At 38.8% G+C, this 57,671-nt stretch carries 51 protein-coding genes and 2 pseudogenes (2 of these 53 cut by a window edge); all 53 read right to left on the bottom strand.

Features of this window, described 5'->3' with window-relative positions; all coding sequences use genetic code 11:
• Positions 1 to 593, bottom strand: the 5' portion of a protein-coding gene (locus M3Z76_RS05440) for a DUF3388 domain-containing protein (RefSeq protein ID WP_293921258.1). It extends 193 nt beyond the left edge of the window; the window shows 593 of its 786 coding nt (coding positions 1-593); its start codon is at positions 591 to 593; its stop codon lies off the left edge, out of view.
• 386 nt (positions 594 to 979) lie between these two features.
• Positions 980 to 1,237, bottom strand: a complete 258-nt coding sequence (locus M3Z76_RS05435; protein ID WP_293921259.1) for a DUF3243 domain-containing protein — start codon at positions 1,235 to 1,237, stop codon at positions 980 to 982.
• Positions 1,238 to 1,281: 44 nt separating this feature from the next.
• A complete protein-coding gene (gene ymfI / locus M3Z76_RS05430; protein WP_293921260.1) occupies positions 1,282 to 2,004 on the bottom strand; it encodes an elongation factor P 5-aminopentanone reductase in 723 nt (240 codons plus the stop codon).
• Positions 2,004 to 3,302: an EF-P 5-aminopentanol modification-associated protein YfmH gene (yfmH, locus tag M3Z76_RS05425; protein WP_293921261.1), complete on the bottom strand. Its 1,299-nt coding sequence runs from the start codon at positions 3,300 to 3,302 to the stop codon at positions 2,004 to 2,006. The genes ymfI and yfmH overlap by 1 nt, the downstream gene beginning before the upstream one ends.
• Positions 3,289 to 4,569, bottom strand: a complete 1,281-nt coding sequence (gene yfmF / locus M3Z76_RS05420; protein WP_293921262.1) for an EF-P 5-aminopentanol modification-associated protein YfmF — start codon at positions 4,567 to 4,569, stop codon at positions 3,289 to 3,291. Before yfmF ends, yfmH begins: the two co-directional genes overlap by 14 nt.
• A 414-nt stretch (positions 4,570 to 4,983) precedes the next feature.
• The gene (locus tag M3Z76_RS05415) at positions 4,984 to 5,946 is read right to left on the bottom strand and encodes an ABC transporter permease (protein ID WP_293921263.1); all 963 of its coding nucleotides are present in this window, start codon (positions 5,944 to 5,946) and stop codon (positions 4,984 to 4,986) included.
• Between the two features lies 1 nt (position 5,947).
• A complete protein-coding gene (locus M3Z76_RS05410) occupies positions 5,948 to 6,994 on the bottom strand; it encodes an ABC transporter permease (protein WP_293921264.1) in 1,047 nt (348 codons plus the stop codon).
• A 1-nt stretch (position 6,995) separates the two neighbouring features.
• Entirely contained in the window at positions 6,996 to 8,534 is a 1,539-nt protein-coding gene (locus M3Z76_RS05405; protein WP_293921265.1) for an ABC transporter ATP-binding protein, read from the bottom strand.
• A 589-nt stretch (positions 8,535 to 9,123) separates the two neighbouring features.
• Positions 9,124 to 10,218: a BMP family lipoprotein gene (locus tag M3Z76_RS05400; protein WP_293921266.1), complete on the bottom strand. Its 1,095-nt coding sequence runs from the start codon at positions 10,216 to 10,218 to the stop codon at positions 9,124 to 9,126.
• 54 nt (positions 10,219 to 10,272) lie between these two features.
• Positions 10,273 to 11,001 (bottom strand): GntR family transcriptional regulator, encoded by a 729-nt coding sequence (locus M3Z76_RS05395; protein ID WP_293921381.1) that lies wholly within the window; start codon positions 10,999 to 11,001, stop codon positions 10,273 to 10,275.
• A gap of 179 nt (positions 11,002 to 11,180) precedes the next feature.
• Complete coding sequence (locus tag M3Z76_RS05390; RefSeq protein ID WP_293921382.1) at positions 11,181 to 13,412, bottom strand: FtsK/SpoIIIE family DNA translocase; 2,232 nt, start codon at positions 13,410 to 13,412, stop codon at positions 11,181 to 11,183.
• Positions 13,413 to 13,601: 189 nt separating this feature from the next.
• Entirely contained in the window at positions 13,602 to 15,269 is a 1,668-nt protein-coding gene (locus tag M3Z76_RS05385; RefSeq protein ID WP_293921268.1) for a ribonuclease J, read from the bottom strand.
• Positions 15,270 to 15,463: 194 nt separating this feature from the next.
• On the bottom strand, positions 15,464 to 16,381 hold the full coding sequence (gene dapA / locus M3Z76_RS05380; protein ID WP_293921269.1) for a 4-hydroxy-tetrahydrodipicolinate synthase: 918 nt from the start codon (positions 16,379 to 16,381) through the stop codon (positions 15,464 to 15,466).
• A 14-nt stretch (positions 16,382 to 16,395) separates the two neighbouring features.
• Complete coding sequence (locus M3Z76_RS05375) at positions 16,396 to 17,436, bottom strand: aspartate-semialdehyde dehydrogenase (RefSeq protein WP_293921271.1); 1,041 nt, start codon at positions 17,434 to 17,436, stop codon at positions 16,396 to 16,398.
• 81 nt (positions 17,437 to 17,517) lie between these two features.
• Positions 17,518 to 18,105 (bottom strand): dipicolinate synthase subunit B, encoded by a 588-nt coding sequence (locus M3Z76_RS05370; RefSeq protein ID WP_293921273.1) that lies wholly within the window; start codon positions 18,103 to 18,105, stop codon positions 17,518 to 17,520.
• Positions 18,078 to 18,866, bottom strand: a complete 789-nt coding sequence (locus M3Z76_RS05365) for a dipicolinate synthase subunit A (RefSeq protein ID WP_293921275.1) — start codon at positions 18,864 to 18,866, stop codon at positions 18,078 to 18,080. The genes M3Z76_RS05370 and M3Z76_RS05365 overlap by 28 nt, the downstream gene beginning before the upstream one ends.
• Positions 18,863 to 19,126, bottom strand: a complete 264-nt coding sequence (locus tag M3Z76_RS05360) for a YlmC/YmxH family sporulation protein (protein WP_293921277.1) — start codon at positions 19,124 to 19,126, stop codon at positions 18,863 to 18,865. The genes M3Z76_RS05365 and M3Z76_RS05360 overlap by 4 nt, the downstream gene beginning before the upstream one ends.
• A 153-nt stretch (positions 19,127 to 19,279) precedes the next feature.
• Positions 19,280 to 20,506 (bottom strand): M16 family metallopeptidase, encoded by a 1,227-nt coding sequence (locus M3Z76_RS05355; protein WP_293921279.1) that lies wholly within the window; start codon positions 20,504 to 20,506, stop codon positions 19,280 to 19,282.
• An 86-nt stretch (positions 20,507 to 20,592) separates the two neighbouring features.
• On the bottom strand, positions 20,593 to 22,704 hold the full coding sequence (gene pnp, locus M3Z76_RS05350; RefSeq protein WP_293921281.1) for a polyribonucleotide nucleotidyltransferase: 2,112 nt from the start codon (positions 22,702 to 22,704) through the stop codon (positions 20,593 to 20,595).
• 160 nt (positions 22,705 to 22,864) lie between these two features.
• The gene (gene rpsO / locus M3Z76_RS05345; RefSeq protein ID WP_107840999.1) at positions 22,865 to 23,134 is read right to left on the bottom strand and encodes a 30S ribosomal protein S15; all 270 of its coding nucleotides are present in this window, start codon (positions 23,132 to 23,134) and stop codon (positions 22,865 to 22,867) included.
• A gap of 129 nt (positions 23,135 to 23,263) precedes the next feature.
• A complete protein-coding gene (locus tag M3Z76_RS05340) occupies positions 23,264 to 24,214 on the bottom strand; it encodes a bifunctional riboflavin kinase/FAD synthetase (RefSeq protein ID WP_293921284.1) in 951 nt (316 codons plus the stop codon).
• A 7-nt stretch (positions 24,215 to 24,221) separates the two neighbouring features.
• Positions 24,222 to 25,142, bottom strand: coding sequence for a tRNA pseudouridine(55) synthase TruB (gene truB, locus M3Z76_RS05335; protein ID WP_293921285.1), 921 nt, complete (start codon positions 25,140 to 25,142; stop codon positions 24,222 to 24,224).
• 82 nt (positions 25,143 to 25,224) lie between these two features.
• Entirely contained in the window at positions 25,225 to 25,569 is a 345-nt protein-coding gene (gene rbfA, locus M3Z76_RS05330; protein WP_293921286.1) for a 30S ribosome-binding factor RbfA, read from the bottom strand.
• A 31-nt stretch (positions 25,570 to 25,600) separates the two neighbouring features.
• Complete coding sequence (locus M3Z76_RS05325) at positions 25,601 to 25,879, bottom strand: DUF503 domain-containing protein (RefSeq protein ID WP_293921287.1); 279 nt, start codon at positions 25,877 to 25,879, stop codon at positions 25,601 to 25,603.
• The gene (infB, locus tag M3Z76_RS05320) at positions 25,879 to 28,146 is read right to left on the bottom strand and encodes a translation initiation factor IF-2 (RefSeq protein WP_293921288.1); all 2,268 of its coding nucleotides are present in this window, start codon (positions 28,144 to 28,146) and stop codon (positions 25,879 to 25,881) included. The genes M3Z76_RS05325 and infB overlap by 1 nt, the downstream gene beginning before the upstream one ends.
• 14 nt (positions 28,147 to 28,160) lie before the next feature.
• Positions 28,161 to 28,469: a YlxQ family RNA-binding protein gene (locus M3Z76_RS05315; RefSeq protein ID WP_293921289.1), complete on the bottom strand. Its 309-nt coding sequence runs from the start codon at positions 28,467 to 28,469 to the stop codon at positions 28,161 to 28,163.
• Positions 28,466 to 28,744 (bottom strand): RNase P modulator RnpM, encoded by a 279-nt coding sequence (gene rnpM / locus M3Z76_RS05310; RefSeq protein ID WP_293921290.1) that lies wholly within the window; start codon positions 28,742 to 28,744, stop codon positions 28,466 to 28,468. The genes M3Z76_RS05315 and rnpM overlap by 4 nt, the downstream gene beginning before the upstream one ends.
• 82 nt (positions 28,745 to 28,826) lie before the next feature.
• On the bottom strand, positions 28,827 to 29,966 hold the full coding sequence (gene nusA / locus M3Z76_RS05305) for a transcription termination factor NusA (protein WP_293921292.1): 1,140 nt from the start codon (positions 29,964 to 29,966) through the stop codon (positions 28,827 to 28,829).
• A gap of 13 nt (positions 29,967 to 29,979) precedes the next feature.
• On the bottom strand, positions 29,980 to 30,465 hold the full coding sequence (rimP, locus tag M3Z76_RS05300; RefSeq protein ID WP_293921383.1) for a ribosome maturation factor RimP: 486 nt from the start codon (positions 30,463 to 30,465) through the stop codon (positions 29,980 to 29,982).
• Positions 30,466 to 30,847: 382 nt separating this feature from the next.
• Positions 30,848 to 32,251, bottom strand: a pseudogene (locus M3Z76_RS05295) (PolC-type DNA polymerase III); the annotation flags it as partial.
• Positions 32,252 to 32,360: 109 nt separating this feature from the next.
• Positions 32,361 to 34,187 (bottom strand): group II intron reverse transcriptase/maturase, encoded by a 1,827-nt coding sequence (gene ltrA / locus M3Z76_RS05290; RefSeq protein WP_293921294.1) that lies wholly within the window; start codon positions 34,185 to 34,187, stop codon positions 32,361 to 32,363.
• A 716-nt stretch (positions 34,188 to 34,903) separates the two neighbouring features.
• Positions 34,904 to 37,828, bottom strand: a pseudogene (locus tag M3Z76_RS05285) (PolC-type DNA polymerase III); the annotation flags it as partial.
• Between the two features lie 95 nt (positions 37,829 to 37,923).
• Complete coding sequence (locus M3Z76_RS05280; RefSeq protein ID WP_293921295.1) at positions 37,924 to 39,633, bottom strand: proline--tRNA ligase; 1,710 nt, start codon at positions 39,631 to 39,633, stop codon at positions 37,924 to 37,926.
• Between the two features lie 41 nt (positions 39,634 to 39,674).
• Positions 39,675 to 40,943, bottom strand: a complete 1,269-nt coding sequence (rseP, locus tag M3Z76_RS05275) for an RIP metalloprotease RseP (protein WP_293921296.1) — start codon at positions 40,941 to 40,943, stop codon at positions 39,675 to 39,677.
• Positions 40,944 to 40,989: 46 nt separating this feature from the next.
• The gene (locus tag M3Z76_RS05270; protein WP_293921297.1) at positions 40,990 to 42,135 is read right to left on the bottom strand and encodes a 1-deoxy-D-xylulose-5-phosphate reductoisomerase; all 1,146 of its coding nucleotides are present in this window, start codon (positions 42,133 to 42,135) and stop codon (positions 40,990 to 40,992) included.
• A 28-nt stretch (positions 42,136 to 42,163) separates the two neighbouring features.
• The gene (locus M3Z76_RS05265; protein WP_293921298.1) at positions 42,164 to 42,958 is read right to left on the bottom strand and encodes a phosphatidate cytidylyltransferase; all 795 of its coding nucleotides are present in this window, start codon (positions 42,956 to 42,958) and stop codon (positions 42,164 to 42,166) included.
• Positions 42,955 to 43,743, bottom strand: coding sequence for an undecaprenyl pyrophosphate synthase (locus M3Z76_RS05260; RefSeq protein ID WP_293921299.1), 789 nt, complete (start codon positions 43,741 to 43,743; stop codon positions 42,955 to 42,957). Before M3Z76_RS05260 ends, M3Z76_RS05265 begins: the two co-directional genes overlap by 4 nt.
• A gap of 305 nt (positions 43,744 to 44,048) precedes the next feature.
• Positions 44,049 to 44,606: a ribosome recycling factor gene (gene frr / locus M3Z76_RS05255; RefSeq protein ID WP_293921300.1), complete on the bottom strand. Its 558-nt coding sequence runs from the start codon at positions 44,604 to 44,606 to the stop codon at positions 44,049 to 44,051.
• Entirely contained in the window at positions 44,606 to 45,331 is a 726-nt protein-coding gene (pyrH, locus tag M3Z76_RS05250; RefSeq protein WP_293921301.1) for a UMP kinase, read from the bottom strand. Before pyrH ends, frr begins: the two co-directional genes overlap by 1 nt.
• A gap of 113 nt (positions 45,332 to 45,444) precedes the next feature.
• On the bottom strand, positions 45,445 to 46,326 hold the full coding sequence (gene tsf, locus M3Z76_RS05245; protein WP_293921302.1) for a translation elongation factor Ts: 882 nt from the start codon (positions 46,324 to 46,326) through the stop codon (positions 45,445 to 45,447).
• 100 nt (positions 46,327 to 46,426) lie between these two features.
• Entirely contained in the window at positions 46,427 to 47,155 is a 729-nt protein-coding gene (rpsB, locus tag M3Z76_RS05240; protein WP_293921303.1) for a 30S ribosomal protein S2, read from the bottom strand.
• Between the two features lie 282 nt (positions 47,156 to 47,437).
• Positions 47,438 to 47,977: a DUF6115 domain-containing protein gene (locus M3Z76_RS05235; protein WP_293921304.1), complete on the bottom strand. Its 540-nt coding sequence runs from the start codon at positions 47,975 to 47,977 to the stop codon at positions 47,438 to 47,440.
• Positions 47,978 to 47,985: 8 nt separating this feature from the next.
• On the bottom strand, positions 47,986 to 48,294 hold the full coding sequence (locus M3Z76_RS05230; protein ID WP_293921306.1) for an RNA polymerase subunit sigma: 309 nt from the start codon (positions 48,292 to 48,294) through the stop codon (positions 47,986 to 47,988).
• Positions 48,295 to 48,307: 13 nt separating this feature from the next.
• The gene (locus M3Z76_RS05225) at positions 48,308 to 49,078 is read right to left on the bottom strand and encodes a FliA/WhiG family RNA polymerase sigma factor (RefSeq protein ID WP_293921307.1); all 771 of its coding nucleotides are present in this window, start codon (positions 49,076 to 49,078) and stop codon (positions 48,308 to 48,310) included.
• A 446-nt stretch (positions 49,079 to 49,524) separates the two neighbouring features.
• Positions 49,525 to 49,893 carry a multidrug transporter gene (locus M3Z76_RS05220; RefSeq protein WP_293921308.1) on the bottom strand — a complete coding sequence of 123 codons (369 nt, stop codon included), beginning with the start codon at positions 49,891 to 49,893 and terminating at the stop codon, positions 49,525 to 49,527.
• Positions 49,893 to 50,390 carry a chemotaxis protein CheD gene (locus tag M3Z76_RS05215; protein WP_293921310.1) on the bottom strand — a complete coding sequence of 166 codons (498 nt, stop codon included), beginning with the start codon at positions 50,388 to 50,390 and terminating at the stop codon, positions 49,893 to 49,895. Before M3Z76_RS05215 ends, M3Z76_RS05220 begins: the two co-directional genes overlap by 1 nt.
• Positions 50,391 to 51,023 carry a chemotaxis protein CheC gene (locus M3Z76_RS05210; protein WP_293921311.1) on the bottom strand — a complete coding sequence of 211 codons (633 nt, stop codon included), beginning with the start codon at positions 51,021 to 51,023 and terminating at the stop codon, positions 50,391 to 50,393.
• Positions 51,024 to 51,077: 54 nt separating this feature from the next.
• The gene (locus M3Z76_RS05205; protein ID WP_293921312.1) at positions 51,078 to 51,524 is read right to left on the bottom strand and encodes a chemotaxis protein CheW; all 447 of its coding nucleotides are present in this window, start codon (positions 51,522 to 51,524) and stop codon (positions 51,078 to 51,080) included.
• A gap of 24 nt (positions 51,525 to 51,548) precedes the next feature.
• The gene (locus M3Z76_RS05200; protein ID WP_293921314.1) at positions 51,549 to 53,594 is read right to left on the bottom strand and encodes a chemotaxis protein CheA; all 2,046 of its coding nucleotides are present in this window, start codon (positions 53,592 to 53,594) and stop codon (positions 51,549 to 51,551) included.
• Between the two features lie 14 nt (positions 53,595 to 53,608).
• Positions 53,609 to 54,694: a protein-glutamate methylesterase/protein-glutamine glutaminase gene (locus M3Z76_RS05195; RefSeq protein WP_406601116.1), complete on the bottom strand. Its 1,086-nt coding sequence runs from the start codon at positions 54,692 to 54,694 to the stop codon at positions 53,609 to 53,611.
• Between the two features lie 51 nt (positions 54,695 to 54,745).
• Positions 54,746 to 55,618, bottom strand: coding sequence for a MinD/ParA family protein (locus tag M3Z76_RS05190; protein ID WP_293921316.1), 873 nt, complete (start codon positions 55,616 to 55,618; stop codon positions 54,746 to 54,748).
• Positions 55,615 to 56,793: a flagellar biosynthesis GTPase FlhF gene (flhF, locus tag M3Z76_RS05185; protein WP_293921318.1), complete on the bottom strand. Its 1,179-nt coding sequence runs from the start codon at positions 56,791 to 56,793 to the stop codon at positions 55,615 to 55,617. Before flhF ends, M3Z76_RS05190 begins: the two co-directional genes overlap by 4 nt.
• On the bottom strand, positions 56,790 to 57,671 hold the end of the coding sequence (gene flhA, locus M3Z76_RS05180) for a flagellar biosynthesis protein FlhA (protein WP_293921319.1). It continues 1,152 nt past the right edge of the window; the window shows 882 of its 2,034 coding nt (coding positions 1,153-2,034); its start codon lies beyond the right edge, outside the window; its stop codon occupies positions 56,790 to 56,792. The genes flhF and flhA overlap by 4 nt, the downstream gene beginning before the upstream one ends.

Below are 57,671 nucleotides of genomic sequence, written 5' to 3'. Positions count from 1 at the left end.
CGCACAAGCTGCTGATGCCTTTCATCCGTCGATTTTCGTGTGACAACACCATCTAAAATAAATATATTATTGCTACTAAATTCATCCCCCATAAGCGAGTTACGAATTGTTTGCTTAATCATTGTCGATGAAATAAAAATCCATTTTTTATTGGCACAAACGCTTGCAGCAACAACAGACTCTGTTTTTCCAACTCGCGGCATCCCACGAATACCGATTAATTTATGACCATCTTGCTTAAACAGCTCTGCCATAAAATCAACTAAAATCCCCAATTCATCCCGCACAAATCGGAAAGTATTTTTTTCATCAGCATCTCTTGGAATATATTGACCATGTCGCATTGCTAAACGATCGCGCAATTTTGGCACGCGAAATCTTGTGACATTGATATTATCCATCGTCGTCACAATCGATTGAAAGCGCTGAATCGCCTCATCATTCTCCGACTCCAGCAACATACCTCGCCTTTGCTGTGCAACACCATTAATCGACACAATATTTACACGCAGCATACCTAGTAAAGATGAAATATCACCTAATAAACCAGGGCGATTCACTTGAATTTCGTATTCAAAATACCATTCGCTCATCAAAATCCGTCCCTTTCATTATAGAAACGTAAAATCACTTTATAAGTTCCATCATAGCTGATTTTACAACGTATGAAAAGTTAGAAACAACGCTTTTCCCACTATATTTTAAATTTTTTATTCTATATGCTCTAATTAAAAGGAGCCAATTTTATTTAAAATTAATACTTTCACGAATAAAATATGTAAAATTTAACACAATCCAAATACCTTTATTAAAAGAAAATAAAATTTATAGCCATTAGCAGGATGTTTTATCCTTATATGAGCATTATAAGAGCCTCTATAAAACATACAAAACTCATGTTTACAGCGTTCACAAAATAGCAAACGGTTGTCTGAAAAGCAGCGCTAACCTGCTTTCAGACAACCTATTGCGGTTTGCTTTATTGTACTCGATTATTTTGCACAAGCTTGATGAGACAGCTTGCCAAGGCCTTTTTCTCATCAGATTCTGCCACTGACCATAAATCTGATAGCACACGCTCCTGCTCGTTTTTCGGGTCAACATGTTCCGCTAAGTAGTTACCAATTTGCACAGCGGCTTTTTCAATGACTTTGTTTGGCATACCGCTGTCTTTAGCATCCTCTACTTGAGCGCCTAAAAATGTTGTCCATTGTTGCCAGTTTTCTAAAATGCTCATCCATTTTCGCCTCCTTTGCACAATTAGTATTGGCAAAGGGGCCTCTATATATACCAACCACCATTTAAATGAATGATTTGACCTGTCACATAGTCCGCCTGACCACTTATATAAAAGGCACATAACCGCGCTACGTCATCCGCTGTGCCTAGCTGTTGCAGTGGAATTTCACTTACAAGCTGCTCACGCTCTACGGCATCAATATGACCATTCATTTTAGTATCGATAAAGCCTGGTGCAATGGCATTTACTCGAATACCATTATAGGCTACTTCCTGTGCGTATGCCTTGACAAAGCTATGCTGTGCTCCTTTGACAGCAGAGTAGACAACTTCTCCTGCTGCCCCTGCCGCTCCCCAAATGGAGCCGATAAATAGCACATAGCTTACGCTATTTACACGTAGCTTAGCGGCAAGCTGCTGTAAAATAAGCATTGGCGTTTGCACATGTACTTGCCATAATGCTTGCATCTTCACAGCAGAAATATCTTCAAGCAAGCCATATAATGCATGACCATTGGCAAAAACAATCGCTTGTAGCGTAAAAATTTGTTGTGCTAAATGTGTTGCGGCATCCTCATCTGTAAAATCTGCCTGCACGCTGAAAAACTCTTGCTGCGGAAATTCGATTGTTAGTTTCTCTACTAATTCCGTCGTTGGCTGTGTCGCATAATGCACATAAAGCGACCACCCTTGCTGTGCTAAATGCTGGCAAATAGCTGTGCCAATTTCACCTGAAGCACCGCAAACTAATGCATATTTTTTCATTATTTGCGCTCGCTTACGGGTAAAACTTTAAAGACAGTTTGCTGTGCCTCATCTTGAATTGTTTTGAAAGCCTCTGCAACGTCTTCCACAGTAATCTTTTCAAGCACTGGCACAACATCAAATAAATTCATGTCATTAAATTTATAGCGTGTGAATTGGTTTGCAATAAATTCAACAGAGTTTAATGCACGTAGGAAAAATCCTATTTTTTTGCGTTTAATACGCTCCACATCAATCGCTGTAAATAATGCTTTTTGCTGTGCTTCAGCAAGCTGTGCTTTAATGGCTTCGACAAGCTTTTCATGCTTCGGTGTATCGGAGCCGATTAGTGCAAAGCCGTAGCCTTGCTCTAACATGAAATCATAGGAATACGTTTCATCAATTAAACCATCCTCATAAATTTCCGTATAAAAATCAGAGGCACGACCAAATAAGCATTCCAAACCAATCTGGACAGCAAGCTCATGCTTTAACATCTCTTCTCCTAACAAATCCGTTTGCTTCGCTTTTAAGCCAACATAAACTTTCGGTTTTTGTACATCCATATGCAGGACACGTTCTGCTACAGCAACATCTGTCGGCTCTTCCTCAAAAATACGTGTTAACGGTGTTGGCTGTGGGAATGTTTTGCGCTTTTGATTTTCTTCAATAACCGCCATTATTTCCTCAGGATTGACAGCACCGATAACAAATAACAGCATATTAGATGGATGATAAAAAGTATTATAGCAAGTGTATAAATGATCTGCTGTAATATGGTCAATTGACTCAATTGTACCTGCGATATCAATTTTCACTGGATGCTGATGATACATGTTTTCAATCGTGCCAAAATATAAGCGCCAATCTGGTAAATCATCATACATCGTAATTTCTTGACCGATAATACCCTTTTCCTTATTCACCGTTTCCTCTGTGAAATAAGGCTCTTGTACAAAATCGAGCAATGTTTCTGTGCTTTTATAAATATGGTCTGTTGCCGAAAATAAATAGGATGTGCGCGTAAATGAAGTGAAAGCATTTGCCTGAGCACCTACTTCGCTAAATTTTTGAAATACATCGCCATCTTCCTTTTCGAACATTTTATGCTCTAAAAAATGAGCAATGCCATCTGGCACGGTAATCGGCTCTGTTTCACCAATTGGCACGAACGAGCGATCAATCGAGCCATACTTTGTTGTAAATGTTACAAACGCCTTGGAAAAGCCTTTTTTCGGCAAAATATAAACATCTAAGCCATTCTCTAGCTTTTTGTAATAAAGCGTTTCATCTAGCTGTTTAAATTCAATTGCTTGCATTTTCCTGCTCCTCCTTGCCACATAGGAAATAAATTGCTTCGCGTTTTACTTTTAACGACATTTTCTGTACATCTTCCTTCGTTACATCGCGCCAATTTTTTGCCCATTCGTCTACAGAAAATGCTGTAGCTAAGTTTTTATATTGGTCATAAATTTCAATTTGCCCGCGTGCAGAATCTAATGCTTCTTTTAATTGATTAATCAGCATTGCCTTCGTCTGTGTTAATTCTAAATCTGTAATTTCTCCATTTTGTATCGCAACAAGCTGCTCGTCAATAACTTCAATCGCCTTTTTCTCATTGTTTGGCTCAATGCCTGAAACAACAAAGATAAGACCATAATGCGATGCATAGGAGCTCGATGCATAATAAGCTAAGCTTTCGCGTTCACGCACATTCATAAAAAGCTTTGAATGCGCATAGCCCCCGAAAATCCCATTAAAAATTTGCATTTTCGGGAAATCTGCATCACCAAATAAAACAGGTGTACTATAGCCAATGTGTAACTTACCTTGCTTCATATCCTGCTGCTCTTTCGTATAGCTATCACCTGGCTGGTTAAGCGCAACAAGCATTTCTTTTTCGTGCAGTTCACGATCAGCAAATGGCAGTACTTGACGTAGCTTTTCAATCATCGCCTCTTCATCAATATCGCCAACTACATAAATATCGATGATATCATGTGCCAGCATATGTTCATATGCCTCCTTCAAGGATTCAGGTGTAATTGCAGCAACTGTTTCAATCGTACCGTTCGCCGAAATGGAAGCGGCATGATTCGGACGCATAATTTGTGTTAATCGCTGCTGTGCATAACGTGCCTTGTCATCAAAAACTGAATGGATACGTTGCATCACCATATCTTTTTCACGCTCTACAATGGATGCGACAAAAGCACCATCTTGTAGATTTGGTTTGAAAATAGCTGTGTGCAATAATTCTAGCACTTCGTTTAATACATTACTTTGTGCTAAATATTGGTCATTTACAGCTTCTACATTCATCAGTACAGTATGCTCATTTCCTCGCTTTGACGTATCGAAATAAAGCATTGTACCAAATAAATCATCTAAATAGCTGCGGTACGCAGCAGATGTTGTAAATTTTTCATTGCTGTGCTGTAGCACATTTGTTAATACAGTGCGATGTGCTGCATCCTTTTCGGATAATGCAGCACGCCATTTAATAGAAAAATTCACTGTCTTGAATTGCGTTGTTTGTCGAATATGTAGCGAAACACCTTTCGCCAATTGTGTCGTTGAAAACAAAAAAATACCTCCCTAGACTAAAGTCACAAGCTTCATTACATGTTGTCGTTATCGTATGCAAGCCTTATAAAAACCATGTTTATTTCTACTATAACACGCTTATACTACCCAAGCGCAAAATTATTATTTAGTATGGCGTAATTAGGAAACAAATATGCTACAATTTTTATTTATTATTAGACTACCCCAATATTCAATTATGCCTCAGCTACCTAGTGAAAAACTTTCATTAAACAAAAACAAGGGCTGTCGGAAAAGTCCAAAATCACTTCCAAACAGCCCGAAACCAAGTTTTACTTATTTGTTTTAAATCTTAGCGAGAAGGCGCTAAGTCCAATATTTTTAACCTTGCAAAAACAGCAATGGCTGTCTGAAAAGTGGCGCGTTAGCCTACTTTCCAGACAGCCCTCTCTTTTATCGCTTACCTTTAATATATGGCTGGCCACTTGCTTTTGGTGCATTGGCTTTACCGATAAATCCTGCTAACGCTAAAATCGTTAACACATAAGGTAAAATCGTTAAAAATACTGGTGGAATATCTTTTACATACGGAATTGTGCTTCCAGCAATTGATAATGCCTGCGCTAAACCGAAGAACAGTGCTGCACCCATTGCACCGATTGGATGCCATTTTCCGAAAATCATTGCAGCAATCGCCATGAACCCTTGTCCATTAATTGTTGCGTGGCTAAAGTCATTCGTAATTGTTTGTGAATAAACCGCACCACCAATTCCGGCAAGAGCACCTGAAATCATCACGGCAATATAGCGCATTTTCGTTACATTAACTCCCATTGTGTCAGCTGCCATTGGGTGCTCCCCAACCGCACGTAAGCGCAAACCAAATGGTGTTTTAAAAATAACGAACCATGCCAAAATTGCGACAGCAAATGCCAATATCGATGTACCGTAAATATTATGGAATAACAAAGGCCCGAAGAACGGAATATCTGCTAATAATGGTACATCAAAGCGTGGGAAACGTTCAGAAATGAAGTCTGTTTGTCCACGACCTTCGAAAATCATTTTTACTAGAAACAGAGCTATTGCAATACCTAATAAGTTTAATGCTACCCCTGTTACCGTTTGGTCAGCACGGAAAGCAATTGCGGCTACTGCTAATAGTAATGAGAACAAGGCACCGATTACCATTGCCACTAAAAGTGCTACCCACGGTGTAAAGCCTCCAAGTGTTTCATACGTAAATAAGTTAAAAATAATCCCTACAAAGGCACCGATTACCATAATACCTTCGATACCGATATTCACAACGCCTGAGCGCTCAGAGAACACGCCACCGATTGCGGCAAAAATAAGAGGTGCTGCGTAAAATATAGCAGAAGGGACGATAAAATATAAGATATCTAAAAAGCTCATATTATTTGCCCTCCTTTTTCTTTCCAAACTTTTCTAAAGCAAGACGAATTACATAGCCTGATGCTACGAAGAAAATAATTAATGCGATAATAATCGATACGATTTCTAATGGGATGTTTGCAGCATTCGGCATGTTTGTTGCACCGAATTTCAATGCACCAAATAGCGTGGCACCAAATACAACTCCAAGCGGCGTATTTGCCCCTAGTAATGCAACGGCGATACCATCAAATCCAATGCCTGTAAAGCCGCTTCGAATCGCCATATAGCCAAATGTACCTAATGCTTCCATTGCACCAGCTAAACCAGCGAATACCCCTGAAATTGTCATCGCTAAAATAATATTTTTCTTTACGCTCATACCAGCATATTCAGCTGCGTTTTTATTAAAACCTACCGATTTTAATTCAAAGCCTAACGTTGTACGCTCTAATATGAACCACATAATAAATACCATGACAATGGCAATAATGATCCCCCAGTGCAAACGAGAATATTGCGTAAGCTCCTCAAGCCATGGTGAGCTTAATGAAGCAGTTTGAGCAATATTATCTGTACGCTCTCTACCTGACCAAGATTTAATCAACGCATTGGCGATATGGAGCGCCGTATAGTTCAGCATAATTGTAACGATTACTTCATGAATGCTAAAACGCGCTTTTAAGTAACCAGCAATAAATGCCCAAAAAGCCCCTGCTGCTGCTGCTGCAATTAATGCTAGCGGCAAATGAATCATTTTGGGTAAGCCTTCGATAGCAAAACCAACATAAGTTGCTGCTGCCCAGCCCATAATAAGCTGCCCTTCCACCCCGATGTTGAATAAACCTGTTCGGAATGCGAAAGCAACGGCTAAACCAGCTAAAATATATGGTGTGATTTGGCGAATTGTTTCACCAATCGTATAAATATCTCCAAATATACCATTCCATAATGCAGTATATCCTTTAATTGGGTCGTAGCCAGTCACAACCATTACAATTGCACCAACAATTAGACCTAAAATAACTGAAATTATAGGAACGAGAATATTAATTGTGCGATTGCTCACTTTATTCGTCCCCTTTCCTTGCTGCCTTCGTTTTTGTTTGACCAGCCATTAATAAACCTAGCTCCTGCTCTGTTGTTTCATTAGCATTTAATGTATCTACAATTTGCCCATCATAAATAACGGCAATGCGGTCAGAGACGTTCATTACTTCATCTAGCTCAAAGGAAATTAATAACACGGCCTTCCCTTTATCGCGTTGCTCAATTAAACGACGGTGAATAAATTCAATTGCTCCAACATCTAAGCCTCGTGTTGGTAGCGCTGCAATTAATAAATCTGGATCGCGGTCTACTTCGCGTCCAATAATTGCTTTTTGCTGGTTACCGCCCGATAATGCACGCGCTGGTGTTGACTCACCATGCCCTGTTCGCACATCGAACTCTTCAATCACTTGCTTTGCTTTTTGTGATATCTTTTTATAGTCAATAATGCCATATTTCGAAATAGGCTCTTTGTAATATGTTTGTAAAGCGATATTATGACCAATTGTAAAATCAAGCACTAAGCCATGCTTATGACGGTCTTGTGGAATATGACCAATACCTGTTTCTGTAATTTGACGCGGCTTTTTATTCGTTACATCTTGTCCATTTAATACGACTTTACCGCTTTTAATTTTGCGCAAGCCTGTAATTGCCTCGATTAATTCAGATTGTCCGTTTCCATCAATCCCTGCAATCCCTACTATTTCACCTTTACGCACAGTTAAATTTAAGCTTTTTACTTTTTCAACCCCACGATAATCAAGCACAACTAAATCTTGAATGTTTAATGCTTCATCTTTTGGATTTGATGGCGATTTTTCTGTTTTAAACTCAACTTGACGACCAACCATTAATTCTGCTAATTCGTCCGGATTCGTTTCAGCTGTTACAACAGTTCCAATTCCTTCACCTTTACGAATAATCGTTACGCGATCAGATACTTCCATAATTTCATTTAGTTTATGCGTAATTAAAATAATGGACTTTCCTTCTGAGATTAAGCGCTTCATAATATCGATAAGCTCTTTAATTTCTTGTGGTGTTAATGATGCTGTTGGCTCATCAAAAATTAAAATTTCAGCACCACGATACAATGTTTTTAAAATTTCTACACGCTGTTGCATACCAACAGAAATATCTTCAATTTTCGCATAAGGGTCAACATCTAAACCATACTTTTCAGAAAGTGCCGCAATGTTTTTAGCAGCCTCTTTAATATTGACTGTTCCACGTTTTGTCGGCTCATTTCCTAAGACGATATTTTCTGTAACAGTAAAGTTTTCTACAAGCATAAAGTGCTGATGCACCATTCCAATCCCTAAATCATTCGCTACGTTCGGATCTGCAATTTTCACAGCTTCCCCACGCACTTTAATTTCACCAGCTTCTGGCTGATAAAGTCCGAATAATACGTTCATTAAAGTCGATTTACCTGCACCATTTTCTCCTAATAATGCATGAATTTCGCCTTTTTGTAGTTGGAGGGTGATATTATTGTTCGCTACAAAGCCTCCGAATTCTTTACGGATGCCTAGCATTTCGATCACGTATTCCAATCGTTTCACTCCTTTAGGCACAATTTAAATTAAATATATAAAGACAATTGCTCAGCTTAGACCGTGAGCTTGTTTGTGTTTCTAAAAATTAACACATGGGTTTGTCGGAAAAGCTAAAATAATAGATTTACCTCGATTAGCATATTATTTGGACGACCACAACACTTTTCTGTCATGTTAAATAATCGCCACACTTTGTAACATCTTCGAGTAAAAATGGACTGGAGTTAGCCGTAAGCACAATTCATCCGGCATCCCCACCTATTAACTTTCAAACTTACTACAATATAATTCAATAGCTTTCTACAAATTCTAGCTGTTATTTACAGCTAGAAAATGGAGCTGTCTCAAAATGACTTTTTAGACAGCTCCACGCGCCGAGGATAATAGCATGATTATGCGACTACCGCAGAAGCACGCACATTTTTAGAAAACCATTAGAATGAGTGGCTTGACACTCCTTAAATTGGACAAATATCGGTATTTATCCTCTCTCTATGTAAGATAAAGAGCCTTCCTTTGAACCAAGATAAGGAATGCCGAGAAAGGTTTTGCCTTTCTTGACATCCCTTCATTCATTATGAATTCATTATTTTACATCATCTGGATGTGTCGGTACTTTGATTTCGCCAGCGATGATTTTTTCTTTGAATTCTTCAACTACTGCTAATACATCCTCAGTAATTGCACCGCGAGAATCAGCAAGACCTACGCCGCCTTCTTTTAATCCATAAACAGTTGTTTGACCGCCAGGGAAGTCGCCTGCTTTTGTACGGTTTGCAATATCAATAACTGCGTTACCTACGCCTTTAACCATTGAAGTTAATGTTACATTTTGGTCACCAACTTGTCCTTCTTCGTATTGGTCTTTATCTACACCAATTACCCATACATCAGCGTTAGCATCTTTTTCTTTACGCTCTTTCGCTTCTGTGAATACGCCGTTACCAGCACCACCAGCAGCGTGGAAAATAATATCTACGCCCGAAGAGTACATACGGTTTGCAATCATTTTACCGATATCTGCTTTGTCGAAAGACTCTGCATAATCTTCTTCAATGATAATATCAGGGTTTGCAGCTTTTGCACCTGCGATAAACCCAGCGTGGAAGCGCTCAATTACAGGAATTTTTAATCCGCCCATAAAGCCGATTTTGCCTGTTTTAGACATTTTAGCAGCTGCTACACCAGCAAGGAATGCACCTTCCTGCTCATTGAATAGTACAGATGCTACGTTTGGCGCATCTACAACACCGTCAATGATTGCTAATTGTGCGTCTTTTTGTTGGCTTGCGATTTTACCCATTGCATCTTCAAATAAGAAGCCTACACCGAATACTAAATCGAAGTCACGACGGATTAATGCATTTAAGTTTGTGTTATATTCTGAATCTTGTTTTGATTCTAGGTAGTCAAAGCCGCCATCGCCTTTTTCTAAACCGTTATCTTTACCGAATTGTTGGATACCTTCCCAAGCAGATTGGTTAAATGATTTATCATCAACACCGCCTGTATCTGTTACCATTGCGATTGAAAAATCGCCTGTTGAAGTTTCAGAACCTTTGTCAGTTGAACCATTTGTACCTTCATTTTCTTTTTTCTCATCGTCTGCACCACATGCACCTAAAATTGCACCTGTTGCAACAACAGAAGAGATTAATAAACCAAATTTACGCTTTTTCATTAGTGAATCCTCCCAGAAAGGTTTTTTAGTCATTAGCAGGAAATAAAATCTGTTCTACACCCTTTTTCTTACTACATGGAAGCTGAACTTATCAGCTCTAAAATAATTTTTAGAATATAAAACTACTCGATCATTATCATCATAATGAAGCTGCTTCAGAACAAGTAACGCTGTTTCTGGACCGCAGTCCAATATTGGCGAAACCTCTTCATGAAAGCCTATTGGATCGATGTATGTGACCGCATAGTTGACATGGATAGCACCCGATTTTTCAAGTGCTGAAAAAAGAGATATATCCTGATTATTAACAAATTGCTGCGGTAAATAGGTAGCTGGCACTTTATCAATACAATAAACAACCGGCTCTCCATCCGCTGTTCTTACACGCTCAATCGTGATCACATTGTCATCACTGTTGGTTTGAAAACGCTTTACATCATCCTCAGTCGATTTTTCTTCTGTTGCTTTTATAAAAATCGTGCCTGGTGTCATTCCTGCTTGCTCAATCATGGATGAAATACTCGACAATTGTTCAATTCCCGAAGTAAACACTGGCTTAGGATTGACAAATGTTCCTACACCATGCCGACGGATGATAACGTTTTCTTCCTCCAACAATCGTAGCGCCTCGCGTAGAGTGGCACGACTTACTCCAAGTGATTTAGATAGCTCAAATTCAGAAGGTAATTTTTCATTTTCTTGATAAATTCCTTTTTCAATATCTGATTTTAAGCGATCGATCACTTGTAAGTATAAATGACGGTGATCTGTTTTAATTGTCACTTTTTCACCACCACCAACAAAGAGATCAGACATCTGATGTACAACATTCCTACTAATTCGTTTTCAATATAACATTTTTGCTAGCGCTTGCAAATACATTTTTTAAAAAGTGTGACGGAATCGTAAATTTTACATTAAATTTTGAACAAAAATAAAGTATTCAGAAAAATCCACTATCTCTATTCCCCTGAAATGCTATGTTTTGCCATCAATACTTGGCGTGGTCTACTACCATCCGGCGGACCAACTACCCCACGCATTTCCATTTGATCCACAATGCGTGCAGCTCTAGCATAGCCGATACGAAAACGTCGTTGTAGCATGGATACTGAGGCACTTTGCTGCTCCATAACGAGCATCACCGCCTCATCATATAAATCATCCGTCTCCTCCATCACATCTGTTTGAGGCACTTCGGTCGGAATCATCGACTCCTCATATTGTGCTTTTTGCTGTTCTATGACAAAATCAACGACAGCCTCTACTTCCTTGTCCGATACAAAGGCACCTTGCACACGGACTGGCTTTGATGCTCCAGCCGGTAAAAAGAGCATATCTCCTCGTCCAAGCAAACGCTCTGCACCGCCCATATCTAAAATAGTGCGTGAATCAACTGCCGAGGACACAGCAAAGGCAATACGTGAAGGAATATTCGCTTTAATAATCCCTGTAATAACATCTACAGATGGACGCTGTGTGGCGATAATTAAATGAATACCCGCTGCACGTGCCATTTGCGCCAAACGTGTAATCGCATCCTCTACCTCATTTGATGCAACCATCATTAAATCCGCCAACTCATCTACAATCACAACGATATATGGTAGCTTTGCCTGTTGCTCTGTATTTATCGCATTATGCTGTTCGATATGCTCATTATAACCCTCGATATTGCGTGTGCCTGTATGCGAGAATAAGTCATAGCGGCGTTCCATTTCTGAAACGATTTTTTGCAATGCCTGTGCAGCCTTACGTGGATCCGTCACAACAGGTGCAAGCAAATGTGGAATACCATTATATACCGTTAGCTCCACCATTTTCGGGTCAATCATCATCATGCGCACTTCATGTGGAGCCGCTCGCATCAATATCGAAATAATAATGCCGTTAATACATACACTTTTCCCACTTCCCGTTGAACCAGCAACGAGTAAATGCGGCATTTTGTTCAGCTCAGCAAGCATAGCCTGTCCCGTTACATCTCGACCGAAGCTAATTAATAGCTTGCTCGCCGCTCTATTATCAGGCACTTCAATTACTTCCCTTAATGTAACGATAGCCACCTCATTGTTTGGCACTTCAATACCGATAGCCGATTTCCCGGGAATCGGTGCTTCTAAACGAATATCCTTTGCGGCTAACGCTAATGCTAAATCATCCTGTAAGCTAACAATTTTGCTTACTTTGACACCGACATCTGGCAATACTTCATATTTTGTGACAGCAGGACCTAAATGCACTTGTACAACTTTTGCTTTCACACCAAAGCTTAACAGTGTTTGCTCTAGCTTTTTTGCATTTGCTTGAATAATGCTATATTCCCCACTTTGGTCATGCGCTGGAGGCAATTGTAATAGCTGTGTAGAGGGCAATGTATACGGACTTTCAGATTCCTTCATTTGCACAGGCACCTCAAGTACCTCCTCCATTACTTCCACTTCTTCCATGATAGGCTCTTCTTCGCGAATTTGCGGCTGTGTAAAGGCTGAAATAATCGGCTCTTCATGCACAATCGTTTCCTCTGTTGCAAGCACCTCAGTTTCAGAAGTTACCGCCTTGGATGAACGACGCTTTTTTTCTTTCTTTTGTGGTGTTAGCTTTTTCTTCATCGCAGGTGTTTTTTCAATAATGAAGGGAACGAGCGCTTTACCTGTCACTAATATAATACCTATAAACAGCAATACCCATGCAGTGACCTTTGCACCAGTTGAATCAAATAAAACATGAAGTATGCTAAATAGCAATGCACCTATCATGCCACCACCAAGCGCCTGTCCTCTATTGGCAACACCGTCCATTTCAATTAAAAGACGCCATGTTTCGCGTAAAACCGAATTGGAGAGAAGTGCATTTGCTTTGTGCAATTCCTCAAAAAGGAGACTATGACTAAACACAGTAAGGCTACATATAATGAGTGATACACCAATAACAACTCGATTTTTCATTGTGACACCACGGCGTCTTACCATAAGCATCGATGCAACTAATACGAGTAAAAACGGGATAACGAAATGCAAATTGCCAAATAAAAATAAAGCGATTGATTGCGTAAAACGGCCAACAATACCATATTCAAAATAAATAATAATTGCATAAGCAATACATAAAATTCCTACGATTTCATAGGCAAGCGGGTGCCATTCTTTTTTAGCAGCCTTTAATTGTTTTTTCTTTCCTTTATTGTTTGCCATTTCACCTGTTCCTTTCTTGCTAGCTTGAAAAAGATGATTGATATCAGACATGTTGTGTCCTGTAAAGAGCGTTTGCTCTGCCATGTACCTAGCACAGAGATATTCGCCTGTTAAATAACTATGACATTTATCTAGTTGAAAAAAGGATTCCCTTATGCCATAGTTGGCACAAGAAAATCCTTTCCTCGCTTAATATTCCATAATAATTGGGATAATCATTGGGCGGCGCTTCGTTTTTTGGAATAAATATTGATTAAGCGTGTCACGAATTTCTTGTTTAATATTCGTCCATTCAAACGTTTCTTTATTTACGTATTTCTCAATAACACCGCGTGCAATATCAGCAGCTTCAATCATTAGCCCCTCGGATTCACGCACATAAACGAAGCCACGCGACAATATTTCTGGTCCAGAGGCAATTTTCTTTTGCGCTCGATTCAATGTTACAACAACAATGAAAATACCATCTTGCGATAACAGTTTACGATCGCGCAATACAATATTGCCAACATCGCCAACACCGATTCCATCAATTAAGACATTGCCAGCTTGTACACGACCGCTCATGCGCATTTTGCCATTTCTATATTCTACGATATCGCCTTTATCTGCAATAAATATTTGCGATTTTTGCATGCCTAATGATTGTGCTAACTTGGAATGGGCAATTAACATGCGATATTCCCCTTGAATTGGCACAAAATATTTCGGCTTCATTAAATTTAACATAAGCTTCAAATCTTCTTGACTGCCATGTCCTGAAACATGAACCTTTTTATCCGCAGACAGTACGTGAGCACCTGCTTTCGCCAACTGGTTCATCGTTTTATACATTTGTACTTCCATCCCTGGAGATGGTGTAAATGTAATTAATACTGTATCTGTTTGTTTAATTTTAATATCTCGATGATGCTTGCGCACAATTTTATCAAGCGCTTCAAGTGGTTCGCCTTGGTTACCTGTTGCAATTATAATAATTTCATCATCTTGATATTTATGAATATCACTTACTGGAATTAATGTATCCTCATCAACATCTAAATAGCCTAAAGATGTCCCTAGCTCAACAACCTTTTCTAGCGATTTACCTACAATCGCTACTTTACGGAACGATTTTTGCGCTTGTGTAAACACCTGTTGCACACGAATAAAGTTTGAAGCGTATACCGCTACTAAAATTCTTCCTTGTGCAGAATGGAATGTTTTTGCTAGCTGCTCGCTAATCACCGCTTCACTTGTCGTATAGCCTGGGCGTTCTGCCTCAGTTGACTCAGATAATAAAATAAATACGCCTTCTTCACCAAGCTTTGCCATCGTCGCTAAATCTGGCTTGAATTTTCCTTGTGCTGCTTGATCGAATTTAAATTCTCCTGTATGAACAATGGCACCTTCAGATGTATGGAACACAATTCCTAGCGAATCGGGGATACTATGTGTTGTGTGGAAAAATGTTACATACGTTGAATTGAAATTCATTCGACTTTTATTCGTTACTTCGAAAAACTTCACTGGATGCGGTGCAGGCATCTCTTTTAAATGTTCTTTAGCAAGTGCAACTGTCAGCTTTGAACCATAGACAGGCGCTTTAATTTTGTTTAATACGTAAGCAATTGAACCAATTGCATCCTCATGTCCGTGCGTTAAGAAAATACCTTTCACACGTTCTTTGTTTTCTTCTAAATACGTAATATCTGGAATGACGATATCAATACCAAGCATTTCATCTTCTGGGAACATCAGCCCACTGTCGACAACGAATAGCTCCTCATCAATTTCAATTACATACATGGATTTTCCGATTTCGCCTACCCCACCTAGAGGGACGATACGGATTACTTCATTTTTTACTTTTGTCACTTAATTTCCTCCTAAAAAATATCCCGAACAGCAACCACTTATCACTCATTATACGTGTTGTTGCCATTTAGCACAAATTAAAAATTCATCAAAAAAAGAGACTAGCTAGAAAGTAAGCGAATGCGCCACTTTCCAGATAGCCTCTGCTATTTTTGAAACACTTTACCAATCCTATGAAACGTGATTGAACTAAGTTAAACTGTCTCTAACGTTTCTCGAATTGCTGTGATTTTAGCTTGATACGTATCCCAAATTTTATCGAAAGCTGCTTTTTCTTCATCTGTCATTTCCATCATTGGTAAACGTACTGCCAATGTATCAAATCCTAATTTCGTCATTGCATATTTCACTGGTGATGGATTCGGCTGTGCGAATAATGCACGTACTAATGGCAATAGAGCACGATGAATTTTAGCTGCTAATTCGTGCTTGCCTTCTTCAAATGCACGCATCATTAATTGCATATCATTACCAACAACATGTGCTGCAACTGAAATAACACCTGTTCCGCCAATTGCTAAAAGAGGCAATGTTAAGCCGTCATCACCACTATATACTAGGAAATTATCTGCTTTATCAACATTCTCAATAATGTCGCCCATTTGGTCTAAGTTACCGCTCGCTTCTTTAATCCATAAAATATTTGGAATTTTACTTAAGGCAACAGATGTATCGTATGTCACATTGACTGCTGTGCGTCCTGGTACGTTATATAGCATAACTGGTAGCTTCGTTTCGCGTGCAATCGTTTCAAAATGGGCATAAATACCGCGTTGATTTGGTTTATTATAGTACGGAGCAACAAGCATAATACCATCCGCACCATTTTCTTCAGCTTTATGTGTCATCATAATGGAATATGCCGTTTCATTGTCCCCTGTACCTGCAATTACAGGCACACGCCCAGCGACTTTTTCCACCGTAAAGCGCACAACTTCAATTTTCTCTTCTGTCGACATTGTTGGGTTTTCAGATGTTGTACCACATGCGATAATGCTATCTGTCCCATTGTCGATTAAATAATTAATAATTCGCTCAAGCTCAGGATAATTAATCGTTCCGTCCTCTTTGAACGGTGTAATCATCGCTGTGCCAATTCGGCCTAAATTCATCTTCATACACCCTCTTATAATAAGTTATCTTCCAACATTGCTTCGACAATTTGAATAGAGTTTAGCGCTGCTCCTTTTAATAGATTGTCTGATACAATCCATAAATGGAAACCTTTTTTATTATCTAAATCTTGGCGAATTCGACCTACAAATACTGGGTCTTCTCCTTCTGCAAAAATCGGCATTGGATATTGTTGATTTGCAATATCATCCTGCAATACAATGCTTGGTGCATTTTTTAATACGTCAAAAAGCTCTTGCACTGACGCCTCTTGCTCAAGCTCAATATAGACAGATTCAGAATGCCCTGATACGACTGGTACACGCACACAAGTTGCGGCAACATGTAGCTTAGGCATTTCCATAATTTTTTTTGTTTCGTTAATCATTTTCATTTCTTCATACGTATACCCATTGTCTGTAAATTTATCGATTTGTGGAATGACATTACGTGCAATTGGATAATGCTTTTCATCCGCTTTTACAGGTAAAACATGTGCCTCAACATTTTTTCCGGCTTCCCACTGTGCACTTTGCGCTTTTAACTCATCAATCGCCGCAATACCCGAGCCTGATACAGCTTGATATGTAGATACGATTACTTTTGTTAAGCCGAACTTTTCACGGATTGGCTGTAGTGCTGCCACCATTTGAATAGTCGAACAGTTCGGATTGGCAATAATCCCCTTTGGAATATCTTTTAATGCATGACGATTTACTTCTGGTACAACTAGCGGCACTTCTGGATCCATGCGAAAATGACTTGTATTATCTACAACAATTGCGCCACGCTTTGCGGCTTCAGGTGCAAGTGCTGCTGATACTGAGCCACCTGCGGAAAATAATGCAACATCCACTCCTGCAAAGCTTTCTGGTGTTGCCTCTTCAATTGTATATGATTGATTATTAAACTGAATTTCCTTCCCTGCTGAACGTGCAGATGCTAGAAATTTAATTTGTTTAATAGGAAAATTACGTTTCTTTAAATGCTCCATCATTGCTGTGCCTACTGCTCCTGTCGCACCTACGACAGCTACTGTCAATTGCTTCGTCATAATCTCATCTCTCCTCAAAACTAGTTACATAATGTTGGATATTGTAACATAAAACCTTGTCGTTGTGTAGGATTAATTTGATTATTTAAAAAATTGTATAAGTATCGGCTGCAATTGTTTTTTATGAATTGCACCATGAACCGTTTCCACCATTTTTGAAAAATCAGCAACAATTGATGTTGGCTTTTGTAGCGGATCATCTTGCCCAAATGGAATAAAGTATATATTTTTGGCATTTAATAACTTCATCACATTTTGCCCATTTAAACCAAGCCCATCATTTGTCGAAATGCCAATCACAACAGGGGAACCATTGCGTAAAGTTGCTTTAGCAGCCATTAATACCGCACTATCCGTTGCAGCATTAGCAAATTTACTAATAGAATTGCCTGTCATTGGTGCAATGAGCATACAATCTAGCGGGTTTTTCGGCCCAAATGGTTCCGCCTCTACAATGGAAGAAACAACCTTTTCCCCTGTTGCTGCTTCTATTTTCGCAACCCATTCATCCCCCGTGCCAAAACGTGTTGCAGCATGTAAAACAGATGGTGTAATAATTGGCACAACTTGCGCTCCTGCCTGCTTCAAGCTTTCAATTTTCGGCACGACATCGGCGTATGTGCAATGCGATGCTGTAATGCCTAATCCAATGCGCTTTCCTTCAAGCATTGCTCCGCCCTCCAATCCAGTATTGCTATTTTCAATAAATGCGCAGCATCCGTGCTAAAATATTTCCCAGGTAATCCTGCTAACAGCTCATACTGTGTAACACTTTCTGTTATACAGCCTGGCGCAGATGCTAAATCATAAATTGGCATTGCTAATTGCTCACGCATCGTTGGTGTTAACCACTTTGCTGGAATTGTATTAATTAAAGCCTCTGCCTCAATAGATGGTAGCTCATCTAATAAATACGATTCGTAGCCAAGCGCTAATGCTTCACAATGCTGCGGCACAGAGCGCACAAAAATAATCACATCCGCCTGCATATTTTTAAGCATATGTGCTGTCATTTTAGCTACCCGTCCAAAGCCTGTAATAATAAAGCGCTTATGACGCACTGCTCGCTTACCCTCATAGTAATATGCTAAAAAGGCTTCCGCTGTTAATGCTGCATTTTGCCAAATAAACGCCTCTTGTTGCAAATAGCGATGTACTGTATGCTTCTTTAAAATGACTTCCCATTCTGGTGATAGCTTTCCAGCATGCACTAATGCTTTTTGAATACCAAGTACCATTTGCACATCGATTTGTAATGGCTGAATAGGTAATACAACAACGTCTGGATGAAACTCTAAAGCTGTTGCATTCAACTCTGCATCCCAGCTCGTTTTATTTTTGTAAAAAACAGTTCGTTCCTCACTAGCTAAATTTTTGGCTAGCACTTTCATTCGCTCATCTGTCCCAACAACTAACCAGCGCTCTGTCATTGCTCATAGCTTCTAAATGTTGTTGTCGTTTTATTAAACAAAATTCGATCCTCACCAATCAAGGCGATCTCCTCCCAAGGTATAAACGCTGCCCCTGCTTTTCTTTTTTGAAACATAAGCTTTGTTTGTGGCATTAGCTCAAAGCCGATAATCTTTCCTGTCGTCGGCTCAAACAAGCATTCTGTATCCGCTAAAAAGCCATAGCGAACACCATTTTGCATTTCAATTAACTCTTTGTCAGCAAGCTCTGATAAAAGCATATTCTCCCTCCTTTTCAGTGCTTCACCATACTATATGCATCGTACAATTTGAACGTTCGCCTAAAAGAGAATTTTATCGTTAGTAAAAAATTCTTTTATCAATCATTAAAAAAACGTCTGAAATCAAGAAAGAAAACTTGATTTCAGACGTATTTATTTTTCTGGTCCAATAATTGCAATCGCTGGCTCCTGCAATAAAATATCAGTAATTAATTCATTAATTGTGTCCATCGAAATCGCATCGATAGACGCAAGCACTTCATCGACAGAGCGATGACGTTGATGAATTAATTCATTCAAGCCGTTGCGATTCATATGATCCTCTGAGCCTTCAAGACCTAACACGAAGCTACCTTTTAATTGCTCTTTAGCATTTTCCAGCTCTAGCTCTGTAATGCCTCCTGCAACGATATCAAGCAATGTTGCATCAATTGTATGCTGCATTTGGCTTAACTGCTGCTTGCTCGTGCTGCCGTAAACTGTTAATGAGCCAACATCCTCATACGATGTTTGGTAAGAATAAATAGAGTAAGCTAAGCCACGCTCCTCACGTACCTCTTGAAATAGCCTTGAGCTCATATTGCCACCGATAATATTATTCAGTGCAATTAAGCTATAAATATCAGGATTTTTCACGCCGATTGCTGGGAAGGAAATGGCTACATGTGCCTGCTCAATATCTCGTTCTTTGATGATTTCACCAGCTGTGAAGATGGGATAAGATAAAGTTGGCTCCACTGCTTCAACGCTCGCTTGAAACTGTCCAAATAGCTGCTCAATCGTTGCTAATAGCCCTTCTGTTATATTGCCTGCTACAGAAATAACAACATTTTGTGGACTATAATGCTTTGCCATATAATGACGAATCATTGCTTCATCAAAAGTTGCTAATGTTTCAGCTGTCCCTAAAATGGGACGCCCTAATGCATCATTTGGGTACATGACAGCCCATAGCTTTTCATGTACATCATCATCTGGTGCATCCTCACTCATATAAATTTCCTCTAATACAACTTGACGCTCACGCTCAATATCCTCTGCTGTAAGTGTTGAATTAAAGAACATATCAGCTAATACCGTTACAGCTAGCTCAGCGTGATGGTCTAACACCTTGGCATAATAACATGTATTTTCCTTTGAGGTGAAGGCGTTAATTTCGCCACCAATTCGGTCAAATAACTCCGCAATTTGCCTTGCTGATCTCGTCGTCGTTCCTTTGAATAGCATATGCTCAATAAAATGAGTAATACCGTTTTCTTTGGGTAGCTCATAGCGAGAGCCTGCATTGACCCATATACCAACTGAAAGTGAGCGTACATGCGAAAGTTGCTCTGATACGATGCGCACACCATTTTTACACGTTGTTACTTGCACTGTCATTTTCTTTTCTCCTTCTTATCTAAATCAAGCTAAAAAAGACTGTACAAAAAAGTGTACAGTCCTTTATATTGTTAGTTCATTAATAATTATGCTTGCTCAGCGCGCTCTTTTTCCTCTTTAATCACGACTTTACGTGATAGGTTGACACGCCCTTGGTTGTCAATTTCGATACATTTTACTAGCAATTGATCGCCAAGCTTTAATACGTCCTCTACAGCTTTCGTACGTTCTTCTTGAATTTCAGAAATGTGTAGTAAACCATCTTTACCTGGGAAGATTTCACAAAATGCGCCGAATTTTTCGATACGCTTAACAGTTGATAAGTAGTATTCGCCTACCTTCGCTTCGCGTACGATCGATTCGATAATTTCTTTTGCTCGATTGTTCATTTCTTCATTTGCAGAAGAAATGTAAATTGTACCGTCTTGCTCTGTATCGATTTTTACGCCAGTTTCATCGATAATTTTGTTAATTTGCTTACCACCTGGTCCGATAACATCACGGATTTTATCAGGGTTGATTTTAATTGTAATAATTTTCGGTGCATATTTTGAAAGCGATGCACGCGGTTGATTTAATGTTGTCATCATATGCTCTAAAATATGCATACGACCGATTTTTGCCTGAGTCAACGCTTCTTCTAGAATGTTACGTGATAGGCCATCAATCTTAATATCCATTTGCAATGCTGTTACGCCTTTAGCTGTACCTGCTACTTTAAAGTCCATATCACCAAGGTGGTCTTCCATCCCTTGAATGTCTGTTAAAATAGAGTAGTGCTCGTCCTTTTTAATAAGACCCATTGCAATACCAGCTACAGGAGCTTTTAAAGGTACACCTGCGTCCATCATTGCAAGCGTTGATGCACAAATTGAAGCTTGAGATGTTGAACCATTTGATTCTAATACTTCAGATACACAACGAATTGTGTATGGGAAAGATACTTCATCAGGAATCACTGCTAGCAATGCACGCTCACCTAACGCACCGTGACCAATTTCACGACGACCAGGGCCACGTATTGGGCCTGTTTCCCCTACAGAGAATTGTGGGAAATTGTAATGATGCATAAAACGTTTTGATTCCTCAATACCTAAGCCATCAATAATTTGTACATCGCCTAAGGCACCTAATGTACAAATTGACAATGCTTGCGTTTGACCACGTGTGAATAACGCAGAGCCGTGTGTGCGGTCAAGTAAGCCTGCTTCAGAAGAAAGTGGACGAATTTCGTCAAGCTTACGACCATCTGGACGCACTTTATCTTCTGTAATTAAGCGGCGCACTTCATCCTTCACCATTTTATCTAAAATGCCTTTTACTTGCTTAATTGTCTCGTCATCAGCTTCCTGCTCTTCGTAAGATGCTAATACACGTTCTTTTACCGCTGTAATCGCTTCTTCACGTGCGTGCTTTTCAACTGTTTGAATTGCCGCATTCATGTCTGCTTCACAGGCTGCTTTAACTGCTGCTGTTAATTCCGCATCTAGCTCATATAACGTAACAGCAATTTTTTCTTTGCCGATTTCAGCGACAATTTGCTCTTGGAAGGCGATTAATTTTTTAATTTCCTCATGCCCAAACATAATTGCCTCTAACATCACTTCTTCAGGTACTTCTAGAGCGCCTGCTTCTACCATGTTAATAGCATCTTTATTACCAGCTACAGATAAATGGATTGTGCTTTGTTCCATTTGCTCTGTTGTTGGATTTAATACAAACTCATTATTAATATAGCCAACATGTACGCCAGCGATTGGTCCGTCAAATGGAATGTCCGAAACAGCTAATGCTAATGAAGAACCGAACATTGCCGCTACATCTGATGGGCAATCTGAATCATTTGACATCACCATTGAAATAACTTGTACTTCGTTACGGAAGCCATCTGGGAACATTGGACGGATTGGACGGTCGATTAAACGCGATGCTAAAATTGCATTTTCTGAAGGTCGCCCCTCACGCTTAATAAAGCCACCTGGAATTTTACCTGCTGCATATAGACGCTCTTCATAGTTCACTGTTAATGGGAAGAAATCTAATGGCTTTGGTGATTTTGACATTGTAGCTGTTGATAATACCGCTGTTTCGCCATAGCGAATTAATGCAGCACCATTTGCTTGTTTTGCTAACTGTCCTACTTCAACAACAAGTGGACGGCCAGCCCATTCATACGAATAGACTTTTTTGTCGTTCATCTAATGAACCCCTTTCTACTTTTACACCCTACTTCAGCTTTTTTGTATGTACTATAGTTAGTGTATCAAAAATGTAGTTTCTATGCTAAATTTTTTTATTTTCTCTGAAAGTTTTTATACATAAATAAAAAGCGGGAAGTTTCCCGCTTTTTATATGAGATTAGCGACGTAAGCCTAAACGCGTGATTAATTCACGGTAACGTTGTACGTCTGTTTCACGAAGATATTTTAATAAGTGACGACGACGACCTACCATTTTGTAAAGACCACGCTCTGAGTGGAAATCTTTTTTGTGTGTACGTAAGTGTGTATTTAATGCATTGATTTCTGCAGTTAATACAGCGATTTGTACTTCTGGAGAACCAGTGTCGCCTTCGTGAGTACGGTACTCAGCGATAATTTCGTTTTTACGTTCTTTTGTAATTGCCATTTGAAATGACCTCCTATAATTTGAATATCCCCTGTAGCACAGCAATCGTCAGGAGTAACATAAAGCCGAGCTAAGGTTCTGTGTATTGAACACTCTAGGAATTGTACCATAGCCAGTGATGACAAGCAACTATTTTACTTCTTCACCTAAGAAATAGTCGATTGCCTCTTGCTTATCAAGCTCAATTTGTGCCACAAGCTCATCAATGCCCGAAAACTTTCGTTCGCTACGGATTCGTTTATACCAGCCAACAACGACTTCCTCACCGTAAATATTTTTATCAAAGTCAAAAATATGTACTTCTATAGACAATTGCTTTTCCTCTGGATTATTAAATGTAGGCTTATAGCCAACGTTACAAACACCATTATGCCACTTATTTTGCACTAAAATTTTGACCGCATAGACACCTGTTGCTGGAATAAAGCAGCCTGCCATTGATTGTACGTTAGCCGTTGGGAAGCCCAGCGTGCGTCCACGTTTATCACCGTGAACAACGATACCTGGTACTTCAAACGCTCGCCCAAGCAATATGCATACTTCCTCCATTGCGCCTTCCTTTAACAGTTTGCGGATGCGTGTAGAGCTTATTTTTTCATCACAATCGCTTTGCTTATCAATCGTTGTCACACCAAAATCACCTTGTGCTAATTGCTCCAATAGCTGCATATTGCCTTTGCCAAATTCGCCGAATGAATAATCAAATCCTGCTGTTACATGCTGTACATGTAAATCTCGAATGAAATATTGGACGAACTCCTCTGGCGATAGCTTTGCAAAATCAGATGTAAAATTAACAACAAATACAGTATCTACACCTAATGCTTTCAATGTATCTAGCTTTTGCTGCAAGGGTGTTATATAAAATACTTGCTCATTTCGAGCACCTAATACAATTGTCGGATGTGGATCAAATGTCATGACAGCACTTTTAATCCCTAATTGTTGCGCCTTTTCAATTGCATGTTCAATTACAGCTTGATGTCCTTTATGAACACCGTCGAAAAAGCCGACTGCTAATGAATAAGCCGCCTCTGGTCGCTCTAATTGATGAGGATATTTTAAATAAATGACTTCCATTTTAGGTTTATACCTCCTGCTCTAGTTCAGGGAACATTTTTTCGGGCTTCATCATATTTTCCTTTGTAGAATGTGCGATATAAACAGCTCTTGCCTGCCCATTTTTCGCATAAACAATTTTATCATACTGCTTTAATAATGCATGCATTTCAAGCACTTGTCCATTAGAAATCTGCTTGTCATTCGTTTCATCGATTTCAATAAAAGGATAGTCCTTAAGCGCATGTTCAACAGGCAATATTTTATTCGCAATTTGCCCGTTATCCATTAACTCCTGCACCTCTGCTAATGTCAAGCAGTTTTCCTTTGTAAAAGAGCCTGAGGTTGTTCTCACAAGTGATTGCATATGTGCAGGGTAGCCAAGCACTTCTCCAATTTGCACAGCAAGTGTGCGAATATAGGTGCCTTTGCTACATGCTGTACGTATAGCAAATTGTACTTGCTCCCCTTCGAATACATCAGCATCGTCTAATAATGTTAAGTCATAAATTGTGATTTGTCGTGTTGGACGCTCTACCGTTTGTCCTGCGCGTGCATACTCATACAGCTTTTTGCCATTTACCTTGACAGCAGAATACATAGGGGGCGTTTGTGTAATCGTGCCTGTTAGCTGTTCTAAAGCTGCTAAAATCTCTGTGCGGTTAAACGACTTATATGCTGTATTTTGCTCAACCGTTTCCCCTTCTGCATCTTCTGTTGTCGTAGCACGCCCAATGCTAATAATTGCTTCATAGGTTTTGCCTGCATCGGTAATATATTCTGCAATTCTAGTTGCCTGTCCAATACAAATTGGCAAGACACCTTCTACATTAGGATCTAACGTACCTGTATGACCTACTTTTTTTGTTTTTAAAATTTTGCGTAGCTTAAATACACAGTCATGGCTCGTCATACCACGTTCTTTCCATAATGGCAAAATCCCGTTCATCGCCAATTCCTCCCTAAAAGTACAAATAGCTGCCTGAAAAGTCATGCCTTCGCATGGTTTTCAGACAGCTTTTCCCACAATTTTATTTATCTTCATGTAATGAGCGCAGTAATGCGTCGATTTTATTACCATATTCGACAGAAGAGTCGAATTCAAATAAAATTTCTGGTGTACGGCGCAAGCGGATGCGTGAGCCGATTTCAGAACGTATAAAGCCTGATGCTTTTTCTAATGCTTTTAACGTTTCTTCTCTTTCACGTTCATTACCCAATGATGAAATATATACAGTTGCCTGTTGTAAATCCCCTGTTACAGCAACATCCGTTACTGTAACAAAGCCTACACGTGGGTCTTTAATTTTACGTCCTAAAATTTCGCCAAGCTCCTTTTTCATTTGCTCAGCAATTCGGTTTGATCGTAGAGACATAACAGTCACCACCTTAACAAATTTCCTTTATCTATAAATACTCACGGAACATTTCAAGTCGTTCCCATTCAGGGTTTGATTCTAAATAATGTAACGCGTGCGTAATTTCACGCTCAGCCGCCTCTTTAGAGGAAGCGACTGCGACGAGGGCAAGGCGCGTACGCTGCCAGACGTTTTGATGATCGATTTCTGCAACAGATACATTAAACTTTTGCTTCGTTCGTGTCACCATTCGTTGCAGTACCGCACGCTTTTCCTTTAATGAATGAGCAGTATGAATCATGAATTCAACCTCTGCATAAACAATCATTATGCGCGTTTAACCTCTTCCATTACGAAGGCTTCGATAATATCGCCCTCTTTAATGTCATTGAAGTTTTTAATTGTGATACCGCACTCATAGCCTTTTGCTACTTCTTTCGCATCATCTTTGAAGCGCTTTAACGAGTCTAACTCACCTTCAAAAATAACGATGCCTTCACGAATCACACGTACGCCTGCGTCACGCACCATTTTACCTTCAATTACGTATGAACCTGCAATTGTACCAACCTTCGATACGCGAATTGTTTGACGAACTTCCGCTTGCCCCACAACTTTTTCTTCAAATTCTGGGTCAAGCATCCCTTTCATCGCTTGCTCAATTTCTTCGATTACTTTATAAATAATACGGTGTAGACGGATATCTACGCCTTCTTCTTCTGCTGCACGCTTCGCATTGACATCAGGGCGAACGTTGAAGCCAATCACGATTGCATTTGAAGCTGCTGCCAATGTAATATCTGACTCTGTAATAGCGCCAGCACCCGTATGGATAATTTTTACGTTAACGCCTTCTACATCAATTTTCATTAATGAAGCAGCCATCGCTTCAACTGTACCTTGTACGTCAGCTTTGACGATTAAGTTCAATTCTTTCATTTCGCCTTGGCTCATTTGCTCAAACAAGTTGTCTAACGTTACACGCTGTTTTTCAGAGCGTTGTGCTTGAATTGCTGTCATTGCACGAGATTCACCAACAGAACGTGCTGTTTTTTCATCTTCGAATACAACGAAGCGGTCACCTGCTTGTGGTACATCATTTAAACCTGTAATTTCAACAGGTGTCGATGGGCCTGCATCTTTTACACGACGCCCTAAATCATTAACCATTGCACGCACACGACCATATGCGTGACCTACTACGATTGGGTCACCTACACGCAATGTACCATCTTGTACTAATAATGTCGCAACAGAGCCACGACCTTTATCCAATTGTGCTTCAATCACTGTACCGATAGCTGAACGTGCTGGGCTTGCTTTTAACTCGCCAACTTCTGAAACAAGCAGAATCATTTCTAATAGTTGGTCAATTCCCTCACCTTTAAGTGCAGAGATTGGTACGAAAATTGTATCGCCACCCCAATCTTCAGGTACTAAGCCATGCTCTGTTAATTCTTGCATAACACGGTCAGGGTTTGCAGATAGTTTATCCATTTTATTAATTGCTACGATAATTGGTACTTCTGCCGCTTTCGCATGGTTAATTGCTTCCACTGTTTGAGGCATTACACCATCATCTGCTGCAACAACGATAATCGCTAGGTCCGTTACTTTTGCACCACGTGCACGCATTGTTGTAAACGCAGCATGTCCTGGTGTATCAAGGAACGTAATTTTCTTGCCATCTACTTCTACTTGGTATGCCCCAATATGCTGTGTAATACCACCAGCTTCTCCATCCGTTACTTTCGTATTACGAATCGAGTCTAGCAATGATGTTTTACCATGGTCAACGTGACCCATAATTGTCACAACTGGTGGACGCTCGCGTAATTCTTTTTCGCTCACTTCTTGTTCGAAATGTGTTTCAAGGTCTGTAATATCTATGCGAATTTCTTCCTCTACTTCTACACCGTAGTCAGCACAAATCAGCTCAATCGCATCTTTGTCTAACTCTTGGTTAATTGTTGCCATAACGCCTAGCATAAATAATTTTTTAATCAATTCAGATGGCTCACGATGCAATTTTTTTGCTAGCTCTGCCACTGATAATGATTCATAAAATGTAATTTTTTCTGGCAATTCCTTTTGTACTGTTTGTACAGGTGGTTGGTACCCTCTATTTGGACGACGTTTACCACCGTGAATACCTGGCTTTTTACGCTGTTGGTTAAAGCCACCTTGGTTATTTTTATTACCGCCGCTTTTACCGCGACTATTTTGATTGTTATTTTGTGTCATATTTCTATTTTGGCTACCTTTTGTATTAGATTTGTCACTCTGTGACGTTTTATTTTGTTCTACATTCGGAGCTTTATCCGCTTTTTTCATTGGCTGCTGCTTGGATTGTGAACGTGCATCTCTTTGCACTTGTTGCGATGCGCCTGCATTTTTAGCAACTGGCTTTGCAGGTGTTGCTTTTTTCGGTTCTGCTACTTGCTGAAAGACAGAATCAAGCTTCGTAATCGTCCCAGCATTAAGCATTGACATATGATTTTTCACTTCTACATCAAGCTTTGTGAGCTGCTCCATTACTTCTTTACTCGTTTTATTTACCTTTTTCGCATATTCATGAACTCTAATTTTGCTCATCTGCTCACCCCCGATTAATTTTCGTTGAGTAGACTAGACATTTTTTTCGCAAACCCACGATCGGTTATAGCTAATGCTACACGTGCTTCCTTTCCTGTAGCATGTCCTAGATCATAGCGATCTCCTAAAACATAAAACTCAACGTTGTAATACGTACATTTATCTTTAATTTTTTTCGCTGTGTTAGCAGAAGCATCGCCTGCAAGAAGAACTAATTTTGCTCCCCCCGTACGCACTTCCTTCACAACTAGCTCTTCTCCAGAAACAACTTTTCTTGCCCTTGCAGCAAGTCCTAATAATTGCAGTATTGCACTGTTCGTCATAAAATAGACTCCCTGCGAATAAGCTTCAATAGCTCCTCGTATATTTCTTCTGGAATCGCTACTTCAAGTTGTCTTCCTAAGCTGTTTTTTTTACGTGCCTCTTCAACAGCCTTTTCCGATTTTGAAACATAAGCTCCACGTCCCGACTTTTTCCCTGTAATATCAACAGATACTTCGCCCTCTTTCGAACGTACAACACGAATCATTTCTTTTTTCGGATACATTTCACCTGTTGCTACACATTTGCGTAAGGGCACTTTTTTTTGTACAGCCATCCCGTGTTCACCTTCCTTACAAAATGCTGCTGACTCACAGCACCTTGCAGGAAAGGCTATGAGTAGCTAGCTGATTTGCTGACTATTCTTCATCATCTTGATATAAATCATATTCGATATCATCATATGCAGCAGTATTATTATTTTGTGGAATAAATGTGCTCGTTTCAGAAGGATAAATTCCTAATTCACGTGCATCTGTTTCACTTTTAATATCGATTTTCCAGCCTGTTAATTTAGCTGCAAGACGCGCATTTTGACCACGCTTACCAATCGCTAATGACAGCTGATAATCTGGTACAACAACCGTTGTCGATTTTTCTTCCTCATTCACTTGTACATCTAATACCTTTGATGGGCTTAACGCATTTGCAACAAATACGATTGGATCTTCAGACCATTCCACGATATCGATTTTTTCACCATTCAATTCATTGACGATTGTTTGGACACGTGCCCCCTTCGCTCCTACGCATGAACCCACTGGATCTACCTCAGGATTATGTGCATGAACAGAAATTTTCGAACGGTCACCTGCTTCACGTGCAATCGATTTAATTTCAACAGTACCATCAAAAATTTCCGGTACTTCCATTTCAAATAAACGGCGCAATAGACCTGGGTGTGTACGTGATACAATTACCTGTGGACCACGTGTTGTACGCTCTACTTTCGTAATATAAACGCGAATACGTGATTGCGGTTTATATACCTCACCTTGAATTTGCTCATTTACTGGTAATGCAGCTTCCACTTTACCTAATGATACGTAAATATTACGTGCATCTTGACGTTCAATCGTCCCAACAACGATGTCATCTTCACGATCAACATACTCTTCGTAAATTAAACCGCGTTCTGCTTCGCGCACACGCTGTGTTACAACTTGCTTCGCTGTTTGTGCTGCAATACGCCCAAAGTTGCGTGGTGTGACTTCTTGCTCTAATACATCGCCGATTTCATATGCAGGATTAATCATTTTTGCATCTTCTACTGCGATTTCTAAACGATCATCTTCTACTTCCTCTACTACATCTTTACGAGAGTATACAAGCATCGTGCCTTTTTCTAAATTTAAATCTACTCGTACATTTTGCGCTTGGTTAAAATTACGTTTATACGCTGTTACTAATGCTGCCTCAATGGCTTCGATTAACACTTCTCTTGAAATACCCTTTTGCTCTTCAAGGGCTGTTAAAGCATCTAGTAAATCACTACTCATTTTCTGTTCACTCCTAAATTTGCTTATCTGAAAAGTCAATCGCAAGTCGTGCCTGCGCTACTTTTTCTTTATCGATTTGTACATTGATTTTGCGTGTCTTAATGCGAACTTCCATTTCTAAACCTTGTTCAGTATATGCTGTTAAATAACCATGAAATTCTTTCATATCCTTCACTGGCTCATATGTTTTCACATAAATATATTTGCCAATTGATTTTACAAAATCTTCTTCTTTTTTTAATGGGCGTTCTGCACCTGGTGAAGATACTTCTAAATAATAATTTTGCTCGATTGGATCCTTTTCATCCAAAATGATGCTTAAACGTTCACTTACTTGGGCACATTGATCGATATCAATTCCACCTTGTGGCGTATCTACATAAACACGTAGAAAATAGTTGCGACCTTCTTTCACAAATTCAACATCTACTAATTCAAGGTTTAATTCAGCAACAACAGGCATTGCGAGCGCTTCAATCGTTGAAGTAACTTTGCTCATCATATCCCCCTCATATCATATTCTTACTTTATTATTTGTTTTGCCGTTAAATGTATAAAACAAACTTGAAATGCTCTTTTCATGGAACGTCCCAAAAACCGTAATTGCCTTCGAACAGCCTTTTACTTACTTCAGCCAAAGCTTCCGCTGCACTGTTCATATACTTCAACAGTTAAGAGCAATTTTCTAACAGGGCAATATTTTCAAAAAAAGCGGATAGCTGTCTAAAAACAAGCTTTTTAGACGGTCTTGTCATTTCCGATTTGTTGTAAAACAACAGAAAAGAGCGGGAGAAACCCACTCTTTTGCTGCAAACCTTCAACAAATTGTTACACTAACAATAGCATACCTAGGCTACAATTGCAAATGTAGCAACTTGCCATTAAAACAATGATAGCTGATTAGCATCAGGAAGTCCTTCTAAGCAACCTAGCTGATCCATGTATTCAATCAATGTTTTAGAAACCCGACCACGTCGCTGTAAATCCTCCTTCGATAAAAATTCGCCATCTGCACGCGCTGCAACGATTTGCTTTGCTACGTTCGTTCCTAGACCTGGAATTGCATCAAATGGTGGAATCAATGCATTGCCATCAATGATAAACTCACTTGCCGTTGAACGATAAAGGTCAACCGATTTAAAATGCATGCCACGCTCACACATTTCAAGTGCAATTTCTAGCACTGTCATCAAGTTCTTTTCTTTCGGGCTGGCATCTAAGCCTTTCATATTAATTTCATCAATTTTTGTACGAATAACAGCAGGACCTTGCTTCATCGCAATTAAATCGAAATCATCTGCACGTACCGTAAAATATGCCGCATAATATAAAATGGGATGATGTACTTTAAACCACGCGATACGCACAGCCATTAATACATAAGCCGCTGCATGGGCTTTAGGGAACATGTACTTAATTTTTTTACAAGAGTCAATATACCATTCTGGTACCTTATTTTTGCGCATTTCCTCTTCCATTTCATCCGTTAAACCTTTCCCTTTACGTACGGACTCCATAATTTTAAAGGCGAATGCTGGCTCTAACCCTTGGTAAATTAAATACACCATAATATCATCACGACAGCCAATTACTTCTGATAATACACATGTACCACCTTTAATAAGCTCCTGCGCATTACCTAGCCATACATCCGTTCCATGTGATAAACCTGAGATTTGCACAAGCTCACTAAATGTTGATGGCTTTGTTTCCTCTAACATTTGACGTACAAAGCGTGTACCAAACTCAGGAATACCAAGCGTTCCTGTTTTTGTACCAATTTGCTCTGTCGTTACACCAAGCGATTCCGTTGTGCTAAAAATTTTCATTACTTCTGGATCATCTGTCGGAATCGTTTTTGGGTCAATACCCGATAAATCTTGCAACATACGAATTACGGTTGGATCATCGTGTCCAAGTATATCAAGCTTCAAAATATTGTCATGAATCGAATGGAAGTCAAAGTGTGTCGTTTTCCATTCTGCATCTTGCGCATCTGCTGGATACTGTACAGGTGAGAAATCATAAATATCCATATAATCTGGTACTACAATAATTCCCCCTGGATGCTGTCCTGTTGTTCGTTTAACTCCTGTACAGCCTTGCACAAGTCGATCAACTTCGGCGCCTCGGAATGTCAAATTATGATCATTCGCATAGCCCTTTACATAGCCATATGCTGTTTTCTCAGCTACAGTACCAATTGTTCCAGCGCGGAACACGTAATCATCACCAAATAGCACTTTTGTATAGTTATGTGCTTGTGGTTGGTATTCACCAGAGAAGTATGACGATAGGTAAGCCTTTGAAGTTATCGCCAGCTTTTCCCCCGTCCCACACCGTGCATGAGGCTTTCACACTCACACGGCGTTCCATCGTTAGTTTTGTTGAATGTTATAGACTAAGCTTTGGATTTCCTATTTCCGTTCTTAGTCCGTTTAATTTGTTAACTGCTTTTGCTTCGAATTTACTTAATAACTTTTGATAATCTTTATTCCTTAAAGGGTCTGAATTGTGAATGAGCATATGATACTTTCTATTGATAATAATCAAATTATCGTATTCATCTGTACCACCTTGTGCTGTTGGTTTTATATGATGACATAGTGCCTGATGAGGTGTTAATCTCTCACCCGTAATTCCACAGCAGCCTTTTTGTGCTACATATTTGCTCAATCGGTTATTCTCATACAGAATACTTTTTGATTTATATATTCCTTTACGAAACATTTCGATCTCTCGAGTGGGCACTTGTTTTAAATCTCTATGAATTACTTTCCTATCAGCTTCATTGTAAATTGTGAATTCAGGCTTTCGCTGTCCTCGTATATCATGTCGAACAGCTTCAATAGGATATACCAGCAATCCATTGCTTTTGAAACGTGGATAATTGTAATCTCCGTAAAATTTATCAATCACTCCGTTTGTTTCTTTTGTTTTCACAAAGATATTTCTTATCATGAGTGATTTAATATTTGGATGAATGTTGTGCCTTATCTCATTAAAATCCTGAGCAATCCGAGTTGCAATCTTATAATAGTTTTGCAGCCCTAAAATATTCGCATTAAAATTCATCACTTTTTGTGGAGTAGGACTTTTTCTTAGTTTTACTAGCTGATGCCTTATAACGCCTTGTACCTTTTCTTTTGCTCTTGGGTCCATCTTAGAATTGACGATGTATCCTGTTTTCGCATTGCCTTTTTGTACCGCTCTAAAGCGAACTCCTAAAAAGTCTGTACCATTCTTACGCAAATTTGTGATTTTACTTTTTTCTTCACTAATTTCTAGCCCTAATCGTTCTTTTAACCATTTTTCAACAGCTATTTTAATCTTTCGAGCATTTTCATATGAGTTCGTGAATATTTTAAAATCATCTGCGTATCGAACTAGATACATTGGTTTTAATCTTGTCTTTTTAAGTGCGTCCGTTTTATTGCGTTTTAGCTTATAAGGTACTCGTGTCGGTTTCGTTTCCCATTGATTTGAAATCCACCAATCCAACTCGTTTAATACTACATTGGCAAGTAGCGGAGATAAAATTCCTCCTTGGGGTGTTCCTTTCATTGGTACTCCTTCACCTGTAATTTCAGCTTTCAGCATCTTTTTGATGATTACTAATACCTTTTTATCCCTAATACCAATCGTCCATAATTGTCTCATTAGCTTTTTATGATTTACATTATCGAAGAAACCTTTAATATCGATATCAACGACAAAGTGTTGATGACTATGATTCACCATATGATAGCATCTTGCGAGTGCATCATGTGTGCTTCGTTTCGGTCTAAAGCCATAACTTTGCGGATGAAATTTCGCCTCTGTAATCGGTTCTAATACTTGCAAAAACATTTGCTGTATTAATCTATCCTCAATAGTTGGGATACCAAGAGGTCGCATCTTTCCATTCGGTTTTGGTATGAATAACCTTCTTACTGCATGTGGTGAATGATTTTCCAGTCTTCTTCGAACAAGCTTGATTAGTTTATCAGCATTCATTTTGTTTAAATGTTTAATTGTGTGTCCATTAGTACCTTTCGTTTTACTACCTGCATTACTTTTAAGGTTACGAAAGGCGAGCATGATATTTTCTTCGGAAATAATCACATCATAAAGGTCTGTAAAATAACGACCACTTTTACTTTCGTTATAAAGATCATCAAAGGTTGTTTGCAATCCAAAATACTCATTGTTTCTTAACTTTTGAATCATTAAGTCAGTCAACTAATCACTCCCTTTGAGCTTTCGTTCTCTTTAGTCATACTAGAATCTGACTTGTGTAGGTTTGTTTTCAACACTAACGACTTGTGCCCTTCCCTCAGAAATGTTTTTTCCTCCGACCTATTTGTTATTCAGTCATCACTGGCATTTCATCATTGGTACTACGGCACTACTGCCACTCCGTTAAAACGAGTTATAGCTTAAATGCCTTTCCTCGTACCATCGTCATCGACATGCAACTGTCTCTTACGTTAGGAGCTTCACACGTTCCACTATTTCTATCTGTACATCTTTCCTTAGGTTCCCCCTAAATTCCGCTAGGCTTGCATGTGCCTGTAACACATGATGGATTTTCATAACCAAACGCTTACTCATCCATACCTAGAAGTCCTGCTTGGACCCCGCAGCATTTCTACAGCGTGACATTCACGAAAAGTCAGTCGAGGGTTCGTCCCAGTCATTCTACTGATTCTAACCATAGAAAGTTTATAGACGCCAGACCTATCATTCACAAGATTTCTCTCTTTCCACAGCCGAACTGTTTGGGTGAACTTCAGCCTACTTTAACGAGCTTCATACAAGTTTCAGTTTTGCAGTCCTCCGCTTGCATGTCGTAGCTTCAGCGAGTATGTTTCAGGGCGTTACTCCATCATTCCATACTTCGAAATAGCAGTTCTACCAATAATGGTGGCTAGTCTTTTCAACTAGCAACGTGTCGCACTTAAGTCTATGTCAGGTACCTTGTCTCCCTTGAACCCAAGGAAGGTTTCGAATGGGATATCTTGCCCATCTTTTTTATATGGTGTGCCACATTTTATACAATCTTTATTCGGTAAGTCAAAGCCTGATGCAACGGAGCCGTCTGCGATAAACTCTGAGTGCTTACAGCTTGGACAAATATAATGTGGTGGTAATGGGTTCACTTCGGTAATTTCCATAAAAGTGGCAACTAACGATGAACCTACCGAACCACGCGAACCTACTAAATAGCCGTCTGCTAACGATTTTTTTACGAGCTTAGCAGAAATTAAATAAATAACCCCAAAGCCATGCCCTAAAATCGATTTTAATTCTTTATCAATACGGGCTTGTACAATTTCAGGCAGCTCTTCACCATAAATGCTATGTGCCATTTCATATGTTAAATTCGTTACTTCATCATCTGAACCTTCAATTTTAGGTGTGTATAAATCATCTTTGATCGGTTTGACATCACCCACCATATTAGCGATTAATTGCGTATTTGTAACAACAATTTCCTCCGCTAAATCAGGGCCTAAAAAATCGAATTCTGCTAGCATTTCATCTGTCGTTCTAAAATGAACCTTTGGCAATGGGTAACGATTTAAAGGATTCGCCCCACCCATCGAGCCAATTAGAATTTGTCGGAACTTCCCATCAGTTTCATCTAAATAATGAACATTGCCTGTTGCAGCGACTGGAATATTCAGTTTTTTCCCAAGCTTCACAAGCCTGCGAATAATATCCTCTAAGTTCCATTCATCATGAATTGTTCCTCGTGCAATCAATTGTGAATACACAGGCTTTGGCTGCACCTCAATATAATCATAAAATTTTGCGACACGCTCTGCTTCCTCAGGTGTTTTATTCATAATCGTTTCAAAAAGCTCGCCATTGGAACAGCCTGAGCCAATAATTAAACCTTCGCGATATTTTTGCACATCGCTCTTTTTCAGGCGCGGTACTCGATAAAACGTTTCTGTATGCGCAATCGATACGAGCTTAAATAAATTTTTCAAGCCGATTTCATTTGTCGCTAAAATCGTACAATGTGAAGGTCTTGCTTGCTTATAGCTATCATCTCCACCAACGAAGCGATTAAAATCATCATGATATTTGATGCCTTTATCATGTGCCTCCTTTAATAAATGAAGCATCAGCTCACCTGTTGCCTCAGTATCATAAATCGCTCGGTGATGTTGTGTTAGCTCTACACCGTAGCGTTTACAAAGCGTATTCAAACGGTGATTTTTCAATGTTGGATTAAGCATACGCGATAACTCTAATGTATCGATAACTGGATGCTTATCAGTGCTTATACCGTATTTTTGGTAGGCAACATATAAGAACCCGATATCGAATGAAGCATTATGTGCAACGACGATGCTATCGCCAATGAATTCGTGAAACTCCCGCACTACTTCTTCCACTTCTGGTGCATCCCTTAACATATCATCTGTAATATGTGTTAAATCGATAATATTCGCTGTTAATGGCTTATGTGGATTAGCAAATCGCTCAAATTTACCAATTACTTGTCCATTTTGAATTTTGACAGCAGCAAGCTCAATAATTGTGTCATAAACAGTAGATAAACCTGTTGTTTCTACGTCAAAAACAACAAATGTCGCATCTTCTAAATTAATATGCTGCTCCTCATAGGCAATGGATGCAGCAGAGTCAACTAAATTTGCCTCTAAGCCATAAATTACTTTAATGCCATGCTTTTTCCCAGCAGCATAAGCATCTGGGAATGCCTGAACTCCTGCATGGTCTGTCACAGCAATTGCTGGATGCCCCCATTTTGCTGCTTGTCCAATCAAGCGGTCAACGGGTGTTACAGCATCCATTTGGCTCATCGGTGTATGCATATGCAGCTCAACACGCTTGTGTCCTTCTTCAGCTAAATCTTTTCGTGTCTCTTTTTTAATTTCCACAATATCGCGTGCCATCACGACTAAATCGCGTACAAATGTATCCATTTGCACAGAGCCGCGCACTTTTACCCACATGCCCTTGGATAGCTGTGCCATTAATTCAGCATCGCTATCATCACGTGAGAACATTTTTACTAAAATCGAATCCGTGTAATCCGTCATTTTAAATTCTAATAAAGAACGACCGCTTTTTAATACTTTAATTTCCGTCATGAACACGAAGCCTTCCAAGACGATAGAGCGCTCTTCCTCAAGCACCGAACGAATTTCAGCTGTTTCGCTATCTTTAATTTGTGCCCCGAGCTGGAATGGACGATTGCTTGCAACAGCTTGCGGTGAATCAGCTTTATCTTTTTCACGTTTTGCAAAATCTTCAAGTGCTTGCTGTGCTAGCATTGTCTCTTCCTGTCTACGCTGCTCTAAAAATGCCTCATGTGCCTGCTTCATTTCATCTGTTTGCTCAACTAATTGGAATTCAAGCGGGATATGGGGAAAGCCAAATTGCTGATAGCTTTTGGAAAGCTTGTCAGTATATTTTGATTTTAATGACATTTGCTCAATTTCATGCATCGTTGTTGCAATCAATTTATGCCCTGTCCATTGAGGCTTTTGCTCCATTAATTGATTTTTTAATGGCGGTGACATATCCTCTAGCTGCCGTATCATCGGTAGCCAATAATCTAGTACGAGCTCCTCTGTCACAATAGGTGCAGTCGTTTCAATGGTTAATGAGACATTAGCAATATGTGAAAACTTCTCTGTTAAACGTGCGATAAGTAGCTGATATACTTTATAAGGCAATATGTTTTGCAATTTAATAATAAAGCACCATACACGATTTTTTTTATGCACAGATAATCTTGTCAGCTCACCTTCTTCAAATAACGACATATAAATATCATCTGTTAATTCTAATTGCTGCAAGAGCATGAGAAATCTCGTTCTTGCCTCTTGTTGATTCGTCATCGTTCTCACCTTCCTCTAGCTAAAAATAGCATGGGGCGCCTGGAAAGACAAAATCTTTCCCGACACCCTCATCCTCTACATCTATTATTTACACTCTATTCGTTTGTGCGGAAAAATTCGCTTAAACGGTCAACTACTTCTTCCTTTGCCCATTCAAATGTTTCGCCTGTTTCACGCACTTTTACTTCTACAATACCTTCTGAAGCTTTTTTACCAATTGTAATTCGAATTGGTAACCCCATTAAATCTGCATCTGCAAATTTTACGCCTGGTCGCTCAGCGCGATCATCAAATAATACATCATAGCGGTATGATTTTAAAACGCTATAAAGCTCGTCCGCTAATTGGTTTTGTGCCTCATCCTTTAAGTTAACAGGCACTAAATGCACATCATATGGTGCAAGCTGTTTCGGCCATACAAAGCCGTTGTCATCTTGGAATTGCTCCGCGACAGCAGCAAGTATACGTGACACCCCAATACCATAGCAGCCCATAATAAATGGTTGCGCTTTGCCTTGCTCATCTAAAAACACAGCATTCAATTTAGCTGAATATGTTGTGCCAAGCTTGAAAATATGCCCAACTTCAATACCTTCAGCAAATTTGATTGTGCCATTACCATCTGGAGATGGATCACCTTCTTGAATGAAGCGAATATCTTCATAGCTATTAATGGCAAAATCGCGCTCTGGGTTCACATTGATATAGTGGAAGCCATCTTCGTTTGCTCCAGCAACGCCATTGCGAATCGATTTAATTGCATAATCTGCAATAACCTTCACTTCCACAGGAAGCTTCACTGGCCCAATTGAACCTGGAGAGCAGTTTAATAAATTTTTAATATCTGCTTCTTCTGCTAACTCCACAGATGACGCACCTAAAACATTTTTCAATTTAATGTCATTGATTTCATGATCGCCACGTGCTAGCACAACAACAAGCTCTCCATCTACATTAAACACTAATGATTTAATGCAGTTTGCTGCATCGACAGATAAGAAATTGCTAACATCGTCAATTGTTTTCACATCAGGTGTTGCTACTTTTTCTAGCTCTTTTTGTGCAGCATTGCTCGCTTGATAATCAACAATCACTTCTGCCATTTCGATGTTTGCAGCGTAATCAGAGGAATCAGAATAAGCAATGGTATCCTCACCAATTTTTGATAAGACCATAAACTCATGTGTACCTTTACCACCGATTGAACCTGCATCCGCAATGACTGCACGGAAATTCAAGCCAAGGCGCGTAAAAATATTAGAATATGCACGGTACATATCTTCATATGTTGCATCTAAGCTCTCTCTTGATGCATGGAATGAGTAAGCGTCTTTCATAATAAATTCGCGACCACGCAATAAACCAAAGCGTGGACGTTTTTCATCACGGAACTTTGTTTGAATTTGATAAAGTGTTAAGGGTAGCTTTTTATATGACTTAATTTCATCACGTACTAATGTCGTAATAACTTCCTCATGTGTTGGACCTAATGCAAAATCGCGCTCATGACGGTCTTTTAAGCGCATCAATTCTGGACCATATGCATCCCAGCGACCAGACTCTTGCCAAAGCTCTGCTGGCTGCAATGTCGGCATTAGTAGCTCTATTGAATTAATAGCCTCCATCTCTTCACGAATAATTTGCTCGATTTTTGTTAGTACACGCTTGGCTAATGGCAAATAGGAATAGACACCACTTGCATTTTGACGAATAAAGCCTGCACGTAACAATGCTTTATGTGATTGAACATCCGCATCTGCTGGTGTTTCTCGCAAAGTTGGAATAAATGTTAAACTCTGTTTCATGTATAGTTCCACCTCTAAACTGATTTTCTAATTCGCTTTATCTAAAAGAAGAATCTTTGTATGTCGTTCCATGTGACAACAATCATTAAAATCATTAGCAACACGATACCGACAAAATGTACAAGTCCCTCTTTTTGACGGTCTATCGGTTTGCCACGCACTGCTTCAAAGCCAAAGAATAATAAACGTCCACCATCAAGTGCTGGTAGTGGTAACAAGTTCATAATCCCTAAATTCATACTTAACGCCCCAGCCCAGAACAGTAAATTAAATATACCGTAAGATGTTGCTTCCTCCGTATATTTATAAATACCAACAGGACCGGACAGCTCATCAATGGATAACTGTGCTGTCACAAGTTTAATAACCGCTTTAAAAATCATTGTGGCCGTTTCATATGTTAGCTCTCCAGCGTAGGCAACAGCCTTTACTGGTGATTTCTCATAGGCACGTGCTGCATAAATACCGATTTGTCCAACCTTTTCACCTTTATCATTTTCTACAATTTTCGGTGTCAGCTCGAATGTTAGCTGTTCGCCTTTACGATCTACTACCATCACCATCGGTTGTCCCATTTTTTCTTGAATGGCCTGTGATAAATCTTCCCATGTTGAAATTTTATGACCATCAATCGCCGTTACTACATCATCTCGCTGTAGCCCAACAGCACTTGCTACACCATCGTCTGCAACTTGTGCGATTTTGGGCAGTGACTCATTTGTAGGCACACCTTGTAATAATCCCATTATTAAAAATAGAACAAACGCTAAAATAAAGTTGAATAACGGACCAGCAAAAATCGCCATCGAACGTTGACCAACTGTTTTCGCATTAAATGTACGATCATATGGGGCAATAATTGTTTCCTTGCCATTTTCAACAATAGACGCTGTGCGTGAAATATTATAGCGCACTAGATTTTCATCTTCATCATAGCCTTCAATCCAAAGCTCACGCTCTAAATCAGCACGTTCTACTTCCATAAATAAAATATTTGGATGCTGATTATTTTGATTTAAAATAATTTTTTCAACAGTGTTATCTTCATTCATTAATAGACCGACACGATAGCCTGGCTGTAATTCTACCGAATCCATATCATCGCCAGCCATACGAACATAACCACCGATAGGAAGAAGGCGTAATGTATAAACAGTTTCACCTTTCGTCATACCAAAAATTTTCGGCCCCATACCAATAGCGAATTCTCGTACCATAATTCCTGCACGCTTTGCGAATAGGAAGTGTCCTAGCTCATGGAAAAATACGAGTGAGCCAAAAATTACGATAAATGCAATAGCTGTTTGCATAATTTCCCACCTTCATATACTTTTTTCTTACTTGCTCAAACTTCTTTTATTTTACCATGTCCAATACAATTTTTCTCGTTTCATTGTCCACATGTAAAATCGTTTCTAAATCAGGGAGCAATATATTATGATGTGCATGCATCACACGTTCAATTAGCTCTTCAATTTGTAAAAACGTAATTTTTTCCTGTAAGAATAATGAAACAGCTGCTTCATTTGCCGCATTCATTGCTGTTAGCATCGTCCCACCTGCACGACCTGCTTCATAAGCAAGCTTTAATGCTTTAAAGCGCTCAAAGTCAACTTCTTTAAATGATAGTTGTCCAATTTGCGCTAAATTTAAAGCTTGTCCACCTTGCAGTGGCAAACGCTCTGGATAGCTAAGCGCGTATTGAATTGGCACACGCATGTCCGGTGTACCAAGCTGTGCAATGACGCTCGTATCATGATATTCCACTAATGAATGAATAATGCTTTCGCGGTGTAACAATACATCAATTTTATCATATGGCATATCGAACAATACATGTGCTTCAATCACTTCAAGCCCTTTATTCATCATTGTTGCCGAATCAATCGTAATTTTTGCTCCCATTGACCAATTTGGATGGTTTAGCGCATCTTTCACTGTTACATGCTGTAATTCTTCGCGGCTACGGTCACGGAAGGAGCCACCAGAAGCTGTTAAAATTAAACGTTCAATATTTTTCGGGTTTTCACCATTCATTGATTGGAATAACGCAGAGTGCTCACTATCGACAGGTAAAATAGGGGCGTTGTACTTGCGCGCCTCCGCCATTACTAAATGTCCTGCTGTAACGAGTGTTTCCTTATTGGCAATAGCGATTGTTTTACCCATACGAATCGCTGCTAAAGTCGACTCTAAGCCAACGCTTCCTAGTACAGCATTAACTAGCACCGTCGTTTCTGGATGTGTAGCTACTTCCACAAGCCCTTTTGCACCATATGTTACTTCGATATGTGGGTACTCCTGTTGCAGGCGGCTCGCATCCTCTGCGTCTTGCACAGATACAAGCTGTGGCTGCAAGTCTTGGATAATTTGTTTTGTTGCCTCAATATTGCGACCTGCTGATACAGCAACAAGCTGGAATTCCTCTTTTTGCGCCTTTAAAATATCAATTGTTTGTAAGCCAATAGAGCCTGTTGCTCCTAATAAACTAATTTTTTTCAACTTCTTTACTTCCTTTCAGTCACTGCGCTTAGCTAACGAAATGCAGCAAATTCAATAATGGTAAGACGAATAATAAGCTATCAAAACGGTCTAAAATACCGCCATGCCCTGGAAGAATAGTACCTGAATCCTTGACATCATAGTGACGCTTAATTGCAGATTCCACCAAATCTCCCATTTGCCCGAAAATCGAGCTAATAATGACGATGACAATTAGTAATGGCCACGATATAGTAAACGGCACAATAAGCTGCATAATCACTGCTGCAATGATGGCAACCGCAATTCCTCCTATAAAGCCCTCCACCGTTTTATTCGGCGATATTTCTGGCCACAGCTTATTTTTGCCAAAGCGACGACCGATAAAATAGGCACCTGAATCTGTTGTCCAAACGATTAATAATGCAAAAATAACGTATACTAAGCCCGCTTCACGCGTTTCAATGAAATAATAAAAGCCGATGCCAACATAGAGCGTGCTTAAAATAACAAATGCAACATCATCAAATGTAAAATGATTTTTGACAATAACGGAATAAACAAGCAATAAAATAACACCGATAATGAGTAATTCAAACTTCGTATAGCTTGTGACTTCCACTATTTTGATAGCATAGTTTTTTGGCAGTAAAATTGTAAACAATGTTAATGCGCCTAGTATGCCTGGTGCAGAAAAAATAGAAATACCCTTCATTTTTAAAATTTCATATAAGCCTACTGCTGCCATTGCATATACTAGTAAGGTAAATGGTAATTGTCCATATACGACGAAAGGAATAAATAACGCCGCTGCAATAACTGCTGTGATAATTCGTTGCTTCACTTCTGTTCTTCTCCTTTCAGCCCACCATACCGCCTATTTCGTTGCTGATATTGCTGAACTGCCTCTAATAAGCATTGCTCATCGAAATCCGGCCAAAGCGTATCCGTAAATAAAAATTCCGTGTAGGCTAATTGCCATAGCATGAAATTACTTAAACGTACTTCACCACTTGTACGAATTAATAAGTCCGGCTCTGGTAAATGTGCTGTCATTAAATGTGACGTAATATGCTCCTCTGACACTTCTTCAATCGCTAACCTACCTGCCGCTACTTCCTGCATAATATTTTGCATCGCAAGTACAATTTCCGCACGACTCCCGTAATTCATTGCAAAATTTAAAATTAAGCCCGTATTATGCTTTGTCGTATTCATCGCATGCTGTAAAGCTCTTTGTGTGTGGCCAGGTAAGCTTGCAAAATCACCAATCATTTGCACGCGAATATTACGTTCCATCAACTCTGGTAAAAAGGAATTTAAAAATTGCTCAGGAAGTCCCATTAAAAACTCAACTTCCGCTTTAGGACGCTTCCAGTTTTCCGTTGAAAATGCGTATAATGTCAAAATTTCAACACCTAAATCACAAGCATAGCGCGTAATTTTACGCACTGTCTTCATTCCTTCATGGTGTCCCGCAATTCTCGGCATTGACCGCTTCTTTGCCCATCTGCCATTGCCATCCATAATAATTGCAATATGCGAAGGAACTTCTGCATCAAGTAAGCTCTTGCTGTTATATTCGATTTCATTTTTATTTAATTTTTTTCCTAAAAGCTTTTTAAACATAGCCCATTCCCCCAACTACTTGCATATCGGACATATTTATCATATCAAAAAGAACTTTCCATGTCCTTTTATTTCTTATTATGAACAGCATTACAGTTAATTTTTTAGTTTTAATATGTAATTTCACCCTATAAATTATGGTGATAAGTTATTTTTTATGATAAAACCTCTTTTAATCAATTATCCCTTGGCATAATGGCCATTACTTATTTGGCATTCATCCCCGCAAGAGATTTTTACTTAATCAAGTAAAAAAGGCGCCCTGTTTGAAAGGACGCCTTAATTTAATTAAAGTTCTATCGTCATTATACAGATAAAATTTCTTGTTCTTTTTCTTTTGTTACATCATCGATTTTTGCGATAAACTCGTCCGTTAGCTTTTGAATGTCATCGCCATAGCCACGTAAGTCATCCTCTGTAATATCGCCGCTTTTTTCAAGCTTTTTCAAATCATCATTTGCATCACGACGCACATTACGCACAGCGATTTTTGCTTCTTCTGCCTCTTTTTTCACTTGCTTTACAAGCTCTTTACGACGCTCTTCTGTTAATGCAGGAATCGTTAAACGAATAACTGTTCCATCATTTGTTGGTGTAATACCAATATCAGATTTCATAATCGCTTTTTCAATTTCACCTAAAATTGATTTGTCGTAAGGTGCGATTACTAAAAGACGAGCTTCTGGAATTGATACACCTGCTAATTGATTAATTGGTGTTGGTGCACCGTAATAGTCTACAGAAACGCGGTCTAATAATGAAGCGTTCGCACGGCCAGCACGAATCGATGCTAGTTCACGTGAAAATGCACTTAAAGATTTTGTCATTTTTTCTTTTGCTTGTTCTAAAACTTGCTTTGCCATTATGAATTCCTCCTAACAACAGTTCCAATTTTTTCGCCAAGTACAGCGCGTTTAATATTTCCTTCTTCCATTAATGAGAATACTATTAATGGAATGTCGTTGTCCATACATAAAGTAGATGCTGTTGAATCCATTACTTGTAATCCTTGTTGAATCACGTCTAAGTATGTTAGTTCGTCATATTTTACCGCATCTGGGTTTGTTTTTGGGTCTGCTGAATACACACCATCCACATTGTTTTTCCCCATTAAAATTGCCTCTGCATCAATTTCAGCAGCACGTAATGCCGCAGTTGTATCTGTTGAGAAGAATGGGTTCCCTGTTCCTGCTGCAAAAATAACGACACGCTTTTTCTCAAGATGACGTACAGCTTTACGACGAATGTATGGCTCAGCAACTTGCGTCATCACAATGGACGATTGAACGCGTGTTTCAATGCCTAACTTTTCTAACGCATCTTGTAATGCTAACGAGTTCATCACCGTTGCTAGCATGCCCATATAGTCAGCAGCAGCACGGTCCATGCCCATTTCGCTACCTACTTTACCGCGCCAAATGTTTCCTCCGCCTACTACAACTGCCACTTCCACACCTAGGTCTACTACTTGCTTCACTTCAGCTGCAACATCTTTAATTATTTTTGGCGCTAATCCGAAGCCTGCTTCTCCTGCTAATGCTTCACCGCTTAGCTTAATTACTACACGTTTGTATTTTGGCACACTCATAGTAAACCTCCGTCACTTGTATATTATTGTAATTGAATTGAATTTTGCTTGAAAAATAGGGAACACGCTGGTGCTGTGCTCCCTAAATGTAATTCTCAAATTGAGATATAAGATTAGTTACCTTTAACTTGGTTCATTACTTCTTCAGCAAAGTTATCTTCGCGTTTTTCGATACCTTCACCAACAGCATAACGAGTGAATGCAGTTACGTTACCACCAGTTGATTTTACGAAATCGCGTACTTTTTGATCTGAGTTTTTAACGAAAGTTTGGTCAAGTAAGCAAACGTCTTCGAAGTATTTGCCAAGACGACCTTCTACCATTTTCGCTACGATATTTTCTGGTTTACCTTCGTTTAACGCTTGCTCAGTTAACACTTTGCGCTCACGTTCAACTTCGTCAGCAGAAACTTCGTCACGAGATACATAAGTTGGGTTGATTGCTGCGATATGCATTGCGATATCTTTTGCAGCAGCTGCATCTGTAGAGCCTTCTAACACTACTAATACACCGATGCGTCCGCCCATGTGTAAGTACGCACCAAATGCATCAGCATCTGTTTTTGTTTTTACTTCAAAGCGACGTAAAGAGATTTTTTCTCCAATTGTAGCTGTTGCTTGAGAAATTTGGTCAGCGATTTTCACGCCATCTTTTTCAAGTTCTAAAGCAGCTTCTACAGATGCTGGTTTAGCAGCTAATAATTGCTCAGCTAAGCTAGCAACTAATACTTGGAATTTTTCGTTTTTCGCAACGAAGTCTGTTTCAGCATTTACTTCTACAAGAATCGCTTCGTTACCTTGCTCTAAAATGTAAGTAGTACCTTCCGCAGCGATACGGTCAGCTTTTTTACCAGCAGCAGCTAAACCTTTTTCACGTAAAAAGTCGATTGCAGCTTCTAAGTTACCGTCTGTTTCTACTAACGCTTTTTTACAGTCCATCATACCAGCGCCAGTTTTTTCACGTAATTCTTTAACTAATTGTGCAGTGATTGCCATTTTTAGTGGGCCTCCTTGAAATTATATATAATTAATATTGTACTCTCAAAAAAAGGTGATAAGAGGGATCAGCCACTTATCACCATTGTGTAAAAGGGAATTACTCAGCAGCTACTGCTTCTTCTTCAACAGCTGGAGCTTCTGATTCACCTTGTTTAGACTCGATTAGCGCGTCAGCCATTTTTGCAGTTAATAATTTAACAGCACGAATAGCGTCATCGTTAGCAGGGATTACGTAGTCGATTTCATCTGGATCACAGTTTGTATCAACAATACCTACTAGAGGGATGTTTAATTTACGAGCTTCCGCAACAGCGATACGCTCTTTGCGTGGGTCTACTACAAACATTACGTCTGGAATAGCTGTCATATCACGGATACCGCCTAAGAATTTCACTAGACGCTCATGCTCTTTTTTAAGTTGAATAACTTCTTTTTTAGGAAGAACCGCAAAAATTCCTTCTTCTTCCATTTTTTCGATTTCTTTCATACGTGCAACACGTTTTTGAATTGTACCGAAGTTTGTTAAAGTACCACCTAACCAACGTTGGTTGATGTAGTAGTTACCTGAACGCTCAGCTTCTTCTTTAATCGCTTCTTGCGCTTGTTTTTTAGTACCAACGAAAAGAACTTTACCACCATCTTCGCCAACTTGACGCATGAAGTCATAAGCCTCTTCTAATTTTTTAACTGTTTTTTGTAAATCGATGATGTAGATACCGTTACGCTCAACGAAGATATATTTCTTCATTTTTGGGTTCCAACGGCGTGTTTGGTGACCGAAATGTACACCAGCTTCAAGTAATTGTTTCATTGAAATTACTGACATGTTTAGTTCCTCCTAATTGTTTGGTTTTTTTCCTCCGCATTTATCATTTGCAACAAGCAACCCTATAAAATAGAGCACCACTTACTACATCAAAATACGTGTGTATTGTTAACACCGCTATATAATATATCATGTATTTTTCTATATGACAAGTATTTTGGTAAATGCTTCGTTTTCTCCCACGATTCCTCTTCAAAACCCGAGGTAAAATACTTTTCTGAAGCTATATAAAAAAACAGAGAGGGAAGCTGTTGAACATATCTCCTACCTCTCTGCCCTTATTTAGGAATGAAATTTAATGAGCAATTCAATTTCTGTCTTTCCTTTTTGAGTTTGCTTGGCAATTTCTTCAATAGATTTCCCATTTCTATGCATAGCGAGAATTTGTTGTTCGGGTGTTAATGATTCTCGCTTTGGCGCTGGAGCTTCGTGTTTTTCAAGCTCTTGTCGCTTTTGTTGTTTATAAACATTTGCCGCTACATTTTTCGGAACAAATGCTTTCTTTTCAATGGATACTTGCTCCTTTAAAACCGATTCAGACAGCTGTTCACGCTTTATATCAACAAAATGATTAGCTTCTTGCTTTATTTCAGGCATGGCATTTTTAACAGTTGTTAGCTCACGCAGCAAACGGTCATTTTCTTCTCGCATTTCGATTAAATAAACGCCGATTGCATCATCCATCTCCTGCATTAGCTGATTTTGTCTCACTTCTAAATCTTTAAACTTTGCGACCTTATTATTCAATAATATGATTAAATAAAAAATAATCAGCTGTGCAATAATAAGCCCTATTATTAAAAAACTAATAACTGAATTCATACATTCTCCTATCCGCTATAGTCAATAAAGTTTCCTTTAAACGGGTGATGTGCTTTCACTTTTTCTTCTTCTTTTTTCTTTTTGTTTTTGCTTTGCTGTTCGGCATTCGCTGTATTATTACCTTCTTTGTTATCTGACACAGCATCTAAATTTTCTGTGTCATTAACTGTTTTTTGTTTTCGCTCTATTTCCTTTTTTAAAGCTTCATTTGCGTGCATTTGTTGAAGTATGTTGTTTTGATGCTGCTGGTCAGCTATTTTTCCGGCATCGAACGTTTTAGGAATCGCAATTTGTAACTCTACACCTTTTAAGCTCATACTAATCCACTCCCTATGAATTAATTACTTCTGGCGATAAAAACTTGCGCAATTTAAACAATGCCTTTGAATGAATTTGTGATATGCGGGAAGTAGACAAATCAAGCATCTCGCCAATTTCTGTCAAGGTCATTTCCTCAGTATAAAATAAGCTTAATACAAGCTGCTCTTTGTCATTTAATTTTTCAATATTGCGCCCCAAATCGGCTAATAGCTCATTGTGCACGATTTCCTGTTCTGGCGTTCTCGTATCATCATCCCTTATAACAAAAACTTTTCCTTCCAACTCTTCTTGATCCTGTTGCTCATTAATTGATAAAACATTTGAAAAAAAATGTTCTTGAACGGTTTGATATATTTCTTCGATTGGTAGTTGCATATGTGCAGCTAACTCCTCTGGTGTAACATGACGCATTAGCTTTTGCTCAAGCTCCTCAATTTGAGCTTCAAGCTTTTTAGCTTTTTCTCGCGCTGAGCGTGGTAACCAATCTTCCTTGCGCAAACCATCTATAATTGCACCTCTTACACGAAATGATGCATAGGTGTCGAATTTTAAATCTCTCTTTATATCAAATTTATTTAAAGCATCAAATAACCCCATCATGCCTAAGCTATATAAATCATCTCTAGAAACATTTTTCGGTAATCCAGCCCCGATACGTTGCACATGATAAGATACAAGCGGCTTATATTTTTTTATTAACTGATTACCTGCATCTACATCTCGCTCCATCGTCCAGCTATGCCAAAGATTTTGCTCGTCATTTATAATTGGTTGTGTCACACGTATCCACCTCTCTTTAAAATCGATTATACCTCTCAAGTCCAGGTTTTCAGATGATATAAGAACTTCGCTGCTTCAAAATTTTTTATGCTATGTCAACCAAATAGAGTGCCTCTCATGATAAAGCCCCCGACGGATGTCACAAATTTTGAAAAGAGGCGGTCTGTTAACCGTTGACGCATGTATGACGCTTTTAGGTTAACTTCTACTAAGAGCAAAAATCTGGACGAGAGTTAGCCAAAATGTAATGGCTAGCTAACTCTTTTCAAATCATCAGCTCTGTAAAAAATATTAGTAATTTTCTAGACAGCCCTTATTATTACAACTATTATAACAAATTCACACATATTTTTCATATGTACGCAGAATACTTTCTTATAAAAAAAAGAACTGTTCAGAAAGTTTTCATCTTTCTAAACAGCCCTCTATTTCATCAATTAAGGAAATTAGCTATTGACCATTTCATCCTCTTTATGCATCATTGTCCGTACAACCTGTGCAATATCCTCCGTGCTTTCATCAGCAAACTCAACTGTTGATGTAGCATTTTGTTGAATAAACGGTTGATTTTCTGATGATGTGGTATCCTCAGTTTCTACGGATTCTCCACTAAACGCAATTTCTTGTGGTGTATAAAAAATATAGCCTAAAAAATAACGTAGTGGAAATGCGATGATAAAGCCAATAAATGCAACACCTAGTGCCGTTAATAACGTTGGAAGTGGCATTACAAAAGGTTTTTGAATTGCATAGATGAAATAAGCAGTAAAGCTAATTAACGCAATCCAACAATTTATTAAAATCGAACCAAGCATTATATTTCACTCACCCCTCGGTTCACTGTACGAATATTTAACTTGTTCGTAACAGGACTAAATTCAATTGTTCGCCCACTATTTCCACCTGTATCCTCTGCAATAAGAGGAATTTTATATTTATTTAGTTCATTTTTTACAGCTTCTACATTGCGGGGACCAATTCGCATAGAACTTTTATCGGATGTAAATTGGAACATTTGTGCACCACCAGCGATTTTCGCCTTTAGTTTAAACGTTTGAACACCTTCTGCTTTTAACAAGTCTAATAGCGCTTTAATGCCTGTATCAGCAAATTTAGCTACATTTGTAGCATCTACTTTTCCTAAGCTCGAATCTGGAAGCATAACATGAATTAAACCAGCGATTTGTTTCGTTTCATCGTAAATGACAACACCTACACACGACCCTAAACCAGATGTACGAATCGTTTTAGGTGCCTTTACTACATCCATTTGTGCAATACCTACTTTAACAATTGTGTCAGATGTAAACATTTAGGATACACCTAACACTTTAAAAATTGTTGCGAATGAATCTGGGTCTGGTAACAAAAAGAAATGCCCATGAACAGCTTCAGAGATAGCGATATCTTCTTCAAAAATGGATGTATTAATAACGATAACATGATCGCTTACTTGAGATAATTCAATTAATCCTGTACTAATAATAGCGCCAAACATGTCAACACTTAACCCTGGCACAGTCGGATAAATTTTTAATTTAGTAAAATCTGATAGTGCAGATAGATAGGAGCCTGATAAAATATTGCCCATTTCCTGCATCGCAGATAGCGCAAGCTCCGACACGGGGGCTTTATAAAAATCAAACGTCTCATCATGAATTAAACGTTGAATAAAGCGGTTTGCTTGTTCAATCGGCAGAATGAAAAACATGCTGCCTTCAACATCCCCTTCAATTCTTAAAAAAACGCCCACAACAACTGTTTCAGAGCCCCCTGCTAGCTCCATCATATGGTCAAATGTCACCATTTCGACCTTAGGTACTTGCATATCAATTTTTTTGCTTAACAAATCCGACAGTGCAGTTGCTGCATGTGCAGCACCAATATTTCCAATTTCCTTTAATACATCTAAATGCAGCGAAGTAATTTTTTGATTGAAATTCATTCATATCCCTACTTTAGTAGCCTCTAAATAGCAAAAGCTATTAGAGGCGTCATTTTAGCTTAATGGATTTAATACTTTGTCTAAATGCAATAAAATTAATAAACGATTGTCTAACTTAGCAACACCTGAAATAAACTCCTCTTCTAAAGAACCTACAACTTCTGGTTGTTGCTCAATAGAGCCTGCAGCGATATCTAATACGTCATTAGCAGAATCAACAACAAAGCCTACTTCCATATCTTCCAACGTAATAATAATGATACGTGCTGCATCCTCTTCACCTAAAATCGGTAAATTAAAACGTTCACGTAAATCAATAATTGGTGTAACAACGCCACGTAAATTAATAACTCCTTTTACATAGGCAGGCGTTTTAGGTACACGCGTAATATGCATTAATTTTTCAATTCCTTGCACATGTGATACTGGAATCGCATATTCTTTATCTGCTAATTGAAAAACAATTACTTTAATATATTCTTGTTCAACAGCATTTGTCATAGTTTACACCTCTTCTTATCCTTATCACTTCATTAGCGCATTACAATCAACAATTAATGCTACTTTTCCGTTTCCTAAAATTGTTGCACCTGAAATTGCAAAAATATTTGTTAAATAATTTCCTAAAGATTTCAATACGATTTCCTGCTGTCCGATAAAGGAATCAACAACTAAACCAGCAAGTTTTTCGCCTTTACGTACAATTACGACAGAATAGAATTCGTCATCCTGTGCTTCTGTACGTGGAACTTCGAAAATTTCATCTAAGAATACAAGCGGTACGACTTTACCACGGAAGTCAATTACTTTTTGATTATGTGCATTCAAAATATCTGAATGACGGATAATAGATGTTTCAATAATTGACGATAAAGGTACTGCATAAATTTCTTTTTCGATTTCTACAAGCATTACAGAGATGATTGATAGTGTTAATGGCAGTTGAATAGAGAATGTTGAACCAACACCTTCAGTCGAGTCAATGGAAATATTTCCACCTAATGATTCGATTGTTGTTTTTACAACATCCAGCCCTACACCGCGACCTGAAATATCAGAAATAACATCTGCTGTTGAGAAACCAGAAGCTAAAATCAGCTCATTAATTTGTTTATCTGACAATGTTTTGGCTGTTTCTGTCGTAACAATCCCTTTAGAAATGGCTTTTTCTAATACTTTGTCACGGTTAATGCCTGCACCATCATCTTCAATTTCAATAAATACATAGTTTCCACTATGGAAAGCACGTAGCTGTACAGTTCCTTCTTCAGGCTTCCCTTTGGCAATACGCACTTCAGGACTTTCAATACCGTGGTCAAGTGAGTTACGAATTAAATGCACAAGCGGATCACCGATTTCATCGATAACAGTGCGATCTAACTCTGTTTCTGCCCCAATAATTTCTAAATTAATTTTCTTATTTAAGTCGCGCGATAATTGACGTACCATTTTTGGGAAACGATTAAATACTGTTTCAACTTGTACCATGCGCATTGTTAAGACGATATTTTGTAAATCTCCCATTACACGGCTCATACGTTCTACTGTTTCATTTAATTCTTGATGATTCACTTCTGCAGAAATCGATTGTAAACGACCACGGTCAATCACAAGCTCTTCAAACAGATTCATTAAAATATCAAGGCGCTCGATATTTACGCGAATCATTTTGTTCGAAACATGACCACCAGACTTACTATTAGATACTGGTGCCTTGGCATTTTTAGCTGGTACTTCCGCCACTGCTTTTACCGTTAATTCTGGCTGTGGCTCTGCTTCAACAACCTCTACTTTTTTCTCTGACTGTACATCTTTTTCTTCTAAAGGTACGACTTTTACTTCTTCTACTTCAGAAACCTTCATTAATTTCTTTTGTAAATCATCGGCAGGTTCTTTTGAAATATAGGCAATATGGAATACTTGGTCAAATTGTTCATCCTCTAAACGATCAACTGCTGGAACAGATTTAATGACATCTCCGTTTTTTTCTAAAATCTCGAATACCATGAAAACACGCGCTGCCTTTAATAAGCAATCTTCACGTAATGTCACCGTAATTTCATATGCTGAATGCCCTTGCTCGATAGATTGTGCTAACACTGTTTTTTCAAAATCATCATAATCTAAATGCGATTCTTGTTGAATTGTTGTTGCTGCTATTTCTTCTGCTGCGGCAGGCTGGCCTACTTCCTCACCTGCTTCAATGCGCTTTAACTTCTCCACTGTCGCCTGTACATCGCGCTTACCGTCGCCGCCCTCTGCAATGTTCATTACCATTTCCTCTAGATGATCAACAGACTCAAACACAACATCTAAAATTTCTGGCGTTACTTCAATTTTTTCATTGCGAATAGCATCTAAAACATTTTCCATTTTATGTGTCAAATCCGCTAAATCCTCAAACCCCATCGTTGCAGACATACCTTTCAATGTATGAGCTGAACGGAAAATTTCATTAACAATTGATAAATCTTGTGGATTCTTTTCTAATTCTAATAAATGTTCACTACATGACTGTAAATGTTCTTTACTTTCTTCGATGAACATTTCTAAATATTGATTTACTTCCATATGAAGGCACCCCTTTAGTACATATATTTCATAATTGTTTGTGCGATATCCTCTACGTCTACCACTTCATCAACAAGCTGTGTTTCTACTGCTGCTTTTGGCATACCGTAAACGATACAAGTATCCGCAGATTCAGCAATTGCTCTTACATTACCTGATTTTTTTAATTCTTTTAAACCGTTTGCTCCATCTTGGCCCATACCAGTCATAATCACTGCCACTTTATCCATATCAGGACAATTACTAACATCCTCAAACATCACGTCTACTGATGGACGGTGACCCGATCTTGGTGGCTCTGTCTGATCAAGCACAATCCCATAGGTCGTTCCAATTTTACGAAGCCTTAGATGATAGCCGCCTGGTGCAATATAGGCAACGCCATCCTTTAAAATATCACCTTGTTCTGCTTCTTTTACATGAATATTACTTAATTGATCTAAACGATTTGCTAAAGATTTTGTAAAACCTGCTGGCATATGTTGCACAATTAAAATTGGTGCACGAACGTTTTCAGGAATTTTCGTAATCACTTCTTGCAATGCACGGGGTCCTCCTGTGGATGTGCCAATTAAAATAATTTTTCTAGATGTCCTGCTCCACTCTTTCTTATTTGGGAGTGTTGTTAACTCTACCGGCTGCTGCTTTTTGATTGTCGGTGGCGGCGTATTCAATGATTTCTCTACTTTCACTACTTCTTTTCTGTGAATCGGTTTCATCGGTCTTTTCAACTTCGTAACAGAGATGTTCGCAGCAGCTTCTACTTTTTGAACTAATTCCTCTTTAATTTTATGTAAATCAAGAGAAATGGTACCGCTCGTTTTAGCAACAAAATCTACAGCGCCATACTCCATTGCTGCTAACGTATTTTCCGTGCCTTGCTTTGTTGTGCTTGATAGCATCACTACCGGCACAGGACATTGATTCATAATTTCTCTTAAGGCATCTAAGCCATTCATTTCAGGCATTTCTACATCCATTGTGACAACATTTGGTTGCAGTTGTTGTATTTTTTCAATTGCATCTTTCCCATTGCGCGCTGTTCCCACCACTTCAATATTTAAGTTCCCATCAAAAAAGTCGCCAACTAGCTTTCTCATAAAAGCCGAATCATCTACAATAAGCAACTTTTTCTTATTTGAAAATCTCAACTAATCACGCCCTTTCGAAAAAATACTTTTCAGTTTCGTTAAAAAATTATTCGAATGTTTCGGTGCATGTATTTCTTCTGTTGTTTCTTGTAAAAAACGTTGCACAATTTGTTGCATCGTTTTTGAAATTGGAGCATTCGGATATAAAATAGTAAAGGGTACTTGCTCTCTTACAGCCTTTCGTACGACAGGGTCCTCTGGCAATGAGCCTAGCGGTATAACTTCCTTCGACATAAATTTTTGCATAGCTCCATTTAAACGACTGAGCGTCTCCTGTCCTTCTTCTTTAGACATAACGCGATTACATAATAGATAAAATGTTTTTTCGCTGTCTTTTAAATGAATAAACTTCATCATCGAATAAGCATCCATAATAGCGGTTGGCTCTGCTGTAGAAATAACGATAATTTCATCGATTGATGTTAATAAATCGAGCGACCAATTTGTTGCTCCAGCTCCCATATCAAATAAAATATAGTCAAATGATTGCTGTAGCTGTCTAAACGCCTCAATAAGTGCCTCAAACATAGAGTCAGACCATTCTACTAATGCCGACATTCCTGAGCCTCCTGAGATGTAGCGTACACCATTTGGTCCTTCAAACATCGCTTGCTTGAGTGTCACATTCCCCTGTAGATAATCTTTTAAACTATATTCTGTCGTTTTACCAAAAAGAATATGAATGTTGCCCATACCGATATCCATATCTAAAATAACAACATTCTTTCCTTCCTTCGCTAATAATGCCGCAAAATTCGTTGTAAAGTTACTTTTTCCTACACCGCCTTTACCGCTTACTATTGCTAATGATTTTCCAAGGGCACCTTGACTTTCTAGCATTTTCATTCGTAAAATTTCAGCCTGATCTCTCATGTAATTTCTCCTCGAAAGAACAACTCAAACATTTTTTCTAAACTTGGCTCCTCTATATCTTCCGGTACTTCTTGCCCATTTGTATAGTAAGCAAGTCCTTTCTTATATTTAATCATTAAATTGAACATTGTGCCAATAGAATTTGTCTCATCTAGCTTCGTAAAAATGAATTTTTCGACATGAATTTGCTCAAATTGCTTAATAATTACATCTAAATCTTGTTCTTTTGATGTTAAGGACAAGACTAAAAATGTTTGTACATTATCGCCAAATTTGATGAGCTGCTGCAAATCTGTGATATATTTAGCTTCTTTATAATTACGGCCAGCAGTATCAATAAATACTAAATCTAAATGCGCAAATTTTTCAATCGCCGCTTTATAATCTTCAGCACTATAAACGATTTCAATTGGCACTTGTAGTAAACCAGCGTATGTTTTAAGCTGCTCAATTGCCGCAATACGATATGTATCTGTTGTAATAAAGCCGACCTTCTTTTTCTTTTCTAGCACAGCTCTTGCAGCCATCTTCGCAATCGTAGTCGTTTTCCCCACACCAGTTGGACCAAGCACATTAATATATTTTTTGTCATACGACACGCCGCCAATTTCCACGTCGCGCAATTTGCGCTCCAATACGCGCTCTGTCGCTGCTTGGAAATTTTCAAAATCAATCGAATCTATATCTTTAATATTAACAAAAAGCTCATCACTAATTTGTGTGATGAGCTCTTCATTCAGCTCTTGCTGTTTCAAATAATCGATAAAGTGCAAGAGTTCATCAGGGTATTTTGACTGAATGGATTGTCGATGTAATGATTGCATAATGGATTTTAAATCAGCAATTTCTTTTTTTAATTCATTTGTTATAGCTGAATCCTCTTCTAATGATGCTTTTTTCAAAACCTTTTGCTCAGTTTCTTTTACTGATGTCGATGCTGGTACTTGTACAATCGGCTTTAACAATTGCAAATCTTGTAAAGGTGGGAAAGCGGACTTCGCTTCCACCTTATCAATACCTGCTACAACTTCAAAGCTCTTCTTTTTGACTAGACCAAAAAACTTTTTATCTACTACGACCTTGGAATTTAAAATTACTGCATCATCCCCTAGATCAGCACGAATTAGTTTCATTGCTTCTGCTATGGATGGTGCATTATATTTTTTCATCTTCATTCAACATTCACCACTCCAACACTTTGAATTTCCACAGCTGCATCAAGTTCGTTATAGCTTAAAATCGGAATTTGAGGGAAATAGCGTTCCGTTAATTGGCGTAAATACATACGCACACCTGGTGAACATAAAATTAACGGTGATTGTTCCATATAGGATACTCGTTCTACTTCCTTTGCGATTGTTTCCAACACCAACTGGGAGTCATGTGGGTCCATCGCCAAATAATTACCATGATCTGTTTGCTGAATGCTATCTGCAATTAATTTTTCGACTTTCGCTGAAACCGTAATTACTTTAAGTGCTGGCTGACCGTTGACATATTGTGTTGTAATTTGCCTTGCAAGTGCTTGTCTCACATATTCCGTTAATATATCTGTATCACTTGTTAGCTTTGAATAGTCCGCTAGCGTTTCAAAAATAATTGGCAAGTTACGAATCGATACATTTTCACGTAATAGCTTGCTAAGCACCTTTTGAATTTCTCCAATAGATAATGGTGTAGGCGTCAATTCCTCTACTAAAATAGCATGTGTTTCACGTAAATGATCAATTAATTGTTTCGTTTCTTGGCGTCCAAGCAATTCATATGCATTCGCTCGAATCATTTCTGTTAAATGTGTTGATACAACGCTTGGTGGGTCAACAACTGTATAACCGAGCATTTCTGCCTCTTCCTTCACTTGCTCTGTAATCCATTTGGCAGGCAAGCCAAAGGATGGTTCAATTGTATCGATACCTTCAATACTATCATCATCACCAGGACTCATCGCTAAATAGTGATCTAATAAAAGTTCGCCACGCGCCATTTCATTTCCTTTAATTTTAATGCGATATTCATTTGGTTGTAATTGTATATTGTCACGAATTCGCACAAC

The organism is Metasolibacillus sp., assembly GCF_025291715.1.
Taxonomy (GTDB): Bacteria; Bacillota; Bacilli; order Bacillales_A; family Planococcaceae; genus Metasolibacillus; species Metasolibacillus louembei.
The sequence above is the reverse complement of the archived record's forward strand: the minus strand, read 5'-3'. Positions and strand labels throughout refer to the sequence as shown.

Excerpts from the sequence above, each read along its gene's own strand:
- M3Z76_RS05435 (WP_293921259.1), bottom strand. The coding sequence starts at position 1,237 with ATGAGCATTTTAGAAAACTGGCAACAATGGACAACATTTTTAGGCGCT.
- ymfI (WP_293921260.1), bottom strand. The coding sequence starts at position 2,004 with ATGAAAAAATATGCATTAGTTTGCGGTGCTTCAGGTGAAATTGGCACA.
- yfmH (WP_293921261.1), bottom strand. The coding sequence starts at position 3,302 with ATGCAAGCAATTGAATTTAAACAGCTAGATGAAACGCTTTATTACAAA.
- M3Z76_RS05415 (WP_293921263.1), bottom strand. The coding sequence starts at position 5,946 with ATGAGCTTTTTAGATATCTTATATTTTATCGTCCCTTCTGCTATATTT.
- M3Z76_RS05400 (WP_293921266.1), bottom strand. The coding sequence starts at position 10,218 with ATGAAAAAGCGTAAATTTGGTTTATTAATCTCTTCTGTTGTTGCAACA.
- M3Z76_RS05390 (WP_293921382.1), bottom strand. The coding sequence starts at position 13,412 with ATGGCAAACAATAAAGGAAAGAAAAAACAATTAAAGGCTGCTAAAAAA.
- dapA (WP_293921269.1), bottom strand. The coding sequence starts at position 16,381 with ATGAATTTAGGCCGAATTGGCACAGCGATGATTACACCGTTCAAAGAG.
- M3Z76_RS05375 (WP_293921271.1), bottom strand. The coding sequence starts at position 17,436 with ATGACGAAGCAATTGACAGTAGCTGTCGTAGGTGCGACAGGAGCAGTA.
- M3Z76_RS05370 (WP_293921273.1), bottom strand. The coding sequence starts at position 18,105 with ATGCTTGAAGGAAAGCGCATTGGATTAGGCATTACAGCATCGCATTGC.
- M3Z76_RS05365 (WP_293921275.1), bottom strand. The coding sequence starts at position 18,866 with ATGACAGAGCGCTGGTTAGTTGTTGGGACAGATGAGCGAATGAAAGTG.
- M3Z76_RS05360 (WP_293921277.1), bottom strand. The coding sequence starts at position 19,126 with ATGCTTTTATCAGAGCTTGCTGACAAAGAGTTAATTGAAATGCAAAAT.
- M3Z76_RS05355 (WP_293921279.1), bottom strand. The coding sequence starts at position 20,506 with ATGACAGTGCAAGTAACAACGTGTAAAAATGGTGTGCGCATCGTATCA.
- pnp (WP_293921281.1), bottom strand. The coding sequence starts at position 22,704 with ATGAACGACAAAAAAGTCTATTCGTATGAATGGGCTGGCCGTCCACTT.
- rpsO (WP_107840999.1), bottom strand. The coding sequence starts at position 23,134 with ATGGCAATTACAAAAGAACGTAAAAACGAAATTATCGCTGAGTACCGT.
- M3Z76_RS05340 (WP_293921284.1), bottom strand. The coding sequence starts at position 24,214 with ATGGAAGTCATTTATTTAAAATATCCTCATCAATTAGAGCGACCAGAG.
- truB (WP_293921285.1), bottom strand. The coding sequence starts at position 25,142 with ATGAACGGGATTTTGCCATTATGGAAAGAACGTGGTATGACGAGCCAT.
- rbfA (WP_293921286.1), bottom strand. The coding sequence starts at position 25,569 with ATGTCTCTACGATCAAACCGAATTGCTGAGCAAATGAAAAAGGAGCTT.
- M3Z76_RS05325 (WP_293921287.1), bottom strand. The coding sequence starts at position 25,879 with ATGATTGTTTATGCAGAGGTTGAATTCATGATTCATACTGCTCATTCA.
- infB (WP_293921288.1), bottom strand. The coding sequence starts at position 28,146 with ATGAGCAAAATTAGAGTTCATGAATATGCGAAAAAGGTAAATAAAACG.
- M3Z76_RS05315 (WP_293921289.1), bottom strand. The coding sequence starts at position 28,469 with ATGACGAACAGTGCAATACTGCAATTATTAGGACTTGCTGCAAGGGCA.
- rnpM (WP_293921290.1), bottom strand. The coding sequence starts at position 28,744 with ATGGCTGTACAAAAAAAAGTGCCCTTACGCAAATGTGTAGCAACAGGT.
- nusA (WP_293921292.1), bottom strand. The coding sequence starts at position 29,966 with ATGAGTAGTGATTTACTAGATGCTTTAACAGCCCTTGAAGAGCAAAAG.
- rimP (WP_293921383.1), bottom strand. The coding sequence starts at position 30,465 with ATGAGCAAAGTTACTTCAACGATTGAAGCGCTCGCAATGCCTGTTGTT.
- M3Z76_RS05280 (WP_293921295.1), bottom strand. The coding sequence starts at position 39,633 with ATGAAACAGAGTTTAACATTTATTCCAACTTTGCGAGAAACACCAGCA.
- rseP (WP_293921296.1), bottom strand. The coding sequence starts at position 40,943 with ATGCAAACAGCTATTGCATTTATCGTAATTTTTGGCTCACTCGTATTT.
- M3Z76_RS05260 (WP_293921299.1), bottom strand. The coding sequence starts at position 43,743 with ATGTTTAAAAAGCTTTTAGGAAAAAAATTAAATAAAAATGAAATCGAA.
- frr (WP_293921300.1), bottom strand. The coding sequence starts at position 44,606 with ATGGCAAAGCAAGTTTTAGAACAAGCAAAAGAAAAAATGACAAAATCT.
- pyrH (WP_293921301.1), bottom strand. The coding sequence starts at position 45,331 with ATGAGTGTGCCAAAATACAAACGTGTAGTAATTAAGCTAAGCGGTGAA.
- tsf (WP_293921302.1), bottom strand. The coding sequence starts at position 46,326 with ATGGCAATCACTGCACAATTAGTTAAAGAATTACGTGAAAAAACTGGC.
- rpsB (WP_293921303.1), bottom strand. The coding sequence starts at position 47,155 with ATGTCAGTAATTTCAATGAAACAATTACTTGAAGCTGGTGTACATTTC.
- M3Z76_RS05235 (WP_293921304.1), bottom strand. The coding sequence starts at position 47,977 with ATGAATTCAGTTATTAGTTTTTTAATAATAGGGCTTATTATTGCACAG.
- M3Z76_RS05230 (WP_293921306.1), bottom strand. The coding sequence starts at position 48,294 with ATGAGCTTAAAAGGTGTAGAGTTACAAATTGCGATTCCTAAAACGTTC.
- M3Z76_RS05220 (WP_293921308.1), bottom strand. The coding sequence starts at position 49,893 with ATGCTTGGTTCGATTTTAATAAATTGTTGGATTGCGTTAATTAGCTTT.
- M3Z76_RS05215 (WP_293921310.1), bottom strand. The coding sequence starts at position 50,390 with ATGTTTACATCTGACACAATTGTTAAAGTAGGTATTGCACAAATGGAT.
- M3Z76_RS05210 (WP_293921311.1), bottom strand. The coding sequence starts at position 51,023 with ATGAATTTCAATCAAAAAATTACTTCGCTGCATTTAGATGTATTAAAG.
- M3Z76_RS05205 (WP_293921312.1), bottom strand. The coding sequence starts at position 51,524 with ATGACAAATGCTGTTGAACAAGAATATATTAAAGTAATTGTTTTTCAA.
- M3Z76_RS05200 (WP_293921314.1), bottom strand. The coding sequence starts at position 53,594 with ATGGAAGTAAATCAATATTTAGAAATGTTCATCGAAGAAAGTAAAGAA.
- M3Z76_RS05195 (WP_406601116.1), bottom strand. The coding sequence starts at position 54,694 with ATGAGAAAGCTAGTTGGCGACTTTTTTGATGGGAACTTAAATATTGAA.
- M3Z76_RS05190 (WP_293921316.1), bottom strand. The coding sequence starts at position 55,618 with ATGAGAGATCAGGCTGAAATTTTACGAATGAAAATGCTAGAAAGTCAA.
- flhF (WP_293921318.1), bottom strand. The coding sequence starts at position 56,793 with ATGAAGATGAAAAAATATAATGCACCATCCATAGCAGAAGCAATGAAA.